The sequence below is a fragment of the Methylobacterium sp. NPDC097929 genome, from assembly GCF_049543375.1.
Lineage (GTDB): Bacteria > Pseudomonadota > Alphaproteobacteria > Rhizobiales > Beijerinckiaceae > Methylobacterium.
The window spans coordinates 1-41,819 of the sequence record NZ_JBMVEP010000021.1 but is presented as its reverse complement, the minus strand read 5'-3'; the positions used below and the strand labels follow the sequence as shown (position 1 = coordinate 41,819).

The following is a 41,819-nucleotide window of genomic DNA, read 5'->3' as shown; positions in this document are numbered from 1 at the left end:
TGCTGGTCTTCGTCGGCGCGGCGCTCGCGCTGATCTCGCGCATCCTCGCCTCGCCCTTCGGCGCGGTGATCGAGGCGATCCGCGAGAACGAGACCCGGGCCCGCGCCTGCGGCTTCGACGTGGAGCGCACCAAGCTCCTCGCCTTCGTGCTGTCGGGCCTGTTCTGCGGCCTGAGCGGAGCGCTCTCGGCGATCCACCTCTCGATCGTGCCGCTGGACAGCCTCGCCTATCACACCTCCGGCACGGCAGTTGTGATGACGCTGGTGGGTGGCGCGGGCACCTTCTTCGGCCCCTTCGTCGGCGCCCTGACCGTGCTGGTGCTGGAGGACGTCCTGAGCCTCTGGACGCCGCACTGGCAGCTCGCGCTCGGCTCCGTCTTCATCCTGTTCGTGCTGTTCCTGCCCCGCGGCCTCTGGGGCACGGCGCTGGGGCGGCTCACCGCGTTGCGGGGGCGCCGATGAACCCGGTCTCGAACCCCATCCTCGAAGTCGAGAACCTCGGCCGCCGCTTCGGCGCCTTCACCGCCCTCGAAGGCGTCTCGGCTGCCTTCGGCGAAGGGCGCATCACCGCCATCATCGGCCCGAACGGGGCGGGCAAGAGCACGTTCTTCAACCTGCTCTCCGGCGCCCTCAAGCCGACGAGCGGGAGCTTGCGCTTCTCCGGCCGCGACATGGGCCGCGTGCCCCAGGCGCGCTTTGCCCATCTCGGCATTGCCCGCTCCTACCAGATCACCAACCTGTTCCCGCGCCTGACCGCCCACGAGAACGTGCGCACGGCGATCCAGGCCCGCACCCGCCGCTACGATTTCTGGAGTCGGCGCGACGCGCTCACCGGCCTCGGCACGCGCGCCGACGAGATCCTCGACGCGGTCGGTCTCTCAGGCCGCCGCGACCGGACCGCCGCCTCGCTCGCCCACGGCGAGCAGCGGGCCCTGGAGATCGGTATCGCGCTCGCCGCCGACCCGAAGCTGCTGCTGCTCGACGAGCCCACCGCCGGCATGGGCCCGGAGGAGACCAAGGAGATGGTGGCGCTGCTGCGGCGCTTAGGCGAGAGCCGCACAATCCTGCTGGTCGAGCACAAGATGAAGATGATCCTCGGCCTGTCCGAGCGGATCCTCGTGCTGCATCACGGCCGGCTCATCGCCGACGGGACGCCGTCCGAGATCCAGACCGACCGGGAAGTACGCCGGGTCTATCTCGGCCAGAGCGGCGGGTACGGCCATGCTTGAGATCGATCGCCTCGACGCATGGTACGGCCCGAGCCATGTCCTGCACGGCCTCTCCCTTGAGGTGCGGCCGGGCGAGATCATGGCGCTGGTCGGCCGCAATGGCGCGGGCAAGACCACGACCATGAAGGCCGTGATGGGCCTGATCCCGAAGGTCGCCGGCAGCGTCCGATTCCTCGGGGAGGATCTGCTCGGGCGCCCGGCCCATGCCCGCTTTCCGCTGGGCCTGGCTTACGTGCCCGAGGACCGGCGCATCGTGCCCGGCCTCACCGTGCGCGAGAACCTGAAGCTCGGACTGCTGCGCGCCCCGGCCTCCATCAAGGAGGGACCGGCCATCGCCGAGATCGCCGAGACCTTCCCGCGCCTCGCCGAGCGGCTCGACCAGACGGCCGTGACGATGTCCGGCGGCGAGCAGCAGATGCTCGCCATCGCTCGCGCGATGATCGCCCGCCCCAAGCTGATCCTGCTCGACGAACCCTCCGAGGGCATCATGCCGGTGCTGGTCGAGGAGATGGGTCGGCTGTTCGTCGCCTTGCGCGAACGCGGCGTGACGCTGCTGCTCGTGGAGCAGAACGTCGAATGGGCGCTCAACCTCGCCGACCGCGCCGTCATCATCGACCAGGGCGCGGTCGTGCACGAGAGCTCGGCTGCGGCCCTTCGCGCCGATACCGCGATTCAGGATCGCTACTGCGCGGTCTGACCGCCACGACCCGTTACGGGAGGTAAGCCATGGATATCACAGGCGAGTACCGCATCGCGGTGCCGCGCGCGGCCGTCTGGGCCGCCCTGAACGACCCGGATGTGCTCGCCCGCTGCATCCCCGGCTGCAAGGAGCTGACGCAGGCCTCGCCCGAGGAGCTGGCCGCCAAGGTCGCCCTGAAGGTTGGCCCGGTCTCGGCAACCTTCGCCGGCACCGTGCGGTTCGAGGACATCCGCGCCCCGGAGGGCTACACCCTGGTCGGCCAGGGCAACGGCGGCATGGCGGGCTTCGCCAAGGGCCGCGCCGTCGTCTCGCTCCGCGAGGAGGGCGCGGACACCGTGCTGACCTACGAGGCCAAGGCCGAGATCGGCGGCAAGATTGCCTCACTCGGCGGACGTCTGATCCAGGGAACCTCGCGCAAGCTCGCCGACCAGTTCTTCGGCACCTTCGCCGCCGAACTCGGAGCGCCCGCGCCCGCCTCCGAAGCGGCCGTTGCCGCACCCTGAACGCCCCCTTCACCGAAATTTCGAAGATCAGCCGGCCCGCAGGCCGGCACGGACAGGACAGAGCCATGCCTCAAGAGATTTCGCACTTCATCGACGGCGCCCGCGCCCCGGGCCGTTCCGGCCGCACCGCGCCGGTCTACAATCCGGCCACCGGCGAGGAGACCGGCGCGGTGGCGCTGGCGAGCCGCGACGAGGTCGAGGCCGCGGTGGCGTCGGCCAAGGCCGCCTTCCCGGCCTGGGCCGCCACGCCGCCCCTGCGCCGCGCGCGCATCCTCAACCGCTTCCTGCGCATCCTCGAGGAGCGCACCGACGAACTCGCTGCCGTCATTACCGCCGAGCACGGCAAGGTGCTCTCGGACGCCAAGGGTGAGATCCAGCGTGGGGCCGAAGTCGTCGAATTCGCCACGGGCATCCCGCAGCTTCTGAAGGGCGAGGTGACCGAGAATGTTGGCACCCGCGTTGACAGCCACTCCCTACGCCAGCCGCTCGGCGTGGTCGCTGGCATCACGCCGTTCAACTTCCCCGCTATGGTGCCGATGTGGATGTTTCCCGTGGCGCTCGCCTGCGGCAACTGCTTCGTCCTGAAGCCCTCTGAGCGAGACCCGTCCACCGCTTTGCGGATGGCCGAGTGGCTCAAGGAGGCCGGCCTGCCCGACGGCGTGTTTCAAGTGGTGCAGGGCGACAAGAAAGCGGTCGACGCGCTCCTGCACAGCCCCGGCATCAGCGCGGTCAGCTTCGTCGGCTCGACCCCGATCGCCCGCTACATCTACGCCACCGCCACCAGCACCGGGAAGCGCGCCCAGGCGCTGGGCGGCGCCAAGAATCACATGATCGTCATGCCCGACGCCGACATGGATCAGGCGGTCGATGCCCTGATGGGCGCCGCCTACGGCTCGGCGGGCGAGCGCTGCATGGCGGTCTCGGTGGCGGTGCCGGTCGGCGAGCGGACCGCAGACGCCCTGATCGAGCGGCTGATCCCGAAGGTACGCGCCCTCAAGGTCGGCCCCGGCACCGACCCCGAGTCCGAGATGGGCCCGCTGGTGACGCGCCAGCACTATGAGAAGGTGCGCGGCTACATCGACCAGGGGGTAGCTGAGGGCGCCGAGCTCTTGGTCGACGGGCGCGACCTTAAGCTCCAGGGCTACGAGGCGGGCTACTTCGTCGGCGGCTCGCTGTTCGACCGGGTGACGCCGGAGATGCGGATTTACCGGGAGGAGATCTTCGGGCCGGTCCTGGCCGTGACCCGGGTGCCGGACTACGCCGCGGCCGCGCAGCTCATCAACGAGCACGAGTTCGGCAACGGCACCGCGATCTTCACCCGCGACGGCGACGCGGCACGCGAGTTCGCGCATGCGATCGAGGTCGGCATGGTCGGCATCAACGTGCCGATCCCGGTGCCGATGGCCTTCCACTCCTTCGGCGGCTGGAAGGCCTCGCTGTTCGGCGACCACCACATGCACGGGCCGGAGGGCGTGCGCTTCTACACGCGCCTCAAGACCATCACGACCCGCTGGCCGACCGGCATCCGTGCCGGCGCCGACTTCGTGATGCCGACCATGCAGTAACGCAGGCAGGTTGGCCGATACGCAGGAGGCCAAAAATTGGCCTCCTGCAGACTTTGATGCCTATCGCGTGCCTGTGTTCAGCGACCACCCCAAGAGCCTGACGTAACCTCGTGCTCATGCTGATCGCGTTTGAATAGGTGCGGGATCTGATGACGCCGGAAGAACTCTGTCCACCCCACTCGGGCAAATCGGTGAGCGGAGGCCAAGTCGTTCAGTCCGGCCTCCCGATCGCCGGGACCGACGAAATCATAGCGCGCCAGCTCCTGACCCCTTGCGGACATTCGACCCGCTTCCGTCCAAGGTCCGGAAAGGGTGCATCCGGACCTTGGCATTCTGTCCAGAAGCAGACATCAACGATCCGAGTGTGCGAAACGGCCATGCTTCCCCGGTACGGCATTGATTGAAGCGTACGAAGGCAAAGGTTGTGTGGTTGCCGCGGCAAAACCAGGCTGGCGCGCCTTATTCACCGTTGCCTCAACGCCCCAGATAAAGAACGATTTTCTGATCGCATATGTCACTTCTGCCTGCTGCCTTCTCGTCTCACTCGTAGCAGGGCGACGAAGTGGAATTTGCCGTCGTGCTTGCTCCTGTGAAACGGAGGCCGCACCGTGAATACGATCTTGAAGCACTTGATCTCATCCGCTGCCATTGTTGCCGCATGCGTCGCCAGCGCCTCGGGGCATGATCTCACCAAAGGCGGAGCCAAGGTTTCCGTCGTCTTCGATCAGTTGCTGGCGAACATGCCCGGCAAGAGCATGAAGGGCGTTCTCGCCGAGTATGCTCCTGGGCAGTCGTCACCCGCTCACACGCATCCGAAATCGGCATTCATCTGCGCGACCGTGCTCGAAGGCGCGATACGAAGCCAAGTGAACGACGGTCCGATCGTGACCTACAAGGCGGGCGAAAACTTCTTCGAAATGCCCGGCGACCGCCACGGCGTCAGCGCCAATGCCAGCGATACCCAGATTTGAGATCAACTCGTATGTGACGAGCTGCTGGCGAGAACCGCCGACCTGTTAGGGTGGAATGAGCCTGACGCCGGTATGGCCGGTTCTCAACTTGCTCCAAGCCTCGCCGCCGGTTCCGGCAGCCAGCATGATCGGGAGCTGCTTCATCGCGAACTCGATGAAGCCACGTGTCTTTGCCGGCAGGAGGCGGGAGGTCGTGACGATGTAGACCGGTGTCGGCGGGAGATCCCATTCCGGCAGCACCTGCTCCAGCCTGCCGTTCACCACGTCGCGCTCAACACTGAGGCGGTGCGTGCTGATGATCCCTTGCCCCGCCAGGGCAAACTTGCGAGCCATGTTAGGCGAGTTGCAAGTGAGCGAACCGCCAACCACTACCGGGACAATCTCGTCGTTACGGCTGAGCAACCACGTCGTGCCCGCGCCTGGGGTTGGGACGATGGCGCTGTGATCTTTGAGATCGTGAGGTTCGCCGGGCCAACCATGATCGCGGAGGTAGGCTGGTGAGGCGAAGAGGCCATTCGCCACCTCGGCTACCTTACGCATGATCAGCGAAGTCTCACGTGGTTCCTCGACGGTCACAGCCAGATCGTAGTTGTCACCCACGAGATCGACGGCGCTGGGCTTCAGATCGATATGCACGTGGATGTGCTCGTGCAGCGCGGAGAACTCCGTCACGATGCGTGAGAGATGATGTAGCACCCAGTAGTCCGGCGGGGCAGCGATCTTGAGGAACCCGCTCGGGCCCTTTGCCACGGCGACGAGGCTGTCAAAGGCTTGCTGTGCCTCATCGACGAGCCGAGATGCTTGGGCAAGATAGGCTTCTCCGTAGGAGGTCAGGATGAGGCGCCGGGTGGTGCGGTCGAGCAGCCGCAAGCCGACCATTTGTTCAAATGCGGAGATCCGCCGGGAAAGCGAGGAGATTGGCATCTCAAGAGCAGCTGCGGCTTGGCTGAAGCTTTTCCGTTTGGCCACCTCAACGAAGAGGGCCATGTCACGCAGCATCTGAGAATTTGGCATAGGTCCGTCGCGCACTTCTGACTGCCAGTATGGGAGCTCTCGTCCGTTCGACCTCCGGAACCCCTCCTCGCGCTGTGAGAGGTCCTTCCAACAGCCAAGGCATGCCTCCTTTGTAGGATGGCCTGAGACCATCGCGATTTCGGGAGGCCACCGAATAGCGAAGGTTCAACACCCAAGGGAGGATTGAGATCACACAGCGGGCGCTTATTTGCGAAATCTTGGTGGAAATGTCTTTTCTATAAGATTGAATCAAATTAAACGAAAACAACTGGCTTTCGCCTACCGCTGTGTGGAAATTTTTGGATTCAGAACTAATCTATGGCTAGTATTGTATACGTGCCGTCGCCGTCGGGCACCGGCGGGGGCCGATTTCCATTTATTGCACCATCAAGAGCTGCGCAGCATGCGTGCGTAGCTGGGACGTGACGGGGTCGGAGCGGTGGTATGCATTCAAAATGCAGTGAGCGCACAGGCGCTACGTAGCTTTGCCACTCGACACGGATTGCGCAATGCACAATGTGCATCGGACGCTGACGATTGCGCACAATTATAAAGCGCAAGTTGTATTTAGATTCACTTCTGCGATCAGGATCTGGTGAGCCAGATGAAGATGTCCGGGCCTGAACTCCTCTTCGTTGCCGCTGATGCGACGTGGCGGTCCGAGGCCGCTAAAGTGCTCGACCGCAAGCCAAACGACCTCGGGCTCATCCTACTTCCGGAGGCCCGCGGTGAGCCGGACACGTTGCTGCGCACTGCTTTCGAGGTGCGGGAACGTGCTTATGCCGAATGGTGTCAGCAGGAGGCCCGGCCGGTCAGTGAGGCTTGCTCGGTGATCCCGTTTCCGCCTGCTCGCGCCTGAGCGCCTGACCGAGCACATAGAGAGCGTTGTCGATCGCCTCGGCAACCTCGCCTCCGTACTCTACCGTCATCGCTCGCGCTGCGATGAGGTGGTCGGCAGCGATGTCGAGCTTGGATAGCGGTGCGAACTCAGCCGTCGCTCGCCCAGGCATGAATGTGCCGACCTCGGCCTTGGCGGTAAGACCCTGAACCTCGTCATCCTCGTACCGGCTGATCACGCCAAGGAAGCCAACGAAGTCGTGGGTCAGCGGCGTGAAGGAGGGGGAGGCGGCATCGAGGACCCAGACGTAGGTGCCGTCGGCACGTCTCAGGCGATAGCGCAGCATGAACTCGACCTGACGCCGGCAAGCCTCGGTGAAGCCGTTGGCAATCTCGGTTTTATCTTCTGGATGCACAGCCTCGAACCAACCTGTTCCGAGCGCTTCAGAAGGCTGCTGCCCGGTTAGATCATGCCATTCCTGGCAGAGGTAGGTGCAATGTCCTCGGTGGTCTGTGACCCAGATCATGAAGGGGTCTTTCATCTGCGATGGGGTTCGGCAACGAGGTTGGAACAATCCTGCATGACGGTCGGCCGACTGTCGCCTACGCAGAAGCGTAGCTATTGCCCCGCGATGCCCTACCATTCCGGCGCGAGCACCGCTTCTTCTACCCGATCGACTGGCCGCAGCTCTCGGCGGTGATCCGCTTCGGCCGCGCTAGGAAGCGGTGCGAAGGCTGCGGGCGCCCCCACGGGCGAACGGTGGTCCATCGCGGCGACGGGCGGTGGTGGGACGATGAAGCCGCCGCCTGGCGCGACGGTGCCGGCGCAATCGTCTGCCTCGCGATCGGTGCCGACGATGTGCTCGGATCGGCCCCGTATGACGCGGGTGGTGCTCGCCACCGGCCACCGAAACCGCGACACGGCTGACAACGCCCCGGCCAACCTCGCGGCATGGTGCCAGCGCGGCCACATGCTCCACGACCGGCCGGAACACATGCGGCGGCGGTGGCGGACGCTGTTTAGGCGGAAGGCGCCCGGCGACCCGTTTCACGGTCCCTACGGGTAGGGAGACGCGCCAGCATCCTCTCTTGAGCCGCCGCCGATCCGCGCCATGTCGCCTGTCTCGCAACGGAGGTGCACAGATGGATCGTGAGCGCGACCGCGACGCAGCCGAGGAGCTTATCGAAGACGCCCGGAAGCAGACTGGCGGCGGCGAACCGAAAGAGCGACCGGGCCAAGGATCGGACCTGCCGGGCGGCGACGAAAGCGCCGACAAGCCGAAGAACTGAGCCCGTTCAAGGCACCGGCTGACGAGGTTCGAAGCTGAAAAGAGAACGGCCACGCAAGCCGGAACGAAGGTGCGCGTACATCCGGCGTCACCCCAATCCCGGCATCGTGGCCGCGTCCGATCAAGCGACAGGATCGCGATCGGCATGCTCCTGAGATGGGGGCAGTATGGTTAACAATCAATGAGCGGCCCCGCCGCCCGATCTGCTCACGGGCTGGCGGGGCGTGTCGTGTCCCCACTCTGTCGCTTCCGGCCGATCGGCCGCATCTCGACGCGCGGCCGGTTCGGGCCAGATGTGCATGGCATGCTCGGAAACGCCGCCGCCAAGACGTCACCCAAAGTCTCGACCCTGGCGGCGACCGCCATCGTGGTGTCCGACATGATCGGCGTGGGCGTGTTCACTAGCCTCGGGTTTCAGGTCACGGATATCCAATCCGGTTTTGCACTATTGCTACTGTGGTTCATCGGAGGTGTCGTCGCTCTGTGCGGGGCGTTCTGCTATGCGGAACTCGCCACGATGTTTCCCCGATCGAGCGGTGAGTACAGCTTCCTCACGCGCCTGTACGGCCCAGCAGTCGGGTTCATGGCGGGGTGGCTCTCGGCCACCGTCGGGTTCGCCGCCCCGGTGGCGCTCGCCGCCATGGCGTTCGGGCAGTACGCCAAGGCGGCTCTTCCCGGCGCGCCGCCGCTCGTGCTCGGGCTTGCGGTGATCTGGGCCGTCACGGTCGTCCACCTGCGCGGAACGCGTCACAGCAGCGTATTCCAGATCGGATTCACGCTCCTCAAGCTTGCCCTGATCCTCGCCTTCATCGCGGCAGGCTTCGCGCGAGGAGGCGATCAGCCGATCCATTTCACCCTGGTCGGATTCGATGCCGGGCAGATCTTCGGCGCCAGCTTCGCCGTCAGCCTCGTATTCGTGATGTACGCCTACACGGGCTGGAACGCGGCGACCTACATCGTCGGCGAGATCGATGACCCGAAGCGCAGCCTGCCGCGGGCGCTCCTCTTCGGGACGAGCGTCGTGGTCGTGCTCTACGTGGCGTTGAACGCGGTGTTTTTCTACACCACCCCGATAGGTGAGCTCGCCGGACAGATCGATGTTGCCCTGATCGCCGGCCGTCACGTCTTCGGCGAGGAGGGCGGTCGCCTCGTCGGCGCCCTGATCTGCGCCGGCCTCATTCCGACGATCAGTGCGATGATGTGGATCGGTCCGCGGGTGACAGTGGCGATGGGCGAAGACCTGCCGCTTCTGCGCCCATTCGCGCATCGCTCACACCGGGGCGTCCCCATCCCCGCGCTCCTCCTGCAAGGCGGCGTCGCTACACTCCTTCTGCTCACGCAGAGCTTCGAGGCGGTGCTGGAGTTCATCCAGTTCAGCCTGACCCTGTGCTCCTTTCTGGCGGTGCTCGGGCTGATCAAGCTGCGCATCACGCAACCCGACCTGCCACGGCCCTGCCGAGCCTGGGGCTACCCGGTGACGCCGATGATCTTCCTGTCCGTCACGTTGCTCATGATGGCCCACGTCGTTGTCGTCCGACCGTTCCAGTCCCTCGCGGGCTGCGGCCTGATGCTGGCCGGCCTCCTCGTCTATGCCGCGGCGACGGCGTGGGCACGGCGCAAGGAGACGCTCGGTTAGGCTGCCGTCCCGATCCGCGAGGTTTGCTGCGCTGATCCTACGGCGGCATCCCAGGTTTTCGATGGATGCCGTCGCCGGATGTCGTAGGCCTATGCCTTGGTCGCGCGCAGCACGTCGAGCCGATACTCGGCCGTTCGCGACTGCTTGAACACCCGCGCGAAATCACGTGCGCCTTCGATGAAGCCCTCGGCGGCCTCGTCACCGGAGAGCGGATAATGGGTGACGCCGAGCCAGTGAACCAGGACGATATCGGCCTCGGGCAGGACCGCGCCTCTGGCACGCGCGACGAGGCGCGCGAGATCGGTGCGGTCGAGATAGTACGCCACCTCGGAGATCAGGATCAGGTCGAACCGCCCGTCTGGCCAGTTGCCGGGAACCGCAGCCAGTTGGAACTGCGCGTTCGGGCAATCGGCGCACCGCTCGCGCGCGGCGTCCAACACGGACGGCACCACATCGAGCCCGATCAGTGCGTCACAGCGGGGACAAAGCTGGTGGGTGAACACCCCGATCGAGCAGCCCACTTCAAGAGCGGAGGTGTAACGGGGCCGTGGCAGGGCTGCCAGCGTCGCCGCGTACTTGTCACGCTCGTACGGACTCGTGGCAAATTGCCAGGGATCAGCCTCGGTGGCGTACATGCCCTTGAAGTATTCGGTATCGAGGCTCTTCGATCGACGGCCTGCTGGAGCGTCGGCGAGTTTGTCGGAGTTCGTCTCCACCCCTGCGGCTCCTTCGATCCCGAACAAGATGCTGGCAGCGGCGATACTGCCGGACTGGAGCAGAAGCCGGCGCAACATGGACCTGCGGTCACGCACGATACCCTCGGGGTGCCAGGAGCCGTAGGGGTGGGAAACCGAGGCTAGCCGCAGCTGTTCCGAGTCGCTGCGGCGTCGGAACAGACGGACCTCAGGTCGCGATGGCGTGCTGCCTGTTTGCCGTTCCTGGCCCGAACGGCCCGTCATTCCGATGCGAGCCAGCCGACCGCAGCTGTCATCGGATCGTTCGAACCGCCGTCCGGGATCAGGATCCGCGTTTCGGTTCGCGCAAAACCCGCGCGTTGCAGGTACAAGTCGACGAGCTGCGCGTGCCCCGTCGCGTCGAGAACCTTCCAGATCGCGACGGCTTTGGTCGGGAAACAGCGGTTCGAGAAGCTGATGATGACCGGCGATCCCGAGCGGAGCACGCGCGCGACCTCTGATAGCACCGTCACCGGCTGCTGGAGGTACTGCACCGAGACGCAGATCAGCGCCGCGTCGACGCTCGCGCTCTCCAGAGGCAGATGCGGGTCGGCATTCAGATCCTGCACGAAGCGCCGCGTCAGCCGCGGATTGGCGTTGAGTTCGCGCTGGTTCAGACCGTGGCCGATCACCGCCGCGTAAGTCATATCCGGCGGGAGATGACTGACCCAGCTCGACATCATGTCGAGGATGACGCCCCCCGGGGGGAGCAACTCGGCGTACAGGCGTGTCACCGCGGCGATGGCCGGCTCGTCAACATGCGTGACGAAGCGTGGCTCTCGATAGAAATGGGGATCGGGCGAGGGGTCGTGCTTCGCGAACGCCTCGGCTGACAATTCGAGTAGTTCGCGCGAGGCAATTCGGGTCACGGACACGGGGAGGGCCCATCACTGTAGCGGTCTATGATGGTGCGCCAACAGATGTGCGACTGACTTGGTTCGAGGAGACGCGTATCGCCTGATGCCGCACTCTCGGTGCCGATCCGGTGAGGCTGCGGCGACCGACCCGCACGCGTACGGCAGTGGCCTTGGAAGGCCTGCAGCCGTGGGATCGCAGGTGCCTCCATGTCGCGCACCGTCACCGCCCCAGAGCGAATGGCAATCCGGTACGGGACGTGTTCGTTGTCTTTCGACCCAGCAGGGAGCGCCCGAGCGGCGCGAAGCACGTTTGCCTCCATCACCCACCGAGCGGCTGCGCAACGCGGCCGCTGTACGGATCGGTCCGTTCCGGCACCTTCCCGCGCTGTTCCGCCTCGCCTGGGCAACGAGCCGCGTCCTGACGCTCGCCAGCATCGGCCTGCGGCTCGCCCGCGCGGCGATTCCCGCGCTGATGCTCTACGTCGCCAAGCTCGTCGTCGACTCCGTCGTGGCCGGGCGGGCCGACGGCGCCGCCCTGGCGGGCGCCGCGGACTGGCTCGCCCATCCGCACCTGCGGCAGGTCGGCCTCTTGATCGGGGCCGAACTCGCTCTGGCGCTCGCCTCCGACTTGCTCGGGCGGGCCACGACCCTGGTCGATGGGGTGCTGGCCGAGAGGGCCGGCAACGCCACCACGCTCCGGCTGATGGCGCACGCCGCCACCCTCGATCTCGCCCAGTTCGAGGATCCCGCCGTGCAGGACGGGCTGGAGCGCGCCCGGCGGCAGGTGGCGTGGCGGGCCAACCCCATGGGCCAGCTCCTCGGCCAGCTTCAGGACGCCCTCACCGCCCTGTCGCTGGCGGTCGCCGTCGTCGCGTTCCTGCCCTGGGCCGTCCTCCTGCTCGTGTTGGCGCTAATCCCGGCCTTCCTCAACGAGTTGCACTTCAACCGCCAGGGCTACCGCCTCGCCTACCAGCGCTCGCCGGACCGGCGCGAGGGCGACTACATGCGCCAGCTCGGGGCGGGGGCCGAGAGCGCCAAGGAGGTCAAGCTGTTCGGCCTCAGCGGCTACCTCGCCGAGCGCTTCCGTCTGCTCGCCGAGCGGGCCTTGCACGAGAACACCCGCCTCGCGCGACGGCGGGCGGTGGCGGGCGGGCTGTTCGCCAGCCTCGGCACGCTCGCCTACTACCTCGCCTACCTCGTGATCGCGCTGCGGGCCGCCAGCGGCACGCTCACGCTCGGCGACCTCACCTTCCTCACCGGCGCCTTCCTGCGCCTGCGCAGTCTCGTCGAAGGGCTGCTGCTCGGCCTGTCCCAGCTCTCGGGGCAGGCGCAGTATCTCGACGACCTGTTCGGCTTCCTCGCGCTCGCGCCCCGCCTGCCCGTGCCGGAGCAGCCCGCCCCGTTCCCGACGCCGATCCGCGACGGCTTCGTGTTCGAGGCGGTGGGCTACCGCTATCCCGGCGCGGAGCACTGGGCGGTGCGCGATCTCTCGCTCACGATCCGGGCCGGCGAGGTGTTGGCGCTGGTGGGCGAGAACGGCAGCGGCAAGACCACGATCGTCAAGCTGCTGGCCCGGCTCTACGATCCGAGCGAGGGGCGCATCCTGCTCGATGGGCGCGACCTGCGCGACTACGATCCCGAGACCCTGCGCACGCGCATCGGCGTGATCTTCCAGGATTTCGTCCGCTTCGATCTGACGGCGGGCGAGAACATCGCGGTCGGGCGCATCGCGGCGCGGGCGGAGGCGGAGCGCATCGAGGGCGCGGCGGGCCGGGCGCTGGCCGACGCCGTGGTGGCGCGGCTGCCCGCGGGCTACGACCAGCGGCTGGGGCGGCGCTTCGAGGACGGGGTCGATCTGTCGGGGGGCGAGTGGCAGAAGCTCGCCATCGCCCGCGCCTACATGCGCGAATCCGAGGTGCTGGTGCTCGACGAGCCGACCGCAGCGCTCGACGCCCGCGCCGAGGCCGAGGTGTTCGCCCGCCTGCGCGCGCTGGCGCTCGGGCGCACCGCGCTCCTCATCTCGCACCGCTTCTCGAGCGTGCGCCGGGCCGACCGCATCGTGGTGCTCGGGCATGGCCGGGTGCAGGAGGCCGGCACGCATGCGGAGCTGGTCGCGCGGGGCGGGCGCTACGCCGAACTGTTCGAGCTGCAGGCAGCGGCCTACCGGTAGGCCGCCGCGGAGAACGGTCAGGGCGTTCGCGGACGGGCCGCCTCGATCATGCGGTCGCCGTCCTCGCGCAGGAGAAGGCGATCCGAGACGAGCACATCGACCGATTTCGTGACGGCGGCGACGTAGGCCTCCGCATCCGGGTAGCGCTCCTCGATCGAGGGCCTGGGATCACCCTTCGCGATCCGCTCGGCCTGCGTCGGCGGGAACGGAAGCTCACTGCCCTCCCGGTCACAGAGTGCGTCGGCCGGAAACGGATCAGCGTAGAGGTTCCAGCCCGTATAGGTCGCGCGCGGTGCGGCGACGGCCGGCAGGCGAATCCCCGCCACCTCGTTGCCGTCCGCATCAACCCGCGGGACCAGCGGCCGGTACTGCATCCCACCCTCCGGGCGCGGATCAACGTAGATGCTGAACCGGGTGATCGCGTTCGGTACTGTGGGCACGGGCACGCCGACCATGAACGGGAAGCCGGTGTCGGCCGCCTCAACCAAGGTCCCGTCCGACAGGCGCGGCACGCGGCTGTCCGGCGGCGCCTTCCCGTCCGCCACCCACTCTTCGAGCGCGACGAGCAGCGCCCGGATCGCGGGCGCGGGGTTCAGCGTGCTGCGCGGGTTCGTGCAGGGGCCCTTGTTCGAGGTCAGGCCGGCGCGCCCGTAATGGAAGCCGCTCGACACGAGGTAGGCGCGCGCGGTGTCCGGCAGCGCCACGTCGCGGCGGCCGAGCGGATCGGTGGTCAAGAGGGAAGCGCCCTTCTGCCAGTACTCGGTGCCGGTGTTCATCTCGATCAGCAGCGGATCGAAGCCGTCGCCGCGCAGGATCGTCCCGGTCCGCCCCGTGACCGGATCGTGCTGCTTTGCTGCCGAGAACGGAAACGCGTTCTCCGGGTAGAGGTGGTCCTCGTGCTGCGTGTTGGTGCGCGAGGGCTGGCCGAAGCGGGCGTTGAGGAACACCCCGCCGACCCCCGCGATGTGCGACAGGACGCCGTCGAACACGCGCCGCCCGGCCTCGTCGCGATTGAAGCCCTGCTGGATGAAGTCGCGCAGGTAGCGCCCGCTCTGCGAGATGCCGAGCGCGAGGGCATGCCTGATGCCGCCGCCGGCGGGATTGGCACCGCCAGAGACTTCACCCCGCAGATGCGCCACCACGTCCCGCGTGGCGGCAAAACCGATGCCGAGCACCTTCGGCTCGGTGGCCTGATAGGTGAATTCGTAGAGCGAACCGGGGAGCGGCTTGGTCCCCTTGGGCAGAAGCTCGATCTGGCGCGGCGTGGCGTAGTGCCATGCCTCTGCCGGCACCGGGCGCGGCGGATCGGCTTCCCGGCGCCGGACGGTGAGGCGGGCGTGGTCCTTGTCCGGGCTCGCCGTCTTGAAGGTCAAGTAGAACGGCGCTTCGGGCGGACCGCGCGTGGCGCTGACGAGTTCGTCGCGCACGGTCTCGACGATCGGGCTGCCGTAGCGGGTCGCCACCGGCACATCGATCGCCATGCCGCCCTGCTGGCGCAGCGCGTCCGCTTCCCAACCCGACCAGACCAAAGTGTAGCCGCGACGCAGGACGAGACCGGTCCCGGCGTCGGTCGCGGATTTCGGGTCGTTGACGGCCTGGACCGCCTGGGCGGGGGCATCGAGCACCCAGTTGAACAGGAACTTGCGGCCCCGGTTCAGCACTTCGAACAGTAGCGTGCCGTTCCCGCGCGTCGGATCCTTGGGGCGAAGGATGAACAGGTCGGTCCGGTACTCGACCATGCCGCGGGCGTTGCGGGGCGCGAGCGCGATGTCGACGATGCCGGCGTTCGAGGGGTCGGACGGATCGAGTTCGCCGCGGGCCGTGCCGACGACGCGCTCGTAGCTGCCTGCGGCGCCAAACTCGGCGCCGTCCGCGAACGGCTCGACCGAGGCGATCTCGAACCCGGTGATACGGGCTTGAGCCGGCAAAGAGCCGAGCGCGCAGCCGAGCGCGCCGACCACAACCCAAACGTTGCGCATGATCTCTCCCTGCCCGGTTCGTATCGACCGGTACGCTCAGCAAGCATGCTTGGCGGTTGGCGTCGAGAGCAAGGCGAAATCGGTCGATGCTTTTCTAACGAGGTCTGCACAGGAGGGAGCGTTTTCGTGCCGATCCCGATCGGCGAGCGATAATCCTCGGAGCGGCGATAAAGGTATTATGCGGCCTCTTGTCCGGCAGCTATAAAGGATATAAAACACTTTTCCCCAGTATTACGCGACTCAGAGGGCGAATTTTTAGTGTAGTTTCAGCCGTGTGTTAGGCAAGCCTAATGGCTGCCTCCAGATCTCCAGTCCGCAACGATCTCCGACGCGAAATTTCCGGCAAGCAGCCTCGTTCGCGAGGCGAGCAGGAACGGCAGTAAGGCAGCTGTAAATGCCTCTGGGTGTGAGTAGTTGATCCCATGAGCTGCGCTGGGGATGACAGCAAGAGTACCCCGAGGCAGAGAGGTAGCAAGGCTCGTCACGAACGCATAGGGCACGATGTAGTCGCGCGTCCCCCAGACCACGAGCGTCGGCTGATAGACCCGTAACGCCTTCTTTCCGATGTGGTTGTCGACCATGCTCCTCAGAGTCTGGAGGTAGCGCCGGATCCCACTGCGGGCATAATCCGTTAGCGCGACCCAGGCGAGCGACCAGCGCTCGAATGGCGCGATGAGGAAGAAGCCCGCGATCTGTCGGGCGATACCACGTGCCTCCGGGTCCGGTGTAGGTCCCTGCAGCACAAGGCGGTCGACGAATTGTGGGTGAACGAGCGCAAGCTCGACGAGCACCTCGCAGCCGAGCGAATTGCCGACAAGGGCCGCACGCTCCAATCCGAGCGCTTGCATCCAGGCAGCCAGCGCATCGGCCAACTGGCGAACTGTAAGCGCCTGAGGAGGCTTGTCGCTTAGACCGAAGCCGGGCAGGTCAAGCGCATAGACGCGCAGATGAGGAGCGAGATGCTCCGCGAGCGGGATCATGTAGCGGCTCGACATCCCGAGCCCGTGGACCAAGATCACGGGCAGCCGGTCTTCCGGGACGGAGCCGACCGAGACGCGGGCATGCATGGTGATGCCGCCGACGCGGTCGTGTCTCGCTGCCAAGCGTCCTTGGCGCCCCTGGCACGCACGCCGTCTGGCTGCCGATCGGACCACGGCCAGACCGAGCGGAACCCCGGCAACCATCGCAGCGATCCACCACCGGAGCCCGTTCATTTGCCCGTCCTGCCGATTGCACCGACCGCTATCCGGCGGATCGCCTTAACCTCTCGCTTACCTTGACCCGCCAGTTTGCCGGCCCCGATCAGCGCGAGGAGTAGGCATGTCCGATACGACCGATACCGTGGGCATCGCAGGCGACCGGATCCGCTCCATCATCGAGCGCATCGAGCGCATCGACGAGGAGATCAAGGATCTCATGGAGACCAAGAAGGAGATCTTCGGCGAAGCCAAGGGCGAGGGGCTCGACGTTAAGGTGCTCAAAGAAATCCTCAAGCTGCGCAAGCAGGACAAGGACGAGCGTGACGAGCAGGAGACGCTGCTCGATCTCTATCTGCGTGCCATGGATGCGCCGTCGCCTGCGCCCGTCGCCCAGGCCGCCTAATCGACAGCCCCCGCCACCGCGCCGCGTCCATCGGGCCAGGTGCGGGATCAGGCATGAACACTCGGACGCCGCGCATCGACTTTGGGCCCAGCGCTCGGCGCCGGCTTCAGCATGCGCGACGCCGATATCCAACGTTTCGGCGGCGATCAGGCCATCGCAGGCCTCCGAGCCGGAGTCCCATCTGCCAGACGGCGTGCGCGTTCGCGACGCGTGCGATCAACCAGTACAATCGAACAGAGTTGAGAGAGTCAGCAGCAACGCGACGAGGTCGAAGATCGAGATCAAGGAGCATCCTTCCTACTCGCGATGTCTTGGAATGTACTGAAACGGTTTTGATGCGCCCCCGCGTTTGATGGCCAACGATCTGACCGAATCTTCGTGCCGGTTGTCGCCGGGGTCGGAAGATGTCAGGCCGCAAGGATGAGCGAGCGCCAAAGCTTGGCTGGGAGTCCTCGGCAACCTGTTCTGGCTTCGCTCGGCCCTGATGGTGCTCGGCTGCATCCTGCTGGCGCAGTTCGGAGTTTGGCTAAAGACGGCCCATATCGCCGGCTACGACGCCTCGACTCCGGATCAGAACTGGGTCTACTCGGGCGGCGCCGAGGGTGGATCAGTCCTCCTCAGCGCCATAGCTTCCTCGAATATCGGGGTCGCCGGCACGACCTTTTCCATCGCCGCGCTGACCCTGGCCTCCGGCCAGATGATGGGGCCGCGCCTCCTGCGCAACTTCATTCGCGACGCCCGCAACCAGACGGTCCTGGGCATCTTCCTCGGGGCCTTCGCCTATTCACTGATGGTTCTACGCACGGTGCGCACCGTGGAGGAGACCCCGTTCGTCCCCCACCTCGCCAGCACCGGCGCGATGGTCTTGGCGTTGATCGCTATCGGCACGCTGGTCTGGTTCGTCCATCACATCGCGACCAGCATCAACATCGAGACCGTGGTCGATGCCGTCCACGTCGACGCGCACATGCGGCTCGCTGCCGGGGCGAGCGACCTCGCCACCAGCCGGGCGGCGTTCGACACCAGCCAGGCCGACCTCGCCGCGAGCCGTTCGGAGCACGCGGCGAGCGCGGCCACCCTCGTCGACGAGCGAGTGACCGCGGAGCTCCGCGAGCAGTTCATCGCCGTGCTCGGCCACGACCTGCGCAACTCACTCGCCTCCATCGACTCCGGCGCGAAGCTGCTGGCCAGGGAGAACCCGTCGGAGCGCGAGCGCACCGTTCTCGACCTGCTGGCCAAGAGCGTCGGGCGCATGGTCGGGCTGATCGACGACGTGCTCGACTTCGCCCGCGGCCGCCTCGCCGTCGAGAAGGCCGGCAGGGTCCCGCTCGCCCCGATGCTCCGACAGGTCGTCGCCGAGATCGAGGGCGGCCATCCCGACAGCCGCATAGAGGTCGACCTCGACGGCGTCGGGGAGTGCCGCCGCGACCCGACCCGGATCGGCCAGCTCCTCTCGAACCTCCTCGCGAACGCGGTGACCCACGGCGCCCCGGACAGCCCGGTCCAGGTGCGGGGCGCCACGTCGGACAGCGTCTTCGAGCTGGCGGTCACCAACTCGGGCGAGCCGATCCCGCCCGCGGCGATGGCGGGCCTGTTCAAGCCTTACGTGCGCGCGTCGGAACGGCCGAGCAAGCAGGGGCTCGGCCTCGGCCTCTACATCGCCTCCGAGATCGCGAAGGCGCATGGCGGGACCCCGGAGGCCGTCTCCACGCCGGACGCAGCGACCTTCACGTTCAGGATGCCGGCCTGACGGCGGGAAGCGTCACCCCTCGAAGGACCCGAGGTGCCACGTATCCCGGCATCAAGACCGCTCGGGTAAGGCCACGCTAAAACCAATCCCGCCCACGCCCATTGATGGGGACAAACCGTCACACATCGAAGAGGCCAAGGCCGGCAGCACGCGCCGCCCGGAACGGATCAGCCATGCGCCCGTGCCAGATGCGCGATCCCGGCCCGTCCGCGGCCACCCAGGACCCACGCCTGCTCGAGGGCGGCCAAGGGCTGGAGGAAGCCTACGACCTGCTCCGGGTTAACCTGCACGAGGAGTGGCAGCGCCCCGTCGCCCGCCTCGCCGAGCGGGTCGACGCCCTTGGACCGTCAGGGGGACTGACGAACCGGCGGGCGGAGCGCCGTCCGGCACGGCGTGGTTCGCCGCACCCCTGTGGGACGCCCGTCGAAGGCTCAGCCTGCGGTCGCGGGCAACGGCAGCCGTACGGAGACGCGCAGCCCGTCCGGGGCGAAGGCGACGTCGACCTCCGCGCCGGTCTGCGCGGCCAGCACCTTGTTCAGCAGCCGGTGGCCGAAACCCTCGCGCGTCGGATGTGTGGCGGGTGGCCCGTCGTGCTCGTTCCAGTCCCAGCGCAGGCTGCGCCCCGCCGGTCCGTCCTCGACCCGCCACGCCACGTGGAGCCGGCCGTCAGGGTCGGCGAGGGATCCGTGCCGTAGGGCGTTGGTGGTGAGTTCGTGCAGCGCCATGCCGACCGGCACGGCGAGCTCGGAGGGCAGCACGACCCTCGGTCCTTCGAGTGCGAGCCGCCCCCGGGTGTCGTAAGGATCGAGTTCAGCCCGCAGCAGCCCGTCGAAGGAGGCGGCCTGGGCGAGGTCCTCGGTGATCAGCGCGTGCGTGCGGGCCAGGGACGCGATCCGGCCGGAGAAGGCGCGGGTGAGCTCGGCGAGCGGGAGCCCGGATCGGGCGGTGGCGTTGAAGACCGCCTGAACGGTGGCCAGCGTGTTCTTCACCCGGTGGTGAAGTTCGCGCACCATCATGGCCTGCCGGTCCTCGCCGGCGCGACGCTCCGTGACGTCGCGCTGGGCCGAGACCCAATGGGTGATGCGGCCACCGGCCTCCCGCACCGGCGTGATCAGCCACTCGACCATGTAGGTGGAGCCGTCCTTGCGGTAATTCAGCGCCTCGCCCTGGAACCGCTCGCCGGCTTCGAGGGCCGTGCGCATGCGGTCGAGCACGGTGCGCTCGGTCCGGGGGCCTTGAAGGAGGCGGGGCGTCCGGCCGACGACCTCGTGCGCCTCGTAGCCGGTCATGCGGGTGAAGGCGGGATTGACGTATTCGATGCGCGGCCCGGGCTCTTCGAGTTCGGCGGAGGTGATCAGGATGGCCTCGCCCGTCGCCTCGACGGCCGCGCGCAGCAGCCTGAGATCGGCGGCGGCTCCCCGCTCTGCATTCTCGACCAACCCAACGCTTCCCCGGCACGGCCGTCGTCGTGACGGCTCAAGGCCGGCCGCGACCTGCGGCAGCCTTCCGATGCTCAACCTGGGACCGACGCGGTCGCCACTCGGCCAAGGCTGCGCCGCATCGTCACGGGCGAGCGAGGCCGGAGCGGTGATACCGAGCGGGGCGCGGCGGGCACGAGGCAACCGTCGTTCTTCGCCCTGGTTATGAACGACAATGGAATGGGTCGGCGCCCATCGAAGCCGGTCCGGCCACGATTGCCGTCAGCTCAGGACACGATGCCCGACAGGACTCATCCCGGCCCGAGCCGGCCATACGGAGCGGCCGATCCGGTCCGGGGGTGCCGTGGCTGATCACCTGCCGTTCCTGCCGCCCGGAAGCGACACCGCGGCGGAGATCCGCGCCCGCGATTGGTCGGAGACGTCGCTCGGGTCCCCGGAGACGTGGTCGCCAGCGCTCCGCAACGCGCTTTCGCTGATGCTCGACTGCCCGACGGCGATGTTCCTCGCCTGGGGGCCGGACCTGCTCTGCTTCTACAACGACGCCTACCGCCCGATCCTCGGCTACCGCCTGGACACCGCCCTCGGGCGCCCGTTCCGCGAGGTCTGGGGCAGCATCTGGGACGACATCGGTCCCCTGGTCGAGGCGACCCTCGCCGGCGAGCGGCAGACGCTGACCGACGTGATGCTCGACCTCTCGCGCGAAGGGCGGCCCGAGCGGAGCTGGTGGTCCTTCACCTACTCGCCGGTCCGCGACGAGACGGGCGCCGTCGCCGGCCTGCTCTGCGTCACCGCCGAGACCACCGGCCGCGTGCTCGGCGAGGCCGCCTTGCGCGAGAGCGAGGACCACTTCCGGCACACGGTCGAACTCAACCCACAGGTGCCCTGGACCTGCGACCCGAGCGGCAACATCACCTCCTACTCGAACCGCTGGCTCGAATTGACGGGCCAAGCGCCCGGCGAGCCGGACGGGGCCGGCTGGGCCAAGGCGCTGCATCCCGACGACGTGCCGTGGACGATGACGGTCTTCGCGGCCTCGCTCTCCTCCGGCGAGCCGGTCGACGTCGATTACCGCATCCGCGTGGCCGCCACCGGCGCGTACCGCTGGATGCGCGCCCGGGCCCTGCCGCGGCGGGACGGGACCGGGGCCATCGTCCGCTGGTACGGCGTCGTCGAGGACGTGCACGACCGCAAGCTCGCCGAGGCGCGGCTGCGCGAGGTCAACGAGACCCTGGAGCGGCGGGTCGAGGCGGCGCTCGCCCAGCGCAAGCTCTGGGCCGACGTGTTCGAGACCACCGATGCGCTCGTCGCCGCCCTCGACCCCGATTACAGGCTGCTCGCCGTCAACCGCGCCTTCGCGGACGAGTTCGAGGACATCTACGGCGTCCGCCCGGAGGTGGGCGACGGTCTCCTCGACCTCCTGGCGAACCATCCGGAACACAGGGACGCCGCGCGGGCGATGTGGTCCCGAGCCCTGGCGGGCGAGGAGTTCACGACCGTGGGGGAGTTCGGCGACCCCGAGCGCCGGCGTTCCTGCTACGAGCTCAAGTTCACGACGCTGCGGGACGCCTCCGGCGAACGGGTCGGCGCCTTCCAGTACGCGCAGGACGTCACCGAGAGGCTCCGCGATCAGGAGCGGCTCGCCCGCGCCGAGGAAGCGCTGCGGCACGCCCAGAAGATGGAGGCGGTCGGCCAGCTCACGGGCGGCGTGGCCCATGACTTCAACAACCTCCTGACCATCATCCGCTCGTCGGTCGAGTTCCTGCGCCGGCCGAACCTCGCCGAGGAGCGGCGCGTCCGTTACCTGGAAGCGGTCTCGGACACGGTCGACCGCGCCGCCCGGCTGACCAGCCAGCTCCTCGCCTTCGCCCGGCGCCAGCCCCTCAAGCCGGAGGTGTTCGACCTCCGCGAGCGCCTGCATGGCGTGGCCGACATGCTGAACGCGGTCACCGGCGCGCGCATCCGCGTCGCCGTCGAGTTGCCCGACGGGACCTGCCACGTGCGGGCGGACCGGGCTCAGTTCGAGACGGCGCTGATCAACCTCGCGGTCAACGCCCGCGACGCGATGGACGGCGAGGGCCGGCTGACCCTACGTCTTGCCTGCGGCGGCCCCCTGCCGAGCATCCGCGGCCACGCCGGCGCTCCCGGCCCGTTCACCGCGGTCTCGGTCACCGACGAGGGCGCAGGCATCCCGCCCGGGGTGCTCGACCGGATCTTCGAGCCGTTCTTCACGACGAAGGAGACCGGTAAGGGCACCGGGCTCGGCCTTTCCCAGGTCATCGGCTTCGTCAAGCAGTCGGGGGGCGACGTCGACGTCGCCAGCGAGGTCGGGCGCGGCACGACGTTCACGCTGTACCTGCCGCACGTGGATCCTCCCGCCGGGGCCGACGCTGCCGGATCGCCCGGGGTGGAGGCCGAGGCCGACGAGCGCGGCCTGTGCGTGCTGGTGGTGGAGGACAACCTCGAGGTCGGGCGCTTCTGCACGCAGCTCCTGGAGGATCTCGGCCATGGGACGGTCTGGGCGCACAATGCCGAGGCGGCGCTCGCCGAAGTGGAGCGGACGCCGTTCCGCTTCGACGCGGTCTTCTCCGACGTGGTGATGCCGGGCATTGGCGGGGTCGCGCTCGCGCGGCGCCTGCGGACCAGCCATCCGGAGCTGCCGGTGATCCTGACGACGGGTTACAGCGACGCCCTGGCCCGTGACGACGCGCACGGCTTCGAGCTGGTGCGCAAGCCCTACTCGGCGGAACAGGTCGCCCGCGCCTTGCGCAGCGGCGTCGCCCGCCGCCGCCGCGCCTCCGCCTGAAAAGCGGCTCTGGCCCGAACCAGCCGCGTCCAGACCAACGCCCGGCACCAAGCGGGTGCGCGCCCCCCTTCGAGCCCACCCACGTCCGAGGAACCGTTGCCTGCCGGTCAGCCCGGAGCGGTTTCTGCGCGATGCGGCTGCGGTCGGCGACGCGCCGCCGACCGCAGGGCAGCGTCCAACTGATGGGCCGAGTACGGCTTACGCATCAGGTCGAAGCCGTCGGCGTCGTCCGGCGCCGGCACGTGGCTGTAACCGGACGTGAGGATGACCGGCATTTCGGGATGAAGGGTCCGCAGGCGCTTGGCGAGTTCGAGCCCGCCCATGCCCGGCATGACCACGTCCGAGAACACGGCGTCGAAGCGGAAGGGGACGGCCTCGATCTCGGCCAGGGCGGCCTCCGCCGAGGGGACGAGGAGCGAGCCGTGCCCGAGGTCGCGCAGGACCTGCGTGCAGAAGCGACCGACCTCGACGTTGTCCTCCACCACAAGGACGCACAGGCCGGCAGGATCGGAACCCTCGTCGTCCCGGACCACCGCCTCCTCCGCCTCGGCGACCGGCCGCTCGGCCTGCGGGAGGTAGAGCGTGAAGGTCGTCCCGCGGCCGACGACGCTGGCCACGTCGATGTCCCCGCCCGACTGCTTGGCGAAGCCGATGACCTGGGAGAGGCCGAGCCCCGTCCCCTTGCCGACGGCCTTGGTGGTGAAGAACGGCTCGAAGATGCGCCCGACATGGTCCGGGTCGATGCCGGCACCGCTGTCGGTCACCGAGACCGTCACGAACGGGTCCGGGGAGCCGGCATGGCCGCGGATGGCCGGCTTCGCCCGGCCGCAGGCGAGGGCGAAGGTCAGCGTTCCCTCGCCGTCCATGGCGTCCCGCGCGTTCACCGTGAGATTCACCAGGGCGGTGTCGAACTGGCTGGCGTCGGCCCGCACGAGGCAGGCGCCGTCGGGTTTCCTGGTCACGACGCGGATGCGCGCGCCGGTCAGGGTGTCGAGCATGGAGGCCATGCCGGCGAGGCGCGCGCCGACGTCGAACACCTCCGGCTTGAGCGTCTGGCGCCGGGCGAAGGCGAGGAGTTGCGCCGTCAGCCTCGCGGCACGGTCCACGGTGTCGGAGACCGCGTCCATGTAGCGGCGGCGCCGCTCTTCGGGCAGGTCGGGGCGCCGGAGGAAGTCCATCGACGAGCGGATGACGGTCAGCAAGTTGTTGAAGTCATGGGCCACGCCGCCGGTGAGCTGGCCGATGGCTTCCATCTTCTGTGATTGCACCAGGGCGTCCTGCGTCTCGGCGAGGTCGCGGGTCCGCTCGGCCACCCGCCGCTCAAGGTCTTGGTTCATGCCCTGGAGGGTCTCGCGCAGCCGGCGTTCGCTGACGATCCGCCGTTCCACGTCTCGCGCGAGCCGGACGCTCAAGGCCGCGAGGCAGATCGCCAGGACGATGACGAGGAGTGCGGTCCCGGTCTCGGCTTCCAGCAGGCCCGAACGGGCGGCGTGGATCTGCAGCGAGCCGAGGAGCAGCGGCGCGACCACGACCACGGGCAGCAGACCGCGCGTGATCTCGCCGCCGCCGAGGACGACGGCGGTCCATGGCCCGTGCGGCCGGCTGAGGAGCACGCCGGCAGAGAGGACGCCGAGCGTGACGGCGGTGACCAGCGCCATCCTTGAGAACGGGCCGCCCTGGTGGAAGCCGCCGAGCCCGTAGGCATAGCCGAGCGCCCCGACCGCGGCGCCGACGAACGCCGACAGGGCCGCCGCCGCGCCGGCCCGGCGGAGACGGCGGCTCCGCGCGTCCTGCAGCAGGAGGCCCGCCGCGGCGCCTAGGATGCAGCAGGTCGTCGCGAGGGACATCCCGTCCCCGGGTCGGAGAGGCCCGGAGAAGAGGCGCTGCATCCGGTCGTCGAGCCGGAATCCGTGTGGCGCGAGGTATTGGATGCCCCCGCCCAGCGCCAGCGCGGCGGCGCCGGCGGCGAGGCCGCGGCCGGCCCGCGCGGCGAGGGACCGTCGCTCCGGCCAAGTGGAAAGCAATAGCGCTCCTGCGAGGAGGATGAGGGCCAGGGCGGTCAGCGCCACCATCGGCGCCTCGCCCGGCAGGATGGTCCGCAGGGCGGGGATGTCGAGCAGCCAGCCCGCCGTCACGGTCGCCGAGGCCGCGAGCCCGAGGCAGGCGGCCGCGCGGGACGCCGCCCGAGCCTTGGCGACCGCACCCACGGCCGGGGCCGCGGGTCGCTCGGGGTCAGCCATGCACGACCGGTCCCGCAAGGCGGCCGGGATCTGGTCCGTCCGTTCGTTCCTCGTACTCAAACCGCATCATCGACCTGTCGTCCCATCGCATCCCGCCCACCGGCATGGCCCTAGTGGAACGCGCCCGTCGACATGCCGTTCGCCGACGAAGCGTAGGCGCCCCGGGGCAGGCGGCCTTGCCGGGCCGGGGATCTCTCATGCGCCCCGCCCCCGGCTACTTGGCCTTGCCGCCCTTCTTGCCGAGTTCCGCCTGGGCGGCGGACGACTTGCGCGGATTGGATTTGCCCTCGTGGCTCGCCTTGGCATTCGCCTTCCTGGCGGTTCCGCTGCCGTGGCCCTTCTTCTCCGTCATCGCCGCCTCCGTCATGAGAGGCGGGAATGCCCGGCCCGCCCTTCCGTTCCGGACGGACGGCGTTCCGTCGTGGGGCGCATCCCCCGGTAGCGTCCCACCCATTGTGCCGCGGGCATCGAAGAACATCGTCTTTCCAGAGGCCATTCCGGACCTCGCGCGTCTGGAAGCGGCGCTGCGGACCAGGATGGTGAGCATCGTCGAACAGGACGGCGGGCACGCAGAGCTTTACCTCGGTGCCGGAGATCACTTGGTCGGATGCAGTCTCGTCCATTCGGCCTGCTAGCCCATGGGCAGGACCTTCACATACGATCTAGAGGCCATGGCCCGCGGCGAGCGTGCCCGGCCGAGCTTGCTGGCGGGCGATCCTCCGGCCGGCCTGTACGGGCGGGTCTTCCCCCACGAGGACCCCGAGGTCGTCGGACCGGACGCGCCCGAGTTCCGATGAATTCGCTCACCGCCCCTACTGCCGGAGCTTGCCCCGAAGTTCGTCCAGGGCCTCCTCGCGCTTGCGGAGGTCCAGGCCCATGCCGCGGAGGACCTCGTCCGCCTTGGTGAACTGGACGTCAGCGTAGACCACGATCTCCAGGTGGTTGCCCCAGGGGTCGCGGAAGTTGAACGGGCGGTCCAGCATCATCGCGCCTGCGGCCTCCGCGAGTTCCATGACGGCGCTCCGGTCGTCGACGACCAGACCGAAATGACGCTCGTCGTCCCGCGGCTGCGTCCGGCCGCCGATCAGGGCGATGAACTGGTCGCCCATGTCGAGGAAGGCCATGGCGGGATGGTCGGCCGCCGCATCGTGCCGCCCGCGCAGTTCGAACGCGAACACGCTGCCGTAGAAACGGAGCGCCTCCTCGATGTCGCCGACCTCCAGGGCGATGTGGTTGAGACCGACGAGGCGGGGTTTGGACACGATCATGATCTCTCCTCCCTTCACGACAGGACCGGCTCCGCACCCGCCAGGAGGGCCGCGGAGGCGGCGATCACGGCGTCCGCGTAGGGGATCTCCGTCGACTTCGCGCTCGGCAGGATCGCCCGCGCCTTGTTGTCGAACATCGCGCCGCTCCGGCCGTCCAGGTCGGGCGACACGAGCTGGGGCACGATCCGATCCGCGTAGGTCTCGGGAGAGACGGTCATGAAGCCCGTTAGAAATTCCATGACCTTGAGGAAGGCGCGCGAGCCGAACAGGTTCGCCCGGATGTTGGTCTTCACGAAGCCGGGGTTGAGGCCGAAGGCGACGACGTGCGGGTAGCGCCGTGCCGCGTCCAGGACCAGCACCTCGTTGCCGGCCACGGTATAGCCGTGCGTCCTCATGCGCTTGTAGGTCCGCTCGGAGTTGAGGTCCGCCGGGTCCGCCGGGTCCGCCTCCTGGTTCGTGCCGGGGAAGCCTATCACGAACACGCGTGGCCGCGTTGAGGGGGCGGGGCAACCCGTGCCGAGGTGCGGCGCGATCCCCGTCAGGATCACGAACCGGCTCAGGTAGCTGATCGCGAGGTCCTTTCGATGCCCTTGGGCGTCGTCTCCCGCTTCGGGCCGGCCATGACGCCCGTGGTGAAGACGACGATGTCCAGCTTCTCCGCCGGCAACTCCGCCGCCACCCGCTCGGCCTCCCGCATCAGGGCGAGGTCCGCTTAAGGAAGCGGATGCCCTTTGTGGCCTGGTCGCGGAAGGTCTGGCCGACCACGATCACCTCGGCGCCCCTGGCGGCGAGATCCCGGGCGATGGCACGTCCGATGCCGCCCGTGCCGCCGACGACCGCCACGAACTTTCCGGCTAGCCCAGACGGCCCGGGTTCGGACAAGCGTACCGTCAGCGATTGATCCCGTTTCATGCTCGTCTCTGAGCAGCGCGCCAGTCAGGGGTTGACGGCCGGTATTTCTTTCTCGCAAGAAAGTTATATATCGATCCTATGGCGTCGAGTGCTGACGTGAAGCGGATCGGTCGGCCGCGAGCCGTGACGGACGAGGAGATCGTCGCGACGGCGCGTGCCCGCTTCCTGGCGCGCGGCGCCGGGGTATCCGCCCAGGAGATCGGCCGCGAGCTCGGCGTCAGCCACACGACGATTTTCAACCGCTTCGGCTCGAAGGAAGGGCTGATGCTGGCGGCGCTCGGCGTGCCGGACGAGATCCCGTGGGTCGCGGACTTGGAGGCCGGACCGGACGGACGTCCGATCACCTAGCAGCTCTCGGGGCACGCCAAGGTCATCGCCGCCTTCTTCGAGGATCTGCACGCGGGCATGGCCGTCCTGCGCGCGGCCGGCATCCCCAAGGACAAGATGCGGCCGCTGCCGGCGGAGGACGACGCCGCCCCGGCGCGCAGCTATCGCGCCTTCCTCGACTGGTTTCGACGGGCGCAAAGACTTGGACGGATCGGCGCCTGCGACGTCGACGCGCTCGCCTCGACCATCTTGGGTTCGCTCTATCATCGCGCCACCATGGCCGGGGTCTGCGGCCACGCGGACGCGTCGCGGGAGGCGCACGTCGAAGCGCTGATCGGGCTCCTGTGGAGCGGGATCGGCGTATCCAACCGCTTGGAGACCTGAGGCGGCCATGAGCGACCTGCGACAAGCCTACCGTGCCTACTTGGACTGCCTGAACGCTCGGGACTGGGACCGCCTCGGCAACTACGTGGACGAGGGCGTCACGCGCAACGGCAACCGCCTCGGCGTCTGCGGCTACCGAGCCATGCTGGAGGAGGATGTCGCCACCGTGCCGGACATCCGGTTCGAGATCGAGCTCCTGGTCGTCGAGGGCGCCTGGGTCGCGAGCCGGCTCTCCTTCGATTGCCACCCGGGCGGCGACTTCATGGGCGTGGCGGTTGACGGCCGGCGCGTCCGATTCACGGAGAACGTCTTCTATCGCTTCAAGGGCGGCAAGGTTGTCGAGGTCCGGTCCGTGGTCGACAAGGTCGCGGTCGAGGCGGAGCTCGGATAAGGTCGCCGCGTTCGCAAGTCGACCAAGCCGAACGCCGATTCTCGATCCGCAAACCTACGCCGTGTTCCTCGCCGCCGCCGTCGTGCTCGTGCTGTCGCCGGGCCCCGACATGGTGCTCGTCCTCTCATACACGCTCGGCTCGGGCACGGTCGCCGGCCTGACGACGCCGGTCGGCAACGTCGTACACGCGGTCCTTGCCGGCGTCGGCGTCTCAACCGTCATCCTGCTCTTCCCAGTCGAGCTACACCCCGCCCATGGTCGCGGGCATCGCCTATCTACTCTACCTCGCCGAGACCGCGCGGCGGGCCCCGGCCACCCTGGACGTCGAGGTCCTCCCGGGCGCGCGCAATTGGAGCGCCGGGAGGTTTCTCACGCACGGGCGCGCCAACATTCCTGCTCACACCGCGCCCGTGGCAGACGAGGAGGGGCACTCCAACGAAGGAGTAGCCGGCTTAGGTAGGGAATTCATACAACCATTTGTGTCCGCTTGCGTTTTGTGCCTGGGTTTGGGGTTTCCAGCGCAGGAGGATCGCGATGGCACGGTTGTTCTGGCTCTCGGACGAAGCCTGGGCGCGGATCGAGCCGCACCTGCCCCACGGCCAACCGGGCAAACCTCGAGTCGACGACAGGCGGGTCATCAGCGGCATCCTGCACGTGCTGAAGGTCGGATGCCGTTGGCAGGACACGCCCGCCACCTATGGCCCACACACGACGATCTACAACCGCTACAATAGGTGGTCTCAGCGCGGTGTCTGGCAGCGCTTGTTTGCCAGGATCGCTGCCGCAGGTCCTGTCCTCGAGGAACTGATGCTCGATGCCTCTCACGTGAAGGCACACCGCTCGGCATCCGGCGGAAAAGGGGGGCCTGGAGCCAAGCCATCGGCCGCTCGTGCGGCGGGTTCACGAGCAAAATCCATTGCTTGGCCGATGGTCGTGGCCGACCGGTTGCGTTCGCCCTGACGCCGGGCAACGTGGCTGACATCAGCATGGCGCTGCCTCTGCTGCAGGCCGTCGTGCCGCCCAAGCGCCTGATTGCCGACAAGGCCTACGACGCACAGAGCCTGAGGGATTGGCTGAAGAGCCGCAAGGTGATCGCCACCATCCCATCCACGGCCACCCGGACGGTCCCCTACAAGTACAGCCGGATCGCATATCGGCGGCGCAATCGGATCGAGCGCTTATTCGGCCATCTCAGAAACTGGCGGCGCGTCGCGACCCGCTATGACCGCTTGTCTTGCAACTATCTGGCCGCCGTCGCGCTCGTTTCCTGCGTCGTCGCATGGACCTGAATGAGTCCCCTACCTAGTGCATTGTCGGTCGCATGACGATGGCGGGGCGAGCGGCCGGGGCTGAACCGCTCGGCTCTCCCGACCAGATGACGATCTCTGGCGCAGGCGGCTGGTAGCCCAGCGCGGGGTGCGGACAGATGCCGTTGCTCGATCACGACACCAGCCTCCTTGAGGGTGTAGAACACCTCGCCGTTCAGGAGTTCATCCCGCAGCTTCGCGTTGAAGCTCTCATAATAGCCGTTCTCCCAGGGACTGCCGGGCTCGATGTAGGCGGTCTTCGAGCCGACCGCCGCGATCCAGTCTCGGACGGCTTTCGCGATGAACTCCGGGCCATTGTCCGAGCGGATATGGCCCGGCACACCGCGCAGGCTGAACAGATCTGAGAGTACGTCGATCACGTCGTGCGCCTTCAGCTTACGAGATACGCGGATGGCCAGGCACTGGCACGTGAACTCATCGATGACGTTCAGCATCCGGTACTTGCGCCCGTTGTGCGTGCTGTGCTCGACGAAGTCGTAGGACCAGACGTGGCCGGGCCGCTCCGGCCGCAAGCGCACACAGGAGCCGTTGTTGAGCCAGAGGCGGGCTCGTTTCGGCTGCCGGGCCGGGACCTTGAGCCCTTCACGCCGCCAAGTGCGCTCGACCCGCTTCACGTTGACCGTCCAGCCATCGCGCCGGAGCAGCGCCGTGATCCGGCGGTAGCCGTAGCGCCCGTACTGAATGGCCAGCGCGACGATGGCGGTGGTCAGTGCGGCCTCGTCCTCGACCACCACGGCGCACTTGCGCTGCGTCGAACGATGCTGGCCCAGGACGCGGCAGGCGAAGCGTTCCGATACACCGTGCTCAGCTACGACGCGATTGACGCAAGCCCGGCGGCGAACCGGGCTCAAAAGTTTCCCGAAGCTGCCTCCTTCAGGATCAGCTTCTCCAGCGTCGGATCAGAGATCGTCCGACGCAGGCGCAAGTTCTCCATTTCCAAGGACTTCAGCCGCTTGACCTGATCACCCTTCAGGCCGCCGTGCTCGGATCGCCAGCGATAATACGTGACCTCGGTCACCTCGATGGATCGGATTGCTTCAGACACCTTACGGCCTTGCGAGACCAGAACATCGACTTGGCGCAGCTTGGCGACCATTTCTTCGGAGTATGCTTCTTCCGTTCCATGAAAACTTCCTCCACATGGCTCTAAGCCATACCTCAGGGAGGACCACTTTTCAGGGGGCAGGCAACGTCGCCTTCGCCCCGGAGCGCTTCAACGCCGCCTATGCCACGAACAAGTCTTTCGTCCTGGCGCTGACGCAGGGACTCTTGGCCGAGCTTGGCGGCAGCTGGCATGCAGTCCGCGCCTGCGCACCACCTCTAAATAGAAACTGGGTCGACGGGTGCGATGGCGCATGAGAAGCCGAGGCTCTCGATTTGGCGCATGAGAGCCTTGGCGCGCTGTTCGGGCGCCCTGCGCTGGAAGTGATCGGGGCCAAGGTCGGCGTAGACGGTTCCGTCCCTGAGCATGTGGTAGGCGGCGGTGAGGATGGAGGCGGCGACGGCGCAGATGGCCTTCTTGGGTCCGCGTCGGTGGCGCAGACGCTGGAACTGGGCCTGGAGGTAGCTCTGCTTCCTGCGGGCGGCGGCCCAGGCGCACTGGACCAGGGTGGTCTTGAGCCAGGGCGCGCCCTTCTTCAGGCGGGTGGAGCGGCGCTTGCCGGCGCTCTCGTCGTTCCTCGGGCAGAGGCCGGCCCAGGAGATCAGGTGGCCGGCGGTGGGGAAGCGGCTCATGTCGGGGCCGATCTCGGAGAGGATGACCTGGGCGGTCAGGTCACTCACGCCGGGGATCGTCGCCAGCAGCCCCACCGCGTCCCGGAAAGGGCCGAGGTCGCGCTCCACCTCCGCGTCGATCTCGGCCACCGCTGCGGCCAGGGCATCGTATTGCCGCAGGTGCAGGCCGAGCAGGAAGCGGTGCGCGTCGCCGATCCGCCCGGTGAGCGCAGCTCGGATGCTGTCGCGTCCCGCCTTGACCCGGGAGTCGACGAGCCCGCTCAGAGCTGCCGGATCGCGCTCGCCCGCCACCAGGGCGTCGAGCACGGCGCGGCCGGACTGGCCCATGATGTCGGTGAGCACCGAGGCGAGCTTGATCGGGACCCCATCGCGCTCAGGCGCGATGGGACCCGAGATTGGCGTCCTCCAGGGTCTTCTGGATGCGCTGGACGTGGGAGGCCTGCTCGCGGATCAACTGCTTGCGGGTGCGCAGGAGGGTGCGCATCACCTGGGTCTCGGCCTCGGGCACGAAGCTCGCCCGGACCAGGCCGTGGGCGAGCAGACCGGACAGCCAGACCGCGTCCGCCACGTCGGTCTTGCGGCCCGGCACGTTCTTCACATGCGCCGCGTTGGCCAGGATCAGGGTGCGGCCCTCCGCCGACAGCACGTGCCAGACCGGGCGCCAGTACACGCCCGTGGCCTCCATCGCCACGTGGGTGCAGCCGTGCTCTTCCAGCCAGGCCGACAGGGCCATCAGACCAGGCGTGGTCGTCGCGAAGGTCTCGACGGCCCGGGTCGGCGCCCCGATCCCGGCCAATCGCACGGCGGCCACCACCGTGTCCTTGTGTACGTCGAGCCCGGCGCACCGGGGATACAAGACCTCCATGCCAGCCTCCTGTGCGGGTCCGCCGCCGACGCAGGCCTCCTGGAAAGAAAGTCTAAATAGCGCGCTCCGGACCCGACCTCACGGGCGAGCCCTGACGCAAGCGAGGGTGCTTCAGGAAGCCCGGGTCCCACTGATACGCGGGTTCAGACACACCAAGAACAAACCGACCTCTCCGCCGACGGAACCCCCATCATGCACCCCCGCGTTTCATCCGCCAGGGTCCGCGACGTCGATGGTCACTAAATAGAAACTGGTTCTATGAGCTTAATTTCGCACGCAAATCCAAGACGCTTGATCTGCCGGACGAGCGCCTTGGCGCGGATGGTCGGAGCAGCCTTGCGGCCGTGGTCAGGCCCGGGATCGATGTAAGCCGTGCCGGTTTTGAGCATGTGGTAGATCGCCGTCAACATGGAGGCGGCGACCGCGCAGATCGCCTTCTTGGGGCCGCGTCGGCCGCGCAGACGCTGGAACTGCGCCCTGATGTAACTCGTCTTCTTGCGCACCCCGGCCCAGGCCGCCTGGACCAGCGCCGTCTTGAGCCAGGGCGCACCCTTGCGCAGCCGCGTCGAGCGCCGCTTGCCCGCGCTCTCGTCGTTTCTCGGGCACAGCCCGGCCCAGGAGATCAGGTGGCCGGCGGTGGGGAAGCGGCTCATGTCGGGGCCGATCTCGGACAGATCACCTGCGCGGTGAGGTCACTGATGCCCGGGATCGTCACCAGCAACTCCACCGCCTCCCGGAAAGGGCCGAGGTCGTGCTCCACCTGCGCGTCGATCTCCGCGATCGCCCGCCCCAGCCCGTCGTACTGGCGCAGGTGCACGCCCAGCAGGAAGCGATGGTGATCCCCGATCCGGCCCGTCAGCGCGGCTCGGATCGCCTCGGGTGCCGCCTTCACCCGCAGGCTGACCAGCGCCTGCAGCCCGGCCGGATCGCGCTCGCCCTCGACCAGTGCATCGAGCACAGCGCGGCCGGACTGACCCATGATGTCGGTGAGCACCGAGGCGAGCTTGAGGTTGGCCTCTTCGAGCGTCTTCTGGATGCGCTGGACGTGGCTGGCCTGCTCGCGGACCAACTGCTTGCGGGTGCGCAGCAGGTCACGCATCGCCTGGGTCTGGGCCTCGGGCACGAAGCTGGCGCGGATCAGGCCGTGGGCGAGCAGGTCGGAGAGCCAGACCGCGTCGGCCACGTCAGTCTTGCGGCCGGGCACGTTCTTGACGTGGGCGGCGTTGGCCAGGATCAAGGTGCGGGTGCCGGCGTCGAGCACCTGCCAGACCGGGCGCCAGTAGATGCCGGTGGCCTCCATGGCCACATGGGTGCAGCCGTGCTCGTCGAGCCAGGCGGACAGGTCGAGCAGGGCGGGCGTGGTGGTGGCAAACGTGCGCACCTCACGCTGGACCGCGCTGCCGTCAGCCAGGCGGATGGCTGCGACGACGGTGTCCTTGTGGACGTCGAGGGCGGCGCAGCGAGGATGAAGGACCTCCATCGCGATCTCCTTGCGGGCAGGCCGCCGGCGCAGGCTCCCGTGAGATCAAATCTAAATGACGCGTTCCGGGGCTGGCCCGAGGACCGGCCCGTGACGCAAACGAGGGGACTGAAGAGGAGCCCGGATCCAACTGATACGCGGGGTCTGGCACACCAAAGACGAACCGATCTCTCCGCCGACGGCACATCCACCATGCCATATGTTTCATCCGCGAGGGACCGCGAAGCCGGTGACGAACTGATACGGTTTCCGTTCGATCGCTTCGGCCTTCACCCCTCTCCGTCATCGCGAGGCGGAGCCGAAGCGACCCAGAGCGCGACGTGTCCGGAAGGTACTGAGCCCTGGATTGCTTTCGCTGAGCCTCGCAAGGACGAGGGAAGAGACCGAAGCCATCAACCGGAAATCGTATGACGCGGTCGTAGCGGGCGAGTGGCTATGAGGCGAGCGCGATTAAACTCACAATCTCAATTACATACGTCTAGGCGTTTATATTCGAGCTGGCGTGCCAAGGGAGCTGCGCCGGCGCCTGCCTGAGCACCAGTACTGTGTCCGCGGATGTGGTCGGCGCGCGGCGCGATTGAGGCGCATGTGCCGCGAGCGTGCCGCGACGCCGTGCGCTTGGTGAGAGCGTCGGGTGATCGCGACGGTGATGCGGGCACTCGATGGAGCACCTAGCGATCCCTACATTGCGGCCAACTTGTGGATGCGAATCCGGTAGCCAGGATCAAAAGCCTGTGCTCAACTACCGATAGCGAAGGCTGTCCGGCGCTCGAACCGCGGCGGCCTCTCCGGCAATACGGTTTCGGTGTGCGACCGTCCCTCCATCCCGACGCTGCGGCGCGGCCGCGGATCACGGCAGGCGATCTGGCTCAAGGCATCGCCCGCCTCGTGCCGGGGCAGCGCATGGTCGTTGTGGGGAGCGACCGCGAGAGCGTTGGCGCCCTCATCTCAGAGACCTCCGATCTCGACCGCAGCGCGCTCCTGGTCTCGTGCGAGGGGGGCGCGGCGACGGCCATTGTCGACCGGCTGCTCGATGATCTCGCCGAGTTGGCGCTCGGCCATTGGCCGTGCTGGCACGGTCGGGCGAAGGCCGACGATCCGGTCCCGGTCGATCCCTGGCTGAAGGCAGCCGCGAAGCGCGCCCGGCTCGGCCACCCGCCGCGCTTCCGGCGGATGGCGCGCGCACTCGAATTCGGCCGGTTGCTCGGGGCGATCGATCCGGTCGGTGTCGTCCTGATCTGGGAGGTCGATCCCGCTTCGGCGACGCGAGCCCGGCCTGTGATCGAAGCGCTGGAATGGTGCACGCGGCACGGGGCTGCTGTCGTGGCGGCCCTGACCGTGGAGCCGCCCGAGACCCCACCCTACGACCGGCTCCTCTACGGCGCTTGCGCGCTCGTCCAGGAGGAGCGTGCGGCGCTCGCCCGCTTCATCGCACCGGCCGGGACGCACCCTGCCAGCGAGATCGAGCGGCGGGTTGCGGCGGCCTTGGAACATGACGTCGAGCTTGTGGGTCTGTTCACCTGCAACGCCTCGGTGCCGGTCGGAGCCTGGGGCGCGCGACCGCGTGTCGACCTGCTCTGTCGCGCCCATCGCGTCGTCGTGGAACTGGACGGACCGGAGCATCGAAGCGAACCGAAATTCGGCAACGACCGCCACCGCGATTACGAGTTGCTGACCGCGGGCTACCTCGTGCTGCGCTTGACCAACGAGCAGGTTGCGGCCGACCTGCCTCTGGCGATCGAGAAGATTCGCGCCGTCGTTCGACTGCGGCGCGGCACGACCGAGGGGGAGCGATGAGTGGGACGCCGACACCGAAACAGGCCCTGATTCTGTGGTGTCTCCTCGGCCGGCACGGCAGCGCGCTGCAGAGTGCGCTCGTGCCGCGCATCGACAAGGCGGATCGGGAGGCCTTGATCGCGGGCCGCTACCTCGAGGCCGAGCGTCAGGGGCGCTCGCTCCGGCTGAGCGTCACCGACAAGGGCTGGGCCTGGGCCGGCGAGCATATGCGCGAGCCCCTGCCGCCGAGCTTCCGCGTGCTGCAGGACTGGCTGGAGCGGATGCAGGCGGACCTCGCTGCGACGGGCCGGACGCTCGCCGAACTCGTGGGAACGCCACCCGAGGAGCCGGCACTCGCGGTGCCGCAGCGGCGATCACCGGCACGCAAGACCACCGCCAAAGCCTCCAGGGGATCGAAGACGCTGACGCCCAAGCAGCTGCGGGCCCGGATCGAGAGCGCCTATCTCGCGCTGACGGGCGGCGAGCGGGCCAAGGCCGTGCGCCTGAGCGCCCTGCGTGCCGGTCTCAGTGACCTGGACCGCGCGACGGTCGATGCCGGGCTCGCCGCCATCCTGCGCGGCGATAAGACGGCGCGGCTGAGTCAGTTCAGCGATCCCAAATCGCTCGATCCCGCCGAGCGCGCGGCGGCGTTCAGCCCGGCGGGCGAGCCCTTCCACATCATCTGGATCCAGTCATGAGCGATGCCCTCGACGCCCTGCGCCGGGTCGACTTCGACTGGGTGCGCACGCTCGACAGCATCTGGATCGACACGCCGCCGACCGGTGGCCCGAACGAGCGGCTCGCCCCCGAGATCGTCGCCGAGCTGCAGCGCAAGGCGCGGGCGCCGGCCGACCGCGCCGCGGGCCGCGTGCTCGTCGGGCAATCCGGCGTCGGCAAGACCCACCTCGTCGGGCAGCTCCGGCAGGAGGTCTGGCGCGCGGGCGGCTGGTTCGTGCCCCTCGACGTGCTGGGGCTCACGGATTTCTGGCGCAGCGCGGCCTTGAGCTTCGTCACCGCGCTGCTGCAGACGATGCCGGACGGGCGGCGGCAATCGGATGCGGTGCTCGCCGGTGTGGCGCGCCGCTTCGGCGTCGAAGCGCAGGTCGAGGCCGCGTTCAACACTCCGAACATGGATGCGCGCCGGATCGTGGACGTGCTGGTGCGCGCGCTCATGAGCGTGGATGCGGCCCGCGCGCTCAAGCATCTCGACGTCTTCCGCGCGCTCTGCCTGTTGCGCTCGCAGGATTTCGCCGTGGTCGGACTCGCCCATGCCTGGCTGCAGGGCTACGAGGCCGATCCGGCGGAGCGGGCCGCCCTCGGCTTCCGGACGCCGCCGCCCGCGCCGGTCGAACTCGTGCGCGGCATGTGCTGGATCATGGCGCTCAGCGGGCCGACCCTCGTCGCCGTCGATCAGATCGACGGACTCATCGAGACGAGCCGTCTCGCGGCCGAGGACGGGATCGAGGCGGAAGCCGGCCTTGCCGAGGTGCTCGCCGCGGGCCTTCTCGAACTCCACGTCGTCTGCGACCGCAGCATGACCGTGGTGACCTGTCTCCACGAATCCTGGCAGCGTCTCACGGCGCGCGCCATGGCACCGATGCGAGAGCGCTTCGCGCAGGCGGCGGGTCTGGTCGGCATGAACGTGCAAGCCGCCGCCATCGCGCTGGTCGCCGGCCGGTTACAGCCGGCCTATGCTGAGGCGGGCTTCGCGCCGCCATCCCCGACCTGGCCGTTCAGCGAGCGTGCCATTGCGGAGGCGTCGGAGTCGGCGATGATGCCGCGCACGCTGCTGATGCGCTGCGACGCTTTCCGCCGCCGCTGCCTCACGGCGGGCGCGGTGTCCGTCTGCGACAGCCTTGTCGAGACCTCAGGCGCCGCGGCGCCCCAACCCCCGGCCGCCGAGTTCGACCTCGCCGCAGCCTGCGCGCGGGCCGACATCGCCGGCATCCGCAGCGACGAGGACCACTGGCTCGGACAGATGCTGCGCGACGCCTTCGACCTCTACGCCCTGGAGGACGACCCGGACGACGCGCTCGACATCGCGAGCAAGGGCGAGCCGGACCAGAAGATCCCGCCGCTGCACGGTCGGCTGATCTTCATCCACCGGGACGAGAACGACCGCGAGCGGCACGTTTGTTATCGGGCGCTCCAGCACCAGAACGCCATTGCGTTCCAAGCCCGCTTGCGCGCGGCGCTCACGGCCTCGGGCATCTCGGCGCGCATTCCCGACCGGGCGTTGCTGCTGGTGCGGCGCGGGCCGATGCCCGGCGGCGGCAAGACGCGCCAGCTCGTCGAGGCCTTCACGGCGGCCGGCGGTCTGCTGATCGACCCCTCCGACGAGGATCTACGGGTCTTCGTTGCCCTGCGCGATCTTCGCGGGCGGGCGCAGGACGAGGGCGCCTCCGATCGGTTCGAACGCTGGCTTCGCGCCGAGCAGCCGGTCGTGCGCACCGCGCTCTTTCAGGCCGCCGGTCTCGCGCACGGCTCGAATCGTGACGAAGCCCCCTCAACCGTCGATGCGCCGGATCCTCTCGTGACGGCCGACCCACCCTCCGGCGACGCGCAGGGCATGATCACGGCCGCGGTCGCTGGACCTTCCGGCATCGTGGAGACCTCCGCCTTTCCGACGATGCCCCCGGCTGGACCCGCCGACAAGATCCCGACGGATCGCGCCCCGCCGGAACGTCCGAGCGCGCCGGAGGCAATCCCGGTCGGGCACCGCCTCACGCCGGACGTGCCCGGCGTCAGCCTGCCGCTGCGCCTGCTGCCCCGGCACACCGCGATCATCGCGGGGTCGGGCTCCGGTAAGACGGTGCTCCTGCGCCGCCTCGTGGAGGAGGCCGCGCTCGCTGGGCTTCCGGCCATCGTGATCGATCCCAACAACGACCTCTCGCGCCTCGGCACGCCCTGGCCCGAGCGGCCGAAGGGGTTTTCCGACGAGGATGACCGCAAGGCCGCCGCCTACCATGCACGGGTCGAGGTCGTGGTGTGGACGCCGGGCGTGCATGCCGGCAATCCGCTCTTCCTCTCCGTCCTGCCCGACTTCTCGGACCTGAGCGGGGACCGTGACGAGCGCCAACAGGCGATCGAGATGGCGGCCGAGACCCTCGGACCGCTGGCGGTCGCCAAGACTAACCTCCTGCGCGGCGTGCTCGCCGGCGCGCTCCAGCACTTCGCCGACCGAGGCGGCGGCAAGCTGGCCGACTTCATCGCGCTGCTGGCGGACCTGCCCGACGGGATCAGCCCCATCGGCAATGCCGCACGGCTCGGGGCCGGCATGGCGGACCAGCTTCACGCCGCCGTAGCGACCAATCCGCTGCTCAAGGTCGAGGGCACGGTGCTCGACCCGCGGCATCTGTTCTTCGGGCCCGACCCGGCCCGCACCCGCGTCTCCGTCGTCAACCTGTCGGGGCTGGGCTCGGACGCTGCCCGCGAGGACTTCGTGAACCGCCTGCAGATGACCCTGTTCGGCTGGATCAAGAAGAACCCCTCGCCGCGCGGCATGCTCTACGTGGTCGACGAGGCGCAGACCTTCCTGCCCGCGCAGAAGAGCTTGCCGAGCCTTGGGAGCGGCATCAAGCTGGTGGCGCAGGGGCGCAAATACGGACTGGGGATGATCGTGGCGACGCAGGTGCCGCGGGGCATCCACAATCAGGTCGTCTCGAATTGCACCACGCAGTTCTTCGGCCGGCAGAGCGCGCCCGCAACCATCGCGGCGGCCCAGGAGATCATCGCCGCGAATGGCGGCACGGCGTCGGACATCGGCAAGCTCGGCGCGGGCGAGTTCTACTTCGCGACGGAGGGCTCGGGACGACCGGCCAAGCTGCGCACACCGATCTGTCTGAGCTACCATCCGGTCAACCCGCCGACGCCCGAAGAGGTCGTTCGGCAGGCCAGGAACTCGGTGGAGCGGGCCGGGTCCCGTCCGAAGCCATAGATGTCTCATTACTCGAGTGGATGCCGGCGTAACCCTCCTCTAGCCGTTCGAAAACTTGAGTCTGCTGGGCAGTGCTGCGGCGTGGACCATTCCCGATCTCTGAGACGTCATCCGGCCCTGCCTTGACCGCTTCGACAGGACTGAGTGCCGGGCGGATCTCGCCGCTGCTGGCTATGGCGCAATCCAATCACAAGCTACTCCAAGTCAATCCGCTCAGGAGAAGGTTCTTTTTCCCGAACATCGACATTTATGAGCGCGGAGGAGGTGGGGGTGGGGGAGGCAAGAACTCTGGTGGAGGAGGAAGCGGCAATTCTGGTGGCGGTGGCGGCGGGGGAAGGCTCAGCGGCGGCGGTGGGGGACCGGGCGGAGGAGGTGGCGGAAATGGTTGTGCGAGCGTAACTGGGCTGCACGCAAGCGCCGCAGTAATGATGATGAATCGCTTCATGATGGGCGAACCTCCATCGAGCTTACCACCTGTGCAGCACTTCGGACAGCACTGAAAATGCAGGAGGATCGTTCGAACCGCACTTCGTCCTCGGCTCCTCTAATCATCATTGGCCCTTTTCAATCAGCCCCTCCGAGGCTTGCTGGTCCATTGGTCTGGACTGGAAGGGTCTGAGTATCGAACGAGTCGATGTCGGGTTTCCCGACATCATCACTCGACCAGCTCCAGAAGGGATGAAGCTGGTTGATTGGCCAAATCTCGTCGAGTGAGTTCTGTTGAAGAAGCGCCTGTTTGGCAAAGCACTTCAATGATGCAGTCCTATCCGCATCAGAACAGCTTCTTCAGCTCTCCATCGATCTTCGACCATAGGGAAGCGTCCGGCGCCTTCCTGCACTCTTCAGCGATAAGGGGTGTCACCTTCTCGACCCCAGCAATATCAATCGCCACCACATCAGGCTTCTTCTGACCCTGTTTGTACCCCGCAGCCCAGGCGACGATTTTTGGTTTGAACGTGTCTTCGAACCCGTTGAATTCCTCGCAGGTGACTTTCTTGAGCGGCTTGCTCGCCAATTTTTCTTGATTCTTATCGGCGCTCTTCCCGCTGGAGGTTTCGGCTTGGGCGATACCCGCGGATAAAACGACTGCAATGCCAGGCAGTGGGTAGGTCTTCAGAGATCCTGTGCGCATGATCAGCTCCTTTGCCTAAGCTTGATGCTATCGACCGTATCTCTTCGAACGTCAGAATGCAGAGGTCCAACGATCTGGCCGACCGACAGATCTCGTTGCGACGGGCCGATCGCCGGTCGCGCCCACGTCAAATGATGATGACGACTTGTGATTTGATGTGGCTTGCAGATCGGCTTGTTCGGTTGATCGAGGCACGTAAACCAAATCAGCAGGGTCAACCGAGCCAAACACGAAGACGAGAAGAGCCCGCTTGCGTGATGGGCTCCCAGGGACGAGCGTGCCGTCTAAAATTGACGTCCCAACTATAGCGTGAACGGTCGTCGCTTAGGGTTGTTCCGGAGATTTGCAACTTAAAAGATACAAAATGCGCCGGATTGCCTGGCAAGAGCGATGAGATCACCGATCCGGCTCGAACGCGGGATAGCCTCGCGCCGTCGGCAAGAGCGTTTCCTGACCATCGGTATCCTGGTCCGGACCAGCGCGGTACGCTTCCGTTCGTCCGCAGCGCTGCAGGCATCGCGGCGGACGCCGCCGAAGAGGGCGGTCCAGAGCGGATCAGCCCTCCTTGGTAAGGGGGACGGCGACGAAACGGGTCTGGCCCCTGGCGCTCTTCACCCGCATCAGCACGGCCTTGCGGCCGTTCGATTCCGCGGCGCGGATCTGCGCCTGCACTTCGGAAGGCTTCGAGACGCTGGTGCCGCCGACATCCAAGATCACGTCGCCCTGGGAGATGCCCTTGGAGGCCGCCGGCCCGGTCGGGTCGACATCCATCACCGCGACGCCCTCGTCGCCGAGACCGATCTCGCTGGCCGGCGCGAGGTTGAGGCCGAGCCGGGCCTGACCGCTCGGCACGTCGTCGCCGCGGCTCGCTATCTTGCCGTCCCCCGGCAGCGTGCCGAGTTCGACGGTGGCCACGTCGCTCTTGCCGCCACGCAGATAGGCGAGCTTCACCTCCGTGCCGGGCTTGA

Annotated in this window: 35 protein-coding genes and 4 pseudogenes; 21 read left to right on the top strand and 18 right to left on the bottom strand. The window is 67.8% G+C overall.

Annotation, left to right across the window (positions count from 1 at the left end):
- The 6 genes from ACPCJR_RS25125 to ACPCJR_RS25100 form a co-directional block, all read left to right on the top strand.
- Positions 1-461: branched-chain amino acid ABC transporter permease (locus tag ACPCJR_RS25125; protein ID WP_391516106.1), on the top strand; the 461-nt coding region annotated here is incomplete at its 5' end.
- Positions 458-1,228, top strand: coding sequence for an ABC transporter ATP-binding protein (locus tag ACPCJR_RS25120; protein ID WP_391516104.1), 771 nt, complete (start codon positions 458-460; stop codon positions 1,226-1,228). The genes ACPCJR_RS25125 and ACPCJR_RS25120, both read left to right, overlap by 4 nt.
- Positions 1,221-1,925 (top strand): ABC transporter ATP-binding protein, encoded by a 705-nt coding sequence (locus ACPCJR_RS25115; RefSeq protein ID WP_391516102.1) that lies wholly within the window; start codon positions 1,221-1,223, stop codon positions 1,923-1,925. The genes ACPCJR_RS25120 and ACPCJR_RS25115 overlap by 8 nt, the downstream gene beginning before the upstream one ends.
- A gap of 29 nt (positions 1,926-1,954) precedes the next feature.
- Positions 1,955-2,431, top strand: a complete 477-nt coding sequence (locus ACPCJR_RS25110) for an SRPBCC family protein (protein ID WP_391516100.1) — start codon at positions 1,955-1,957, stop codon at positions 2,429-2,431.
- A 65-nt stretch (positions 2,432-2,496) separates the two neighbouring features.
- Positions 2,497-3,996 (top strand): CoA-acylating methylmalonate-semialdehyde dehydrogenase, encoded by a 1,500-nt coding sequence (locus ACPCJR_RS25105; RefSeq protein WP_391516098.1) that lies wholly within the window; start codon positions 2,497-2,499, stop codon positions 3,994-3,996.
- A gap of 617 nt (positions 3,997-4,613) precedes the next feature.
- Positions 4,614-4,967: a cupin domain-containing protein gene (locus tag ACPCJR_RS25100; RefSeq protein ID WP_391516112.1), complete on the top strand. Its 354-nt coding sequence runs from the start codon at positions 4,614-4,616 to the stop codon at positions 4,965-4,967.
- Positions 4,968-5,012: 45 nt separating this feature from the next.
- Here the strand turns inward: ACPCJR_RS25100 and ACPCJR_RS25095 are convergent, their stop codons facing one another.
- Positions 5,013-5,954, bottom strand: a complete 942-nt coding sequence (locus ACPCJR_RS25095; RefSeq protein ID WP_391516821.1) for a LysR family transcriptional regulator — start codon at positions 5,952-5,954, stop codon at positions 5,013-5,015.
- A 631-nt stretch (positions 5,955-6,585) separates the two neighbouring features.
- Between ACPCJR_RS25095 and ACPCJR_RS25090 the strand changes: the two genes are divergently transcribed.
- Positions 6,586-6,840: a hypothetical protein gene (locus ACPCJR_RS25090; protein WP_391516110.1), complete on the top strand. Its 255-nt coding sequence runs from the start codon at positions 6,586-6,588 to the stop codon at positions 6,838-6,840.
- Here ACPCJR_RS25090 and ACPCJR_RS25085 read toward each other — a convergent pair.
- The gene (locus tag ACPCJR_RS25085; RefSeq protein WP_391516095.1) at positions 6,794-7,360 is read right to left on the bottom strand and encodes a PAS domain-containing protein; all 567 of its coding nucleotides are present in this window, start codon (positions 7,358-7,360) and stop codon (positions 6,794-6,796) included. The genes ACPCJR_RS25090 and ACPCJR_RS25085 overlap by 47 nt on opposite strands.
- A gap of 80 nt (positions 7,361-7,440) precedes the next feature.
- On the opposite strand from ACPCJR_RS25085, the pseudogene ACPCJR_RS25080 reads away from it, so the two are divergent.
- The 3 genes and pseudogenes from ACPCJR_RS25080 to ACPCJR_RS25070 all read left to right on the top strand — a co-directional run bounded on the left by ACPCJR_RS25080 (position 7,441) and on the right by ACPCJR_RS25070 (position 9,743).
- Positions 7,441-7,885, top strand: a pseudogene (locus ACPCJR_RS25080) (hypothetical protein).
- Between the two features lie 76 nt (positions 7,886-7,961).
- Positions 7,962-8,108 carry a hypothetical protein gene (locus ACPCJR_RS25075; RefSeq protein WP_391516094.1) on the top strand — a complete coding sequence of 49 codons (147 nt, stop codon included), beginning with the start codon at positions 7,962-7,964 and terminating at the stop codon, positions 8,106-8,108.
- Between the two features lie 303 nt (positions 8,109-8,411).
- Entirely contained in the window at positions 8,412-9,743 is a 1,332-nt protein-coding gene (locus tag ACPCJR_RS25070) for an APC family permease (protein ID WP_391516092.1), read from the top strand.
- An 89-nt stretch (positions 9,744-9,832) separates the two neighbouring features.
- Here the strand turns inward: ACPCJR_RS25070 and ACPCJR_RS25065 are convergent, their stop codons facing one another.
- Both ACPCJR_RS25065 and ACPCJR_RS25060 read right to left on the bottom strand, forming a co-directional pair.
- Positions 9,833-10,555, bottom strand: a complete 723-nt coding sequence (locus tag ACPCJR_RS25065) for an SAM-dependent methyltransferase (RefSeq protein ID WP_391516090.1) — start codon at positions 10,553-10,555, stop codon at positions 9,833-9,835.
- Positions 10,556-10,698: 143 nt separating this feature from the next.
- Complete coding sequence (locus ACPCJR_RS25060; RefSeq protein WP_391516089.1) at positions 10,699-11,352, bottom strand: methyltransferase domain-containing protein; 654 nt, start codon at positions 11,350-11,352, stop codon at positions 10,699-10,701.
- A gap of 292 nt (positions 11,353-11,644) precedes the next feature.
- Here ACPCJR_RS25060 and ACPCJR_RS25055 point away from each other — a divergent pair, with 292 nt between their 5' ends.
- Positions 11,645-13,504 carry an ABC transporter ATP-binding protein gene (locus tag ACPCJR_RS25055; RefSeq protein ID WP_391516087.1) on the top strand — a complete coding sequence of 620 codons (1,860 nt, stop codon included), beginning with the start codon at positions 11,645-11,647 and terminating at the stop codon, positions 13,502-13,504.
- 17 nt (positions 13,505-13,521) lie between these two features.
- Here ACPCJR_RS25055 and ACPCJR_RS25050 read toward each other — a convergent pair whose 3' ends face one another.
- Positions 13,522-15,483, bottom strand: coding sequence for an alpha/beta hydrolase domain-containing protein (locus ACPCJR_RS25050; RefSeq protein ID WP_391516085.1), 1,962 nt, complete (start codon positions 15,481-15,483; stop codon positions 13,522-13,524).
- A 287-nt stretch (positions 15,484-15,770) separates the two neighbouring features.
- A complete protein-coding gene (locus ACPCJR_RS25045; protein WP_391516083.1) occupies positions 15,771-16,586 on the bottom strand; it encodes an alpha/beta fold hydrolase in 816 nt (271 codons plus the stop codon).
- 217 nt (positions 16,587-16,803) lie between these two features.
- On the opposite strand from ACPCJR_RS25045, the gene ACPCJR_RS25040 reads away from it, so the two are divergent.
- Both ACPCJR_RS25040 and ACPCJR_RS25035 read left to right on the top strand, forming a co-directional pair.
- Complete coding sequence (locus tag ACPCJR_RS25040) at positions 16,804-17,085, top strand: DUF2312 domain-containing protein (RefSeq protein WP_232628376.1); 282 nt, start codon at positions 16,804-16,806, stop codon at positions 17,083-17,085.
- 484 nt (positions 17,086-17,569) lie between these two features.
- Positions 17,570-18,835 (top strand): DUF2254 family protein, encoded by a 1,266-nt coding sequence (locus ACPCJR_RS25035; protein ID WP_391516082.1) that lies wholly within the window; start codon positions 17,570-17,572, stop codon positions 18,833-18,835.
- 431 nt (positions 18,836-19,266) lie between these two features.
- Here ACPCJR_RS25035 and ACPCJR_RS25030 read toward each other — a convergent pair whose 3' ends face one another.
- On the bottom strand, positions 19,267-20,274 hold the full coding sequence (locus tag ACPCJR_RS25030; protein WP_391516080.1) for an HWE histidine kinase domain-containing protein: 1,008 nt from the start codon (positions 20,272-20,274) through the stop codon (positions 19,267-19,269).
- Between the two features lie 496 nt (positions 20,275-20,770).
- On the opposite strand from ACPCJR_RS25030, the gene ACPCJR_RS25025 reads away from it, so the two are divergent.
- The gene (locus ACPCJR_RS25025; RefSeq protein ID WP_391516108.1) at positions 20,771-23,077 is read left to right on the top strand and encodes a PAS domain-containing protein; all 2,307 of its coding nucleotides are present in this window, start codon (positions 20,771-20,773) and stop codon (positions 23,075-23,077) included.
- 107 nt (positions 23,078-23,184) lie between these two features.
- Here the strand turns inward: ACPCJR_RS25025 and ACPCJR_RS25020 are convergent, their stop codons facing one another.
- The 6 genes from ACPCJR_RS25020 to ACPCJR_RS24995 form a co-directional block, all read right to left on the bottom strand.
- Positions 23,185-25,317 carry an ATP-binding protein gene (locus tag ACPCJR_RS25020; protein WP_391516078.1) on the bottom strand — a complete coding sequence of 711 codons (2,133 nt, stop codon included), beginning with the start codon at positions 25,315-25,317 and terminating at the stop codon, positions 23,185-23,187.
- Positions 25,318-25,531: 214 nt separating this feature from the next.
- Positions 25,532-25,669, bottom strand: a complete 138-nt coding sequence (locus ACPCJR_RS25015; protein ID WP_391516077.1) for a hypothetical protein — start codon at positions 25,667-25,669, stop codon at positions 25,532-25,534.
- 460 nt (positions 25,670-26,129) lie between these two features.
- Complete coding sequence (locus ACPCJR_RS25010) at positions 26,130-26,585, bottom strand: VOC family protein (protein WP_391516075.1); 456 nt, start codon at positions 26,583-26,585, stop codon at positions 26,130-26,132.
- A gap of 14 nt (positions 26,586-26,599) precedes the next feature.
- Positions 26,600-27,067 (bottom strand): hypothetical protein, encoded by a 468-nt coding sequence (locus ACPCJR_RS25005; protein ID WP_391516074.1) that lies wholly within the window; start codon positions 27,065-27,067, stop codon positions 26,600-26,602.
- 74 nt (positions 27,068-27,141) lie between these two features.
- Positions 27,142-27,282: a hypothetical protein gene (locus tag ACPCJR_RS25000; protein WP_391516073.1), complete on the bottom strand. Its 141-nt coding sequence runs from the start codon at positions 27,280-27,282 to the stop codon at positions 27,142-27,144.
- On the bottom strand, positions 27,282-27,428 hold the full coding sequence (locus tag ACPCJR_RS24995) for an SDR family NAD(P)-dependent oxidoreductase (protein ID WP_391516072.1): 147 nt from the start codon (positions 27,426-27,428) through the stop codon (positions 27,282-27,284). The genes ACPCJR_RS25000 and ACPCJR_RS24995 overlap by 1 nt, the downstream gene beginning before the upstream one ends.
- Before the next feature lie 165 nt (positions 27,429-27,593).
- Here ACPCJR_RS24995 and ACPCJR_RS24990 point away from each other — a divergent pair, with 165 nt between their 5' ends.
- From ACPCJR_RS24990 to ACPCJR_RS24975, 4 genes are all read left to right on the top strand, one after another.
- On the top strand, positions 27,594-27,845 hold the full coding sequence (locus ACPCJR_RS24990) for a TetR/AcrR family transcriptional regulator (RefSeq protein WP_391516070.1): 252 nt from the start codon (positions 27,594-27,596) through the stop codon (positions 27,843-27,845).
- 57 nt (positions 27,846-27,902) lie between these two features.
- Positions 27,903-28,208: a hypothetical protein gene (locus tag ACPCJR_RS24985; RefSeq protein WP_350634382.1), complete on the top strand. Its 306-nt coding sequence runs from the start codon at positions 27,903-27,905 to the stop codon at positions 28,206-28,208.
- 7 nt (positions 28,209-28,215) lie between these two features.
- A complete protein-coding gene (locus ACPCJR_RS24980; protein ID WP_350634383.1) occupies positions 28,216-28,599 on the top strand; it encodes an ester cyclase in 384 nt (127 codons plus the stop codon).
- A gap of 534 nt (positions 28,600-29,133) precedes the next feature.
- Positions 29,134-29,888, top strand: a protein-coding gene (locus ACPCJR_RS24975; RefSeq protein WP_391516067.1) for an IS5 family transposase whose coding sequence is annotated in 2 segments (ribosomal slippage) — positions 29,134-29,487 and positions 29,490-29,888 — 753 coding nt in all. Because the reading frame shifts where the segments join, the coding sequence is not laid out codon by codon here.
- A 13-nt stretch (positions 29,889-29,901) separates the two neighbouring features.
- Here ACPCJR_RS24975 and ACPCJR_RS24970 read toward each other — a convergent pair.
- The 3 pseudogenes from ACPCJR_RS24970 to ACPCJR_RS24960 form a co-directional block, all read right to left on the bottom strand.
- Positions 29,902-31,052 (bottom strand): annotated as a pseudogene (locus ACPCJR_RS24970) (IS3 family transposase).
- Positions 31,053-31,247: 195 nt separating this feature from the next.
- Positions 31,248-32,526: pseudogene (locus tag ACPCJR_RS24965) on the bottom strand (IS110 family transposase).
- A gap of 239 nt (positions 32,527-32,765) precedes the next feature.
- A pseudogene (locus ACPCJR_RS24960) lies at positions 32,766-34,006 on the bottom strand (IS110 family transposase).
- A gap of 699 nt (positions 34,007-34,705) precedes the next feature.
- Between ACPCJR_RS24960 and ACPCJR_RS24955 the strand changes: the two are divergent.
- From ACPCJR_RS24955 to ACPCJR_RS24945, 3 genes are read left to right on the top strand one after another with little or no spacing between them, the layout of a single operon-like run.
- Positions 34,706-35,803, top strand: coding sequence for an endonuclease domain-containing protein (locus ACPCJR_RS24955; protein ID WP_391516065.1), 1,098 nt, complete (start codon positions 34,706-34,708; stop codon positions 35,801-35,803).
- A complete protein-coding gene (locus ACPCJR_RS24950) occupies positions 35,800-36,480 on the top strand; it encodes a hypothetical protein (protein WP_391516063.1) in 681 nt (226 codons plus the stop codon). The genes ACPCJR_RS24955 and ACPCJR_RS24950 overlap by 4 nt, the downstream gene beginning before the upstream one ends.
- Complete coding sequence (locus tag ACPCJR_RS24945) at positions 36,477-39,719, top strand: helicase HerA domain-containing protein (RefSeq protein WP_391516061.1); 3,243 nt, start codon at positions 36,477-36,479, stop codon at positions 39,717-39,719. The genes ACPCJR_RS24950 and ACPCJR_RS24945 overlap by 4 nt, the downstream gene beginning before the upstream one ends.
- A 772-nt stretch (positions 39,720-40,491) precedes the next feature.
- Here ACPCJR_RS24945 and ACPCJR_RS24940 read toward each other — a convergent pair.
- Together ACPCJR_RS24940 and ACPCJR_RS24935 are read right to left on the bottom strand one after the other, a co-directional pair.
- Entirely contained in the window at positions 40,492-40,851 is a 360-nt protein-coding gene (locus ACPCJR_RS24940; protein WP_391516059.1) for an acid-activated periplasmic chaperone HdeA, read from the bottom strand.
- Positions 40,852-41,406: 555 nt separating this feature from the next.
- On the bottom strand, positions 41,407-41,819 hold a 413-nt coding region (locus ACPCJR_RS24935), incomplete at its 5' end, for a PDZ domain-containing protein (RefSeq protein ID WP_391516820.1).

Coding starts and splice junctions, on each gene's coding strand:
- ACPCJR_RS25120 (WP_391516104.1), top strand. CDS start 458: ATGAACCCGGTCTCGAACCCCATCCTCGAAGTCGAGAACCTCGGCCGC.
- ACPCJR_RS25115 (WP_391516102.1), top strand. CDS start 1,221: ATGCTTGAGATCGATCGCCTCGACGCATGGTACGGCCCGAGCCATGTC.
- ACPCJR_RS25110 (WP_391516100.1), top strand. CDS start 1,955: ATGGATATCACAGGCGAGTACCGCATCGCGGTGCCGCGCGCGGCCGTC.
- ACPCJR_RS25105 (WP_391516098.1), top strand. CDS start 2,497: ATGCCTCAAGAGATTTCGCACTTCATCGACGGCGCCCGCGCCCCGGGC.
- ACPCJR_RS25095 (WP_391516821.1), bottom strand. CDS start 5,954: ATGGCCCTCTTCGTTGAGGTGGCCAAACGGAAAAGCTTCAGCCAAGCC.
- ACPCJR_RS25090 (WP_391516110.1), top strand. CDS start 6,586: ATGAAGATGTCCGGGCCTGAACTCCTCTTCGTTGCCGCTGATGCGACG.
- ACPCJR_RS25085 (WP_391516095.1), bottom strand. CDS start 7,360: ATGAAAGACCCCTTCATGATCTGGGTCACAGACCACCGAGGACATTGC.
- ACPCJR_RS25075 (WP_391516094.1), top strand. CDS start 7,962: ATGGATCGTGAGCGCGACCGCGACGCAGCCGAGGAGCTTATCGAAGAC.
- ACPCJR_RS25070 (WP_391516092.1), top strand. CDS start 8,412: ATGCTCGGAAACGCCGCCGCCAAGACGTCACCCAAAGTCTCGACCCTG.
- ACPCJR_RS25050 (WP_391516085.1), bottom strand. CDS start 15,483: ATGCGCAACGTTTGGGTTGTGGTCGGCGCGCTCGGCTGCGCGCTCGGC.
- ACPCJR_RS25040 (WP_232628376.1), top strand. CDS start 16,804: ATGTCCGATACGACCGATACCGTGGGCATCGCAGGCGACCGGATCCGC.
- ACPCJR_RS25035 (WP_391516082.1), top strand. CDS start 17,570: ATGGTGCTCGGCTGCATCCTGCTGGCGCAGTTCGGAGTTTGGCTAAAG.
- ACPCJR_RS25025 (WP_391516108.1), top strand. CDS start 20,771: ATGTTCCTCGCCTGGGGGCCGGACCTGCTCTGCTTCTACAACGACGCC.
- ACPCJR_RS25020 (WP_391516078.1), bottom strand. CDS start 25,317: ATGGCTGACCCCGAGCGACCCGCGGCCCCGGCCGTGGGTGCGGTCGCC.
- ACPCJR_RS25015 (WP_391516077.1), bottom strand. CDS start 25,669: ATGACGGAGAAGAAGGGCCACGGCAGCGGAACCGCCAGGAAGGCGAAT.
- ACPCJR_RS25010 (WP_391516075.1), bottom strand. CDS start 26,585: ATGATCGTGTCCAAACCCCGCCTCGTCGGTCTCAACCACATCGCCCTG.
- ACPCJR_RS25000 (WP_391516073.1), bottom strand. CDS start 27,282: ATGCGGGAGGCCGAGCGGGTGGCGGCGGAGTTGCCGGCGGAGAAGCTG.
- ACPCJR_RS24985 (WP_350634382.1), top strand. CDS start 27,903: ATGGCCGTCCTGCGCGCGGCCGGCATCCCCAAGGACAAGATGCGGCCG.
- ACPCJR_RS24980 (WP_350634383.1), top strand. CDS start 28,216: ATGAGCGACCTGCGACAAGCCTACCGTGCCTACTTGGACTGCCTGAAC.
- ACPCJR_RS24950 (WP_391516063.1), top strand. CDS start 35,800: ATGAGTGGGACGCCGACACCGAAACAGGCCCTGATTCTGTGGTGTCTC.
- ACPCJR_RS24945 (WP_391516061.1), top strand. CDS start 36,477: ATGAGCGATGCCCTCGACGCCCTGCGCCGGGTCGACTTCGACTGGGTG.
- ACPCJR_RS24940 (WP_391516059.1), bottom strand. CDS start 40,851: ATGCGCACAGGATCTCTGAAGACCTACCCACTGCCTGGCATTGCAGTC.